Below are 57,671 nucleotides of genomic sequence, written 5' to 3'. Positions count from 1 at the left end.
ACGGTCTTCGCAAATCGTGACCGACCATATCGCGGCTTTCCGCCCGCAACCATTCGACGGAAGGCGAACATTTTTGCCGCGCCACTGGCGTATTGTCAGGAATTCCACTCCTCGAAGGCGAAAATGCCGGCAGGCTGAAAGCTTCCGACCGGCCTTCGCCCGCCGTGCTGGTGCTTGCATTGCGCGCCGAAAGCAGGCAAAGCACGGGTCGCCTGAAACACGACCGGATTTTGCCAATGACCGTGAGTTCGAGAACACCCCGCCCGATTGACCATCTGGTGCTGCCGGTGTCCGATCTCGGAATTGCCCGGGAGCGGCTGACGCAGCTGGGTTTCACCGTCGCCGGGGATGCGCGCCATCCGTTCGGCACGGAAAACTGTTGCGTGTTTCTTTCCGATGGCAGCTATCTGGAGCCGCTCGGCATCGCCAATCGCGAAGAGTGCGAAGAAGCGGCGCGGGCGGGCAACGTTTTCGTTGCACGCGACCAGGCTTTCCGCTTCCGCCGCGGCCTCGAGGGCTTTTCCGCTATCGCCATGGCGAGCGGTGATGCGTGGGAGGATGACCAGCGCTACACCGCGGCCGGCCTTTCGGGCGGCGAGGTGCTGGAATTTTCCCGTGACATGCTGCTGCCCGATGGCACATCCGCGACCGGCAGCTTCCGGCTGGCCTTTGCCGCCGACCTGCGCAGCCCCGATTTCTTCTTCTTCGCCTCGCAGCGCGTCCTGCCGCTTCCGTCCGACCGCAAGGCGCTGGAAGGACATGAGAACGGTGTCGTCGCACTTGCTGAAGTCGTGCTGTCGGAGCAGAACCCGACGGACTTCCAGTACCTCGTGCAGGAGGCGGCCGACGAACGCGAGGTCGAGGCTCTGTCCTTCGGCATGTCCGTTGATACGCCGCGCGGCCGTATAACGGTGCTGAACGATGACGGCCTTGAAGGTTTTTACGGTATTTCACCGGCGGGCGCCGATCGTGGGCTGAAGGGCCGGGCGGTCGTTTTCCGGGTTTCCAGCCTGTCCGATTGTCGCCGCCTGCTTGACCAGCGCGGCGTCGCCTTCCGTGAACGGGATGACCGCCTGCTGGTGCCGCCAGCGTCGGGGCAGGGTGTCCTCTTCGTCTTTGGAGAATGAAGATGAAAACCAATTCCACAATTGTCGTCGGCGAAGGCCCGAAGAAGGTCACTTTCTCGCAGGACAAGCGCTTTTCGCTGATTGCCGGTCCCTGCCAGATGGAAAGCCGCGACCACGCCTATATGATCGCCGGAACGCTGGTCGAGATGTGCGACAAGCTCGGCCTCGGCCTCGTCTACAAGTCGTCCTTCGACAAGGCGAACCGCACCTCGATTTCCGGCAAGCGCGGCATCGGCCTTGAGACGGCCATGGAGGTCTTTGCCGATCTCAAGAAGGATTTCGGTTTTCCGGTTCTGACGGACGTCCACACGGAAGAGCAATGCGCCATCGTTGCCGAGACGGTCGATATCCTGCAGATTCCGGCCTTCCTGTCGCGCCAGACCGACCTTCTGGTCGCCGCCGCCAGGACGGGCCGCACGATCAACGTCAAGAAGGGCCAGTTCCTTGCGCCCTGGGACATGAAGAACGTGCTAGCGAAATTCACCGAGAGCGGCAATCCGAACGTATTGCTGTGCGAACGCGGCGCTTCCTTCGGCTACAATACGCTCGTCTCCGACATGCGCTCGCTGCCGATCATGGCCTCACTCGGTGCGCCCGTGGTCTTCGACGCGACCCATTCGGTTCAGCAGCCGGGCGGGCAGGGTGGATCGACCGGCGGCCAGCGCGAATTCGTCGAGACGCTGTCGCGGGCGGCGGTCGCCGTCGGCATTGCGGGCCTCTTCGTCGAGACCCACGAGGATCCGGACAATGCGCCTTCGGACGGGCCGAACATGGTGCATCTCAAGGACATGCCGCGGCTTCTGGAAAAGCTGCTGGCCTTCGACGCGATCACGAAGGGCTGAAGCTTCAAACGGATGACATGGAGACATGCCATCCGTTTTTGCAGGCGCAGCCGTACCATTGTATTTTTCACTTGGTCGATTAGAAGTAGATTTTAATCGATTTATAAACCCAGAAACAGGACGATATCCATGACTGCAATCATCGACATCATCGGTCGCGAGATTCTCGACAGCCGCGGCAATCCCACCGTCGAGGTGGATGTGCATCTCGAAGATGGCAGCTTCGGCCGCGCGGCCGTTCCGTCGGGCGCCTCGACCGGCGCACACGAAGCCGTCGAACTGCGTGATGGTGGCAAGCGCTACCTCGGCAAGGGCGTCGAAAACGCCGTTGCAGCCGTCAATGGCGAGATCTTCGAAGCGATCGGCGGCCTCGAGGCCGAAGACCAGATCCAGATCGACCAGACAATGATCGAACTCGACGGCACGGCCAACAAGGCCCGCCTCGGCGCCAACGCCATCCTCGGCGTCTCGCTCGCCGTCGCCAAGGCTGCGGCGGAAGCGGCCAACCTGCCGCTCTACCGCTATGTCGGCGGTCCGAACGCCCGCATCCTGCCTGTGCCGATGATGAACATCATCAATGGCGGCGCGCATGCCGACAACCCGATCGACTTCCAGGAATTCATGATCGTTCCGGTCGGCGCCGAAAATATCCGCGATGCCGTTCGCATGGGCTCGGAAGTCTTCCACACGCTGAAGAAGCAGCTGGCTGCCGATGGCCACAACACGAATGTGGGCGATGAAGGCGGCTTCGCGCCGGGTCTCGCATCCGCTCCTGCCGCCCTCGACTTCATCATGAAGTCGATCGAGAAGGCCGGCTATCGTCCGGGCGAAGACATGTTCATCGCGCTCGACTGCGCCTCGACCGAGTTCTTCAAGGACGGCAAGTACGTTCTGGAAGGCGAAGGCCGCACGCTGGAGCCCGAGGCCATGGCGGATTATCTGGCGGAACTGGCTGCCAGGTACCCGATCTTCTCTATCGAGGACGGCATGGCCGAAGACGACTGGGATGGCTGGAAGGCGCTGACCGACAAGGTTGGCAAGAAGGTTCAGCTCGTTGGTGACGATCTGTTCGTGACGAACTCGGCGCGCCTGCGCGACGGCATCAAGATGGGCGTCGCCAATTCGATCCTCGTCAAGGTCAACCAGATCGGCTCGCTCTCCGAAACGCTCGACGCCGTCGAGACCGCACACAAGGCGAGCTACACCGCCGTCATGTCGCACCGCTCCGGCGAGACGGAAGATTCCACGATCGCGGATCTTGCTGTCGCCACCAACTGCGGACAGATCAAGACCGGCTCGCTCGCCCGTTCTGACCGGACCGCAAAGTACAACCAGTTGATCCGCATCGAGGAGCAGCTGGGCCCGCAGGCAAAGTATGCTGGCCGCGCCATCCTGCGCGGCTGACCGGGAAACTGGTTTTCGGACTGATGAAACCCGCATCGCAGGATGCGGGTTTTTTCTTGCGTGCTGCATCATGGTCAATGGTCGGTTAACCGCTTGCCGCTAGTGTCGATCCCGTATTGCGTATCGGGGCACGGGCATGTGGACCAAACATCATAAGAAGCGGAAGTTGGGCCGGCTGGTACTGCCGGTGATTACGGTCGCGTTCCTTTCCTATTTCGGCTATCATTCCGTCCATGGTGACTTTGGCCTGCGCGGAATGGAGGATTTCGAGCGGCAGAGAGTGGAGCGTCAGGCGCGCCTCGATGTGCTCGTGCGGCAGCGCCAGATTCTTGAGAAAGAGGTTGCCCTGATGAGTGATGGCTCGCTGGAGCGAGACATGCTCGACGAGAAGGCGCGCTTCTATCTCAATATGTCCCGCACCGACGAAATCGTCATTTTCCACTAATATAGTGGATTAACCGAAATCAGGTTAATCGAAAATAGCCGTTATTAATCAATGGCTTCTCAAGAATATAAGCCATGCATTTATAGCATTGCTGCGGCGGGTTTTCTCCCCTATGGTTTCGTCAAAAGGCAAACATAGGGAGGAACGAATGGCTCCGCGTAAGATCGCGTCCACGTCCAGCCGCAAATCGGCGGCAAAGCCTGCAAAGAAAGACTTCAACGGCGGCATCATCGCCGACTTCTCCAAGGAAGACGACCTCAAGGCCTATCGCGAAATGCTGCTGATCCGGCGTTTCGAGGAAAAGGCCGGCCAGCTCTACGGCATGGGCTTCATCGGCGGCTTCTGTCACCTCTATATCGGTCAGGAAGCTGTCGTCGTCGGCATGCAGATGGCGCTGAAGGATGGTGACCAGGTCATCACCGGTTATCGCGACCACGGCCACATGCTCGCTTGCGGCATGAGTGCGCGGGGCGTGATGGCGGAACTGACCGGACGTCGCGGCGGCCTTTCCAAGGGCAAGGGCGGCTCCATGCACATGTTCTCCAAGGAAAAGAACTTCTACGGCGGCCACGGCATCGTCGGCGGGCAGGTCTCGCTTGGCACGGGCCTTGCTTTCGCCAACAGCTACCGTGGCAATGACAACGTCTCGCTCGCCTATTTCGGCGACGGCGCGGCCAACCAGGGCCAGGTCTACGAAAGCTTCAACATGGCCGCGCTCTGGAAGCTGCCGGTCGTCTACATCATCGAGAACAACCGCTACGCCATGGGCACCGCCGTTTCGCGCGCGTCCGCCCAGACCGATTTCTCGCAGCGTGGCGCTTCGTTCGGCATTCCGGGCTACCAGGTCGACGGCATGGACGTTCGCGCCGTCAAGGCGGCTGCGGATGAGGCCATCGAGCATTGCCGTTCCGGCAAGGGTCCGATGATCCTTGAAATGCAGACCTACCGCTATCGCGGCCACTCCATGTCCGATCCGGCGAAGTACCGCTCGAAGGACGAAGTGCAGAAGATGCGTTCCGAGCACGACCCGATCGAGCAGGTGCGCGCCCGCCTTCTGGAAAAGCAGTGGGCAAGCGAGGACGATCTCAAGCAGATCGACAAGGACGTCCGTGATATCGTCGCAGACAGCGCTGATTTCGCACAGTCCGATCCGGAGCCGGATGTATCCGAACTCTACACCGACATCCTGCTGTAATCCGGGGAGGGACGAAAAATGCCAGTAGAAATTCTCATGCCCGCCCTGTCTCCGACCATGGAAGAGGGCACGCTCTCCAAGTGGGTCAAGAACGAGGGTGACACCGTCAAGTCCGGCGACGTGATTGCTGAAATCGAAACCGACAAGGCGACGATGGAAGTCGAAGCCGTCGATGAAGGCGTGATCGGCAAGATCCTGATCGCCGCCGGCACCGAAGGCGTCAAGGTCAACACTGCGATTGCCGTTCTGCTGCAGGACGGCGAAAGCGCCGATGCGGTCGTCGCGCCGAAGGCTACTGCCGCTCCTGTTGAAGCGGAAACCCCGAAGGCCGCCGAGCCGGCGCCCGCCGCTGCCTCCGTGCCGGCCGCGCCGAAGACGGAAGCCGCTGCCGATCCGGATATCCCGGCCGGCACCGAAATGGTGATGACGACGGTGCGTGAAGCGCTGCGCGACGCCATGGCGGAAGAAATGCGCCGCGATGGTGACGTCTTCATCATGGGTGAGGAAGTCGCCGAATATCAGGGCGCCTACAAGATCACGCAGGGTCTTCTCCAGGAATTCGGAGCGCGCCGCGTCATCGACACGCCGATCACCGAGCACGGCTTTGCCGGCGTCGGCGTCGGCGCGGCCATGACCGGCCTCAAGCCGATCGTCGAGTTCATGACCTTCAACTTCGCCATGCAGGCGATCGACCAGATCGTCAACTCGGCGGCCAAGACCCTTTACATGTCGGGCGGCCAGATGGGCGCGCCGATCGTCTTCCGCGGCCCGAGCGGCGCGGCAGCGCGCGTGGCGGCCCAGCACTCGCAGTGCTATGCCGCCTGGTACAGCCATATTCCGGGCCTCAAGGTCGTCATGCCTTATACGGCAGCCGACGCGAAGGGCCTCCTGAAGGCCGCCATCCGCGATCCGAACCCGGTCATCTTCCTTGAAAACGAAATCCTCTACGGCCAGAGCTTCGAAGTACCGAAGATGGACGATTTCGTTCTGCCGATCGGCAAGGCGCGCATCCACAAGAAGGGCAGCGACGTCACCATCGTCTCCTTCGGCATCGGCATGACCTATGCGGTCAAGGCGGTTGCGGAGCTTGAGAAGGACGGCATCGATGTCGAACTGATCGACCTGCGCACCATCCGTCCGATGGACCTGCCGACCGTCATTGAATCGGTCAAGAAGACCGGGCGTCTGGTCGTTGTCGAGGAAGGCTACCCGCAGTCTTCCGTCGGCACCGAGGTCGCCACCCGCGTCATGCAGCAGGCCTTCGACTATCTCGATGCGCCGATCCTGACGATCGCCGGCAAGGACGTTCCGATGCCCTACGCCGCAAATCTCGAAAAGCTGGCGCTGCCGAATGTCGACGAAGTCGTCCAGGCGGTCAAAACCGTCTGCTACAAGTAACGGGAGGGCGCAGAAATGCCGATCAACATTACGATGCCCGCCCTGTCGCCCACCATGGAAGAGGGCAACCTGGCCAAGTGGCTCGTCAAGGAAGGCGACACCGTGAAATCCGGTGACGTCATCGCCGAGATCGAGACCGACAAGGCGACGATGGAAGTCGAAGCCGTCGACGAGGGCACGGTCGCCAAGATCGTCGTGCCGGCCGGTACGGAAGGCGTGAAGGTCAACAGCCTCATCGCCATCCTCGCTGCTGACGGCGAAGACGTCTCCGCTGCCGCCGCCGCTGGTGGTACGGCCCCGAAGGCAGAAGCCAAGGCCTCCGAGGCCAGGGTTGAAGCGCCGAAGGAAGCGGAAAAGCCTGCGGCTGCTGCCGCGCCGGCTCCTGCCGCCGCGTCTGCTCCGGCCAAGGACGGCAACCGCGTCTTCGCTTCGCCGCTCGCCCGCCGCATCGCCAAGGAATCCGGTGTCGATATCGGTTCGGTATCCGGCTCTGGCCCGCATGGCCGCGTGGTGAAGAGCGATGTCGAGAAGGCCGTCGCCTCCGGTGGCGCCAAGGCCGCCGCGCCGTCTGCCGCTTCCGCAGCCCCCGCCGCTGCCCCCAGGGGCATGTCGGAGGAAGCCGTGCTCAAGCTTTTCGAGCAGGGCTCCTACGAGCTCGTGCCGCATGACGGCATGCGCAAGACCATCGCCAAGCGCCTGCAGGAATCCAAGCAGACGATCCCGCATTTCTACGTCTCGGTCGACGTGGAACTCGATGCGCTGCTGGCGCTGCGCGCGCAGCTCAACGAGGCGGCGCCCCGCAAGGAAGACAAGGCGGCCTACAAGCTCTCGGTCAACGACATGGTGATCAAGGCCATGGCGCTCGCACTGCGCGACGTGCCGGATGCCAACGTCTCCTGGACCGACACGAACATGGTCAAGCACAAGCACGCGGATGTCGGCGTCGCAGTCTCCATCCCGGGCGGCCTGATCACCCCAATCATCCGCAAGGCGGAGCTGAAGAGCCTGTCGGCCATCTCCAACGAGATGAAGGACCTCGGCAAGCGCGCCAAGGAACGCAAGCTGAAGCCGGAAGAGTATCAGGGCGGAACGACTGCGGTCTCCAACATGGGCATGATGGGCGTCTCGAACTTCGCTGCGGTCGTCAATCCGCCGCATGCGACGATCCTGGCGGTTGGTGCCGGCACGGAGCGCGTCGTGGTCAAGGGTGGCCAGATGGTCATCGTCAACGCCATGACGGTCACGCTTTCCACCGACCATCGCTGCGTCGACGGCGCGCTCGGCGCCGAACTGCTCGGTGCCTTCAAGCGCTACATCGAGAACCCGATGGGAATGCTCGTCTGATAGCGGGGTGCGGCCATGAAGACGGTTCTTTGCTACGGCGATAGCCTGACCTGGGGTTATAACGCGGAAACGCTCGACCGGCACGCCTTCGAGGATCGCTGGCCGAGCGTGCTCGCCAAGGCTCTCGGGCCGGACGTTGCCGTGATTGCCGAGGGCCTCAACGGCCGCACCACCGCCTATGACGATCACCTGGCGGATTGCGACCGCAACGGTGCGCGTATTTTGCCGACGATCCTGCACAGCCATGATCCGATTGACCTCGTCATCATCCTGCTCGGCGCCAACGACATGAAGCCGATCCTGTGCGGGACGGCGTTCGGCGCGATGCAGGGCATGGAGCGGCTGGTGGAGCTGGTAAGGCACCACGCCTGGTCGTTCGGCGACAAGGACGGTCCGGAAATCCTCATCGTCTCGCCGCCGCCGCTCTGCGAAACGGCAAATACCGCTTTCTCGGCGATGTTTGCCGGCGGCGTCGAACAGTCGGCAATGCTGGCGACGCTCTATGCGGACCTGGCGGACGAGGTTGGCTGCGGTTTCTTCGATGCGGGGTCCGTGGCCGAAACGACGCCGCTCGACGGTGTGCATCTCGATGTTAAGAACACGCGGGCGATCGGCAAGGGTCTCGAGCCGGTCGTGCGCATGATGCTCGGGCTTTAAAAAGAAAACATGCGGCGGCAGCAATTCGTGCGCGCCAAAGAAAAGGCAGGAAACGACATGGCTCAATCCTACGACGTCATCGTTATCGGTTCGGGTCCGGGCGGCTATATCGCGGCGATCCGCGCGGCGCAGCTGGGCCTGAAGACGGCCATCGTCGAGCGCGAACATCTCGCCGGCATCTGCTCCAACTGGGGCTGCATCCCGACCAAGGCGCTGCTGCGCTCGGCGGAAATCTTCCACTATGCAAAGCACCCGGGTGACTACGGCATCAAGATCGAGGGGTCGGTGACGCCGGACCTGAAAGCCATCGTCGCCCGCTCGCGCGGCATCGCCCAGCGCATGAACGGCGGCGTCGGCTTCCTGATGAAGAAGAACAAGGTCGACGTCATCTGGGGCGAAGCCAAGCTGACGAAGCCTGGCGAGATCGTCGTATCCAAGACGACGAAGGCCATCCAGCAGCCGCAGGCGCCGCTGCCGAAGAATGTTCTGCCGGAAGGCACCTACACGGCCAAGCATATCGTGATCGCAACCGGCGCCCGTCCGCGCGCGCTGCCGGGCATCGAGCCGGACGGCAAGCTGATCTGGACCTATTTCGAGGCGATGAAGCCGGAGGAAATGCCCAAGTCGCTGCTCGTCATGGGCTCGGGCGCCATCGGCATCGAATTCGCTTCCTTCTATCGCACGCTCGGCGTCGATGTGACGGTCGTCGAAGTGATGAAGACGGTCATGCCGGTCGAGGATGCGGAAATCTCGGCGCTGGCCAAGAAGCAGTTCGAGAAGCAGGGCATGAAGATCCATCTGGAGGCCAAGGTCACCAAGGTGGAGAAGGGTGCCAATTCGGTCACCGCGCATGTCGAGATGAAGGACGGCAAGGTCGAGAAGATCACCGCCGACCGCATGATCTCCGCTGTCGGCGTGCAGGCCAATATCGAGAATATCGGCCTTGAGGCGCTCGGCGTGAAGACCGACCGCGGCTTCATCGCCATCGACGGCTACGGCAAGACGAACGTGCCGGGCCTCTACGCCATCGGCGACGTCGCCGGCCCGCCAATGCTTGCCCACAAGGCCGAGCATGAGGCCGTCATCTGCATCGAGAAGATCGCGGGCCTGCCGAACGTCCATCCGATGGACAAGTCGAAGATCCCGGGTTGCACCTATTGCCACCCGCAGGTCGCCTCGGTCGGCCTCACCGAAGCCAAGGCCAAGGAGCAGGGCCGTGACATCCGCGTCGGCCGCTTCCCCTTCGTTGCCAACGGCAAGGCCATCGCGCTCGGCGAAGACCAGGGTCTCGTCAAGACGATCTTCGACAAGAAGACCGGCGAACTGCTCGGCGCCCATCTCGTCGGCGCGGAAGTGACCGAACTGATCCAGGGTTTCGTCATCGCCATGAACCTCGAGACGACCGAGGAAGAGCTGATGCACACGATCTTCCCGCATCCGACGATTTCGGAAACGCTGAAGGAAAGCGTGCTCGATGCCTATGGGCGTGCACTGAACGCTTGAACGTGCTAAAGCCCGCCTCCACATGAGGCGGGCTCGATTTTCGGGTCCGCAAGACAGGCGCGGAAGCCTGCTAGAAAGTGGAATCGGCATGGTCACCATTCTCGACCGCACCAATCTTGATCCCAATACGCCGCGCGTGCGCCACCCGGAAAAGGCCAACCGGCCCGATACCGAAGTGCTGCGCAAGCCGGAGTGGATCCGCGTCAAGGCACCGGTCTCCAAGGGCTACCAGGAAACCCGCGATCTCGTGCGCTCGCACAAGCTTGTGACTGTGTGCGAGGAAGCGGGCTGCCCGAATATCGGCGAGTGCTGGGACAAGAAGCACGCGACCTTCATGATCATGGGCGAAATCTGTACCCGCGCCTGCGCCTTCTGCAACGTGGCGACGGGCAAGCCCAATGCGCTGGATCTGGACGAGCCGGAAAACGTCGCCAAGGCCGTCAAGCAGATGGGCCTGTCTCACGTCGTCATCACCTCCGTCGATCGCGATGACCTGGCCGATGGCGGCGCCGAGCACTTCGAAAAGGTGATCTGGGCGATCCGCGCGGCTTCCCCGGCGACGACGATCGAAATCCTCACCCCCGACTTCCTCAAGAAGCCCGGTGCGCTGGAGCGTGTCGTCGCGGCAAAGCCCGACGTCTTCAACCACAATATGGAAACCGTTCCGGGCAACTATCTCACGGTGCGCCCCGGTGCACGCTACTTCCACTCCGTCCGCCTGTTGCAGCGCGTGAAGGAACTGGATCCGACCATGTTCACCAAGTCGGGCATCATGGTGGGCCTTGGCGAGGAGCGCAACGAAGTACTCCAGCTGATGGACGACCTGCGCACCGCCGACGTCGACTTCCTGACTATCGGCCAGTACCTGCAGCCGACCCGCAAGCACCATGCCGTCATGAGCTTCGTGACCCCGGAAGAGTTCAAGTCCTACGAGACCGTCGCCTATTCCAAGGGCTTCCTGATGGTCTCCTCGAGCCCGCTGACGCGCTCCTCGCATCATGCCGGCGACGACTTCGCCCGCCTCAGGGCCGCCCGCGAGCGCAAACTTCTCGCTGCCGCGGAATAGACATTCCCGCCATCATCCTTTAAGCCCCGCCGTCCTGCCCGACGGCGGGGCTTTTCGTTTCGGGGATGGCGATGACGGTTTCGATCACGATCGAGGACGCGGCCGGGCGGTTGCATGCGGCGGAGCGGGTGCTGGTCATCGGCTGCTCGGGCAGCGGCAAGAGCACGCTGGCGCGAAAGCTTTCAGGCTGTCTGGACCTGCCTTATGTTTCCATGGACCGCGAAATCTTCTGGCTGCCCGGCTGGCAGACGCGACCGCGGGCCGAGGCGCTGGCGCGCCTGCAGGCTATCCTTGCTCAGGAATGCTGGATGCTCGACGGCACCAGTCCCGGCTCCTTGCCGCTGCGCCTGCCGCGGGCCGATCTCGTTCTATGGCTTCGCCCGCCGCGCTGGATGTCGCTCTACGGCGTGATCTCTCGCTGGATCAAGCTGCGTGGCCGGTCCCGCCCGGAAATGGCCGACGGCTGCCCCGAGAAGATCGACCTCGAATTCCTCAGCTACGTCTGGAATTTCGAGAAGACGGAGAGCCCGGAGATTGAGGAGAATCTTGCGACATATGGACCGCATGTGCCGGTTTGCGTGTTGAAATCGCGTGGCGAGAACGACCTTCTACTTGCAAGAGTTGCCGCGGTTCACTAGCTCTCGGCCATGCCCCAGTTCGAAACCCACAGACCCGTTCCCCATACGCCCGAGCAGATGTTCGACCTCGTCGCCGATGTCGAGCGCTACCCGGAGTTCCTTCCGCTCTGTGAGGGGCTTGCCGTGCGTTCGCGCAAGGAGCGCGACGGCAAGGAATTGCTCGTCGCCGACATGACGGTCGGCTACAAGGCGATCCGCGAAACCTTTACGACGCAGGTCTTGCTGAATCGGGCCGAGCGGACGATCGACGTCAAATATATCGACGGGCCGTTCCGCTATCTCGACAACCGCTGGCGCTTCGAGGCGCAGCCCGACGGCGGCTCGAAGGTGCATTTCTTCATCGACTACGAGTTCAAGAGCCGTATTCTCGGCGCGCTGATGGGCTCGATGTTCGACCGCGCCTTCCGCATGTTCACCGACGCATTCGAAAAACGCGCGGGCCAGATCTATGGCGGCGATAGTTCAGTCGCCTGAAATTTCCACCAGCATCTCAAGCGCTGTGCGCACCGTGGCAAGCCGCACTTCGCTGCGGCCGATATCGCCGTAGCGCATTTCCCGGTGCAGCGTTTCGTGCCCCTTGCGGGCGGCGGCGAGATGAACGAGGCCGACAGGCTTTTCGTCCGAACCGCCGCCGGGACCGGCAATGCCGGTGACGGCAACGGAAATGGTGGCGGCCGAATTGCTGATCGCGCCTTCCGCCATCTCGATCGCCGTCGGACGCGAGACGGCGCCATGCGCCTTCAGCGTCTCGGGGGAGACGCCGATCATCTGCTGCTTGGCCTCATTGGAATAGGTGATGAAACCGCGTTCGAAGACGTTGGAGGAACCCGCGATCTCCGTGATCGCGCCGGCGATCAGCCCCGCCGTGCAGGATTCGGCGGTGGCGATCATCAGCTTGCGCGCGGTGAAATCGGCGACGATCCCGCTCGCCGCATCCTCTATGTCCCTTGGCCAGATGCTCACGCGTCGGTTTCCCTGTAGACGACGGTCGCCGTTGCAATCGCCGCGATGCCCTCGCGCCGGCCGATGAAGCCGATCTTCTCGTTGGTCGTCGCCTTGACCGAGCAGCGCTCGATGGAAATCCCGAGGAACGTCGAAAGGTTCCGGCGCATTTCCTCCTTGTGAGGGCCGATCTTCGGGGCTTCCGCAATCAGCGTCACGTCGGCATTCATGATCGTGCCGCCTTTGGCGCGCACGATGCCGACGGCGTGTTCAAGGAAGATGTGCGACGCAGCGCCCTTCCATTGCGGATCGGACGGCGGGAAATGGTCGCCGATATCACCCGCGCCGCAGGTGGCAAGCAGCGCGTCCGTCAGGGCATGCAGCGCGACATCGGCGTCCGAATGGCCGGAAAGCGTCTGGTCATGCGCGATGAGGAGGCCGCAGAGCGTGACGCCGTCGCCATCGACGAGCTGGTGCACGTCGTAGCCGTTGCCGGTGCGAACGTCCGGCAGTGCGTGGGAGAGGCGCTGATCGGCCATGGTGATATCCTTCTGTAGGGTGAGCTTGACGTTGCCGGCGCTGCCTTCGACGAGATGCACGCGCACGCCCGCCCACTCGGCGATTGAGGCGTCGTCGGTGAAATCGCTGCGGCCGGCGGCGCTGGCGCGGCGGTGGGCTTCCAGAATGGTGGCGAAATGGAAGGACTGAGGCGTCTGCGCGGCGAAGAGGCCGGAGCGCGAGACGGTTTCGGCAACATTGCCGTTCGCGTCCGCTCGCTTCAGCGTGTCGGCGACGGCGACGGCCGGCAGTACCGCGCGTGCGCCGTGATGGAAGGCGGCAAGCGTGCGCTCGAGGATCGCGGGTTCGACGAAGGGACGCACGGCATCCTGGATGAGGACATGGCTGACGTCTTTGCCGGCAAGAACCTCGAGGCCGGCGAGCACCGATTGCTGGCGGGTTGCGCCGCCATTGACCACGGACAGGCGACCTTCGGCGGGCAGGGCCGCCGCGCGGGCGGCCTCGAACAATGCCGCGTCATCGGGATGTATCACGACGACGATATGGCGGGCGTGTGGCCAATTGATAAAGAGGTCGAGCGTATGGGAAATGACCGGCCGTCCGCCGATACGGCGGTATTGCTTGGGGCCATCGGCATGGCTGCCGGCCCGTTCGCCTCGCCCGGCGGCAACGATGACCACACCGCAGGATAGCGCATTTTCCGCAAGCATTTCGGACCCACACCTTTGTTTGAAGCGATGCGAGGTGGTTTAGCCGGAAGGGTGCCGCAATTCCAGCGCCTAGCGGAAAATTGCCCGATCGTGTGATTGCGGCTTGGCAAGAATGGCAACAGTGTCTAAAAATATGGCATGGATATGAATTGCTTGAAAGATGAGCATGTGATGGTCCCCGACCTTTCGGCGCCGCTCGCGGTCGGTGGCCAAGCCCTTCGGAACCGGATCGTTCTGGCGCCGATGTCGGGCGTAACGGACCTGCCGTTCCGCGATCTCGCCTGGCGTTTTGGCGCGGGCCTCGTCGTGACCGAGATGGTGGCTAGCCGGGAGCTGGCGCTCAATGCGCGCGAAAGCTGGTCGCGCATCCGCAATTGCGGCATCCGCCCGCACATGGTGCAGCTTGCCGGGCGTGAGGCGCACTGGATGGCGGAGGCTGCGCGCATCGCGGAAGGCGAGGGCGCCGACATCGTCGATATCAATATGGGCTGCCCCGCCAAGAAGGTGATCGGCGGCTATTCCGGCTCGGCATTGATGCGCGATCCCGATCACGCGCTCGGCCTGATCGAGGCGACCGTCAAGGCGGTGAAGGTGCCGGTGACCGTCAAGATGCGTCTCGGCTGGGACCACGATTCGATCAATGCCCCGCATATCGCATCGCGCGCCGAGGCTGCGGGGGCGGCAATGATCACCGTGCATGGCCGCACGCGCATGCAGTTCTACGAGGGCAGGGCCGACTGGGACGCGATCCGCGCGGTGCGTGACGTGCTCTCCATTCCGCTCATTGCCAATGGTGATGTGGACACGGCCGAGGACGCGCAGGAAATCCTGCGGCGTTCGGGTGCCGATGCCGTGATGGTGGGCCGGTCCGCACAGGGCCGGCCCTGGCATCCGGCGGTGCTGGCTGGTGCTTGCGCGCATCCCTCGGTGGAGGAAATGGCGGCAATCGCGGTGGAGCACTACCGCATGATGCTCGATTTCTACGGCGTCGAGGGTGGGCTGCGCCACGCGCGAAAGCATGTCGGCTGGTATCTGGAGCGTTTTGCCTCCGACCTTCCGGGAGCGGCGAAGGCGGAAATCATGACCGCGCGCGACAGCGATTTCGTCGCCGACCGACTGGCGGCCGCCCTGCTCGGCAATGCGGCATCCCGGCTCGGAGAGGCTGCATGACCGGCAAGGGCGAAGAGCAGACTGCCGCCAAGGCGCCGGACCTTGCGCTTGCCGTTCTCAATGCCATCCAGAACCCGGTCATCCTAGTCGATGCCCAGGGGCTGATCGCCTTTGCCAACTGGGAGGCGGAAGCCTTTTTCGGCGCGAGCGCGGCCCATCTCGCCCGTCACGACGTGTCGGCCTTCATTCCCTTCGGCAGCCCGCTACTGACGCTGATCGACCAGGTGCGCGAACGCCGGGCCCCGGTAAGCGAGTATCGCGTCGATCTGAGTTCGCCCCGGCTCGGGGCGGAAAAGCTTGTCGATATCTATGTGGCGCCCGCGACGACCGAGCCGGGCTCTGTGGTGGTCGTCATCCAGGAGCGCTCGATGGCGGACAAGATCGACCGCCAGCTCACGCATCGCGGGGCCGCCCGGTCGGTGACGGGCCTTGCCTCCATGCTGGCGCATGAAATCAAGAATCCTCTGTCCGGAATCCGCGGCGCGGCGCAGCTTCTGGAGGCCTCGGTTCCTGACGAGGATCGTGCGCTGACGCGGCTGATCTGCGACGAGACGGACCGCATCGTCTCGCTGGTCGACCGCATGGAAGTATTTTCCGACGAGCGGCCGGTCGACCGCGTGCCGATCAACATCCATTCGGTGCTGGATCATGTGAAGGCGGTCGCACGGGCGGGTTTTGCCCGCAATATCAGGATCACGGAGCTTTACGATCCCTCGCTGCCACCGGTCTATGCCAATCGCGACCAGCTCGTGCAGGTGTTCCTGAACCTCATAAAGAACGCCGCGGAGGCGGTTGGCGACCGGCCGGAGGGCGAAATCCAGCTCACCACGGCCTACCGGCCGGGCATCCGGCTTTCGGTTGCCGGCACGCGTGAAAAGATCTCGTTGCCGCTAGAGTTCTGCGTGCACGACAACGGCCCCGGCGTTCCGGCAGACCTTCTGCCGCATCTCTTCGATCCTTTCATCACGACGAAGACCAACGGCTCAGGCCTTGGCCTTGCGCTGGTCGCAAAAATCATCGGCGGCCATGGCGGTATTGTTGAATGCGACAGCCAGGGCAACCGAACCACCTTCCGCGTGCTGATGCCGGCTTCCCGTGGCGTCAGTGAAGACGCCGATTTTTCGAAGACTAAAGGATATGATTGATGACAGGCGCTACAGTCCTCGTTGCCGATGACGATGCCGCGATCCGCACGGTTCTCAACCAGGCCCTTAGCCGCGCGGGATACGATGTGCGCATCACCTCCAACGCAGCGACGCTGTGGCGCTGGGTCGCCGCCGGCGAGGGCGATATCGTCGTGACCGACGTCGTCATGCCGGACGAAAATGCCTTCGATCTCCTGCCGCGCATCAAGAAGGCGAGGCCCGATCTGCCGGTGCTGGTCATGAGTGCGCAGAACACCTTCATGACGGCGATCAAGGCCTCGGAAAAAGGGGCCTACGACTACCTGCCGAAACCCTTCGATCTCACCGAACTGATCGCCATCATCGGTCGGGCGCTGGCCGAGCCGAAGCGCAAGCCTGCGCGCCTTGACGACGACATGCAGGACGGCATGCCGCTTGTCGGCCGCTCGGCGGCGATGCAGGAAATCTACCGCGTGCTTGCCCGCCTGATGCAGACGGACCTGACGCTGATGATCACCGGCGAATCGGGCACGGGCAAGGAGCTTGTCGCCCGCGCGCTGCACGACTACGGCAAGCGCCGCAACGGCCCGTTTGTCGCGATCAACATGGCGGCTATCCCGCGCGACCTCATCGAATCAGAACTGTTCGGACATGAGAAGGGTGCCTTTACCGGTGCGCAGAACCGTTCCACCGGCCGATTCGAGCAGGCCGAGGGCGGCACGCTCTTCCTCGACGAGATCGGGGACATGCCGATGGATGCCCAGACCCGGCTTCTGCGCGTGCTCCAGCAAGGCGAATACACGACCGTTGGCGGCCGCACGCCGATCCGCACCGACGTGCGCATCGTCGCGGCGACCAACAAGGATCTGAAGCAGTCGATCAACCAGGGGCTTTTCCGCGAGGACCTCTATTATCGCCTCAATGTCGTGCCGCTGCGCCTGCCGCCGCTGCGCGACCGGGCGGAGGACATTCCGGATCTTGTGCGCCACTTCGTGCAGCAGGCGGAAAAGGAAGGCCTCGACGTCAAGCGCTTCGATCAGGAGGCGCTCGAGCTGTTGAAGGCGCATTCCTGGCCGGGCAATGTGCGCGAACTGGAAAACGTCGTGCGCCGGCTCACGGCGCTCTATCCGCAGGATGTCATCACGCGCGAGATCATCGAGGCGGAATTGCGTGCCGACATCCCGGACAGCCCCATGGAAAAGACCGTTGTGCGCACCGGTTCGCTGTCGATCTCCCAGGCCGTGGAGGAAAACATGCGGCAGTATTTCGCCAGCTTTGGCGATGGCCTGCCGCCGACCGGCCTTTACGAACGTGTCCTCGCTGAAGTGGAATATCCGCTGATTCTCGCCGCTCTGACGGCCACGCGCGGCAACCAGATCAAGGCCGCCGATCTGCTCGGCCTCAACCGCAATACGCTGCGCAAGAAAATTCGCGAACTGGGCGTGGCCGTGTACAGAAGTACGCGCTCTGCTTGACTTTACACCAAAGGGCGTTGCATTTTGGCCACAATCTGTTGCTTGAGGGTAACAGAGGGGTGGTGGTCGAATAGGTCCGCACACCCGACCGTTCTGACTGCGGGTGCGGATTCGCCCGATCCTTCATGCGGTCGGCGCCATCCCGGAAAACACGATATAACGCCGACGCCCTCGGGTGGACGGCCGGGGAAGTGATGCGGCATATGACGGAAGGCGTGAGCCTGCTTTCGGAAGGACAGGACAGCGGCGGGGCGATTGCCGATCGACGTGCGTCCTTTGCCTTGCCTGGCCTGCTGCTGGCCGGGGGGGCGCTTGGGGCGGCGATCATCTCGCTCTTCATCCTGCTCGGCCTGACGCCGATCAAGCCTGAAGCCAATGTCGTCATCGCTTCGGCGGCGATCAACGCGATCTTCATCGTCGGCTTGATGTTCCTGATCGGCCGGGAAATCCTGCGCCTGCTGCGCGCGCGCAGCCGCGGCCGCGCCGCAGCCCGGCTTCACGTGCGCATCGTCGCGCTGTTCTCCATCGTTGCGATCACGCCTGCCGTGCTCGTCGCCATCTTTGCCTCCATCACGCTCGATGTCGGCCTCGATCGCTGGTTCTCCATCCGCACCCAGTCCATCGTCAGTTCCTCGCTGAACGTGGCGCAGGCCTATGTGCTGGAAAATGCGAGCTATCTGCAGGGCCAGACCGCGTCGATGGCGAACGACCTCGACAGAAATCGCCAGCTCTACAGCCTCGACCGCACCGGTTTCGTCGAACTGATGACGCGCCAGGCGCGCGGACGCGGCATGCTCGGCGCCTTCCTGTTGCGTGCCGATGGCTCGACGATCCTGCAGGCCTCCATTCCGATTGAAAACCCGTTGCCGCCGGTCCCCGAAGATGCCCTCAAGGCATCCGCCGCGGGCCAGCCGACGCTGATCCCGCCGGGCACGACCAATCTCGTCGGCGCCATTATCAAGCTGGAAAACCTGCCGGGCGCGTTCCTCTACACGATCCGCACGGTCGATCCCGAAGTCATGCGCTCCATGCGCCTGATGGAGGAGAACACGGCCGAGTACCGCGCGCTGGAAGCCGGGCGAACGACGCTGCAGATCGCCTTCGGCGTCCTCTATCTCGGTTTCGCGCTGATCGTGCTTCTGGCCGCTATCTGGACCGCAATCGCGGTGGCCGACCGGATCGTTCGGCCGATCCGCCAGCTGATCGGTGCGGCCGACAGCGTGGCCTCGGGCAATCTCGATGTCAGCGTGCCCGTGCGCGTGGCCGATGGCGACGTCGGTAACCTTTCACGCACCTTCAACAAGATGATCGCCGAAATCCGCGCGCAGCAGGACCAGATTCTCGACGCGAAGGACGAGGTGGATCACCGTCGCCGTTTCATCGAGGCTGTCCTCTCCGGCGTGACGGCCGCCGTCATCGGCGTCGAGGGCGATGGCCGCGTGACGATTGCCAATCTTTCGGCGGAAATCCTGCTGGGCCGGGAGGTCAACGATCTCATCGGTCATCCGCTCGTCGAGGTGGCACCGGAAATTGCGGCCGTGCTTGCGGAAGGCTCTACCCGGCATCGCAACGACTACCGCAAGCAGATCAACATCATGCATGGCGGCAAGGAGCGGACGCTCAACGTGCAGGTGACGCGCGAGGAGGCGAAGGATGCGCAGGATTCCTACGTCATCACCATCGACGATATTACAGACCTCGTCATCGCACAGCGCTCGACCGCCTGGGCGGACGTGGCACGCCGTATCGCGCACGAAATCAAGAACCCGCTGACGCCGATCCAGCTGTCCGCCGAGCGCATTCGCCGCCGGTACGGCAAGCAGATTGACCCGGAGGACCGCGCGGTTTTCGACCAGTGTACGGATACGATCGTGCGCCAGGTGGAGGATATCGGCCGTATGGTCGACGAGTTCTCCGGCTTTGCGCGTATGCCTAAGCCCACGAAGGAGCGCACGGACCTGCGCGGTATCCTGAAGGATGCCGTCTTCCTGCGCGAAATGGGCAACAATCACGTCGCCTTCCGGAAAGATCTCGGCGAGGTGGCGCTGACCGGCCTTTTCGATGCACGCATGCTTGGTCAGGCTTTCGGCAATCTCATCAAGAATGCGGTCGAGGCGATCGAGGCACTGCCGCCCGACGCGTCGCGCGAGGAGCGCAAGGTTCTCGTCCGGGCGAAACCCGACGATGCCGGCCGGCGTTTCGTTGTCGATGTCATCGACAACGGCAAGGGCCTGCCGACCGAGAACCGGCATCGTATTCTCGAACCCTATATGACGATGCGCGACAAGGGCACGGGCCTGGGCCTCGCTATCGTCAAGAAGATCATCGAAGACCATGGCGGGCAGCTCGAACTGCACGATGCCCCTGCGGACTTCGACAACGGCCACGGTGCGATGATCCGCGTGATCCTGCCCTACGAGGAACCGGCGGCCGACGATGCGGACAATAAAAGCAAGGAAGTAAGCCATGGCGTCTGATATTCTCGTAGTTGACGACGAAGAGGACATTCGCGAGATCGTCTCCGGCATCCTTTCCGACGAGGGGCATGAGACGCGCACCGCCTTTGACAGCGACAGTGCACTTGCCGCCATCAGCGACCGTGTTCCGCGCCTCGTCTTCCTCGACATATGGATGCAGGGCAGCAAGCTGGACGGGCTGGCGCTTCTCGATGAGATCAAGAGCCGCCATCCGGACCTGCCGGTCGTGATGATTTCCGGCCACGGCAATATCGAGACCGCCGTGTCGGCAATCCGCCGTGGCGCCTACGATTTCATCGAGAAGCCTTTCAAGGCCGACCGCCTGATCCTCATCGCCGAACGGGCGCTGGAGAATTCCAAACTGCGCCGCGAGGTCACGGAGCTGAAGAAGCGCTCGGGCGATCCGGTGGAACTCATCGGCACTTCCGTCGCCGTCTCGCAACTGCGCCAGACGATCGAGAAGGTCTCGCCGACCAACAGCCGCATCATGATCCTCGGTCCCTCCGGCTCCGGCAAGGAACTGGTCGCGCGCATGATCCACCGCAAGTCCAGCCGGACGGGCGGGCCGTTCGTCGTCCTCAATGCGGCGGCGATTACGCCGGAACGCATGGAAGTCGCACTCTTCGGCACCGAGGGCACGCCCGGCCAGCCGCGCAAGACCGGCGTGCTGGAAGAGGCGCATGGCGGCATCCTCTATCTCGACGAGATCGGGGAGATGCCGCGCGAGACGCAGAACAAGATTCTCCGTGTGCTCGTAGACCAGCAGTTCGAGCGCGTCGGCGGCTCGAAGCGGGTAAAGGTGGATGTGCGCATCATCTCCTCCACCGCCTACAATCTCGAAAGCCTGATTGCTGAAGGCGGTTTTCGTGAAGACCTCTATCACCGCCTTGCGGTGGTGCCGGTGCGCGTGCCGCCGCTGGCGGAAAGGCGCGAGGATATTCCCTTCCTCGTCGACATGTTCATGCGGCAGGTCAGCGAACAGGCGGGTATTCGTGCGCGCAAGATCGGCGATGACGCGCTTGCCGTGCTTCAGGCGCACGACTGGCCGGGCAACATCCGCCAGCTGCGCAACAATATCGAGCGCCTGATGATTCTCGCCCGCAGCGACGGTCCCGATACGCCGATCACGGCCGACATGCTGCCGACGGAAGTGGGCGACATGCTGCCGAAGATTTCGACGCAGGGCGACCAGCACATCATGACGCTGCCGCTGCGCGAGGCGCGCGAAATGTTCGAGCGCGACTATCTTATCGCCCAGATCAACCGCTTCGGCGGCAACATTTCCCGCACGGCCGAATTCGTCGGCATGGAACGCTCCGCGCTCCATCGCAAACTGAAATCGCTTGGCGTATAAGGCGCTCTGAGACTCAAGGGGTTTTAGGGCATGAAGGTCATCATCTGCGGCGCCGGACGCGTCGGCTATGGTATCGCAGAGCGGCTCTCGGAAGAGGGCAACGACGTTTCCGTGATCGACAATCAGCCCTCGCTGATTGCCGCGATCACCGAAACTCTCGACGTCAAGGGCGTCGTTGGCCATGGCGCGCATCCGGAGGTGCTGGCGAAGGCCGGCGCCGACCAGGCGGACATGCTGATTGCCGTCACCCTGTTCGACGAGATCAACATGATCGCGTGCCAGGTCGCCCACTCGCTGTTCAACGTGCCGACCAAGATCGCGCGTATCCGCTCGCAGAACTATCTGGCGCCGGAATACTCCAATCTGTTCTCGGGCGAGGCGCTGCCGATCGACGTCACCATCTCGCCGGAGGTGGAGGTCGGCAAGATGGTGCTGCGGCGCATCTCCTTCCCCGGCGCGACCGATGTCGTGCGCTTTGCCGATGACCGCATCGTCATGGTCGCGATCGAGTGCATGGAGGATTGCCCGGTCGTCGAGACGCCGCTGAAGCAGCTCAGCGAACTTTTCCCGGACCTCAACGCCACGGTCACCGGCATTTTCTCCAACGGCAAGCTCTCCGTTCCGAATTCCTCCAGCCAGCTTCATTCCGGTGATCTGGCCTATGTCGTCTGCGACAGGGGGCATGTGCGGCGCACGCTCGCGCTGTTCGGCCATGAGGAGCAGGAAGCTGCCCGCATCGTCATCGCGGGCGGAGGCAATATCGGTTATTTCGTCGCCAGGGCGATCGAGGACTATCAGCCGAAGACCCGGCTCAAGATCATCGAGAGCGACCGCGAACGCGCGGTGGCGGTTGCCGACAAGCTGCGCCATACCGTCGTGCTGCATGGTTCAGCGCTCGACCAGAAGATGTTGCTGCAGGCCGATATCCAGGACGCCGATCTGATCGTCGCCCTGACCAACAACGACCAGATCAACATTCTCGGCAGCGCGATGGCCAAGCGCCTCGGCTGCAAGCAGAATCTCGTTCTGATCAACGATCCGGCCTATCAGGATTTCACCAAGACGCTCGGCATCGACGCCCATATCAATCCGCGCGCCGTCACGATCTCCGGCATCCTGCAGCACGTGCGCAAGGGGCGCATCCGCTCGGTCTACGCCGTGCAGAAGGGCTCTGCCGAGGTGGTCGAAGCCGATGCGCTGGAAACTTCGCCGATGGTCGGCAAGCCGCTGCGCGAGATCGAGTTGCCGCCCGGTATCCGCATCGGCGCGATCTATCGCGACAAGACGGTGATCCGGCCGGACGGCAACACCAAGATCAAGGCGAACGACCGCGTGGTGCTCTTTGCCGCGGCGGCTGCCGTGCGTCATGTCGAACAACTGTTCCGCGTCAGCATCCAGTATTTCTAGGAACCGCCATGCCTCGCTTTGCCTATGTCAACGGCCGCTATGTCCGCCATGCCGAGGCTGCGGTGTCCATCGAGGACCGCGGTTTCGTCTTCGCTGACGCGGTCTATGAGGTTTGCCAGGTACAGCGGGGTTTCATCGTCGACCTGACGCGCCACCTCGACCGTCTCGACCGTTCGCTCGGTGAAATTCGCATCACTGCGCCCATGCCGCGCGCGGCGCTGGTGGCAATCATGCGCGAGGTCCTGCGCCGCAACCGGGTCGTCAATGGCATGGTCTATGTCCAGGTGACACGCGGCGCTGCCAGACGCGACCACGTTTTCCCGTCGCCAGCAGTGCGCCCGTCTCTCGTCGTGACGGCAAAGTCGGTCAACCCAGCCGTGAACGAGGCGCGATACATTTCGGGAATCAACGCGATCACCGTTCCCGACAACCGATGGGAGCGGGTCGATATCAAGACCGTCGGTCTTCTGCCGAACGTGCTGGCCCGCCAGCAGGCGAGGGAGGCGGGTGCGCAGGAGGCGATCTTCGTCGATGCGGACGGCAATGTGACCGAGGGCGGCGCAACGAACCTGTGGATCGTTGACCGGGACGGAACGCTCGTCACCCGCCCCGCCGATCGCGCAATCCTGCGCGGCATCACGCGCACCACGCTGATGGACGTGGCGCAGAAGCTGGGACTGCCGGTCGAGGAACGCAGCTTTTCCGTCGCTGAAATGCTGGAATCGCGCGAAGTCTTCATAACCGGCGCAATGACGATCTGCCTGCCGGTGGTTGCCATCGACGGCCATACGATCGCCAATGGTCATCCGGGCATGACGGCGCAGAAACTCCGGGATGCCTTTTTCGCCGTTGCGGAGAAGACCGTGATTTGATACCAGAATCGACGGTCCCGGAATCCATTGCCGGGCACGGGGACGACTTATTATCATTCAACCGGTCTCAAGGGCCGGCAATCAGAAAGAAGCGGCGCCATGGCGGAACGTTCTCAGAACCTGCAGGATCTTTTTCTTAATACCGTTCGCAAGCAAAAGATTTCCCTGACGATCTTTCTCATCAACGGGGTCAAGCTGACCGGGGTTGTCACCTCCTTCGACAATTTCTGCGTGCTGCTCCGTCGCGACGGTCATTCGCAGCTCGTGTACAAGCACGCGATCTCGACCATCATGCCGGGCCAGCCGCTGCAGATGTTCGAGACCGAGGAAAGCGGCTCCTGACAGGACCCAAGAACATTAAAAAATCCGATACAAGCAAGGATTCCATCGTTCCGGAGGCTGAAAAGCACCGGGACGATATGCGCGCTGTCGTCATCGTTCCGGTGTTGAAGGCGCAGCGCGCGAAGTCCGATCCTGCCGCAGCGACGACCGGCCGCTCTGAAGAGGCACGTCTGGAAGAGGCCGTCGGCCTTGCACGCGCCATCGACCTGACGATCGTTCATTCGGCCATCGTGCCGGTCAGCCAGCCAAAACCCGGTACGCTACTCGGTACGGGTAAGATCGAGGAGATCAAGGCGGCGCTCGACGAGCACGATGCCGGCCTCGTCATTGTCGACCATCCGCTGACGCCGGTGCAGCAACGCAATCTCGAGAAGGAATGGAACGCCAAGGTCATCGACCGGACGGGCCTCATCCTCGAAATCTTCGGCCGCCGCGCTTCCACCAAGGAAGGCACGTTGCAGGTCGATCTTGCGCATCTCAACTACCAGAAGGGCCGTCTCGTCCGAAGCTGGACCCACCTTGAACGCCAGCGCGGTGGCGCGGGCTTCCTGGGGGGGCCGGGTGAAACGCAGATCGAAGCCGACCGGCGCCTCCTGCAGGACAGGATCGTCAAGCTGGAGCGCGAGCTGGAGCAGGTGCGCCGCACCCGCCAGCTCCATCGCTCCAAGCGCAAGAAGGTGCCGCATCCGATCGTCGCGCTCGTCGGTTATACCAATGCCGGCAAGTCGACGCTGTTCAACCGCATCACCGGAGCTGGGGTTCTGGCCGAAGACATGCTCTTCGCCACGCTCGACCCGACGTTGCGTCGCATGAAGCTGCCGCAGGGCCGCACCGTCATCCTCTCCGATACCGTTGGTTTCATTTCCAACCTGCCGACGCATCTGGTCGCCGCCTTCCGCGCGACGCTGGAGGAGGTGCTGGAAGCAGACCTCATCCTCCATGTGCGCGACATGTCCGACCCGGACAACGGCGCGCAATCGACGGATGTGCTGCGCATCCTCGCCGATCTCGGCATCGACGAGAAGGATGGAGCCGAGCGCATCCTCGAGGTCTGGAACAAGATCGACCGGCTGGAGCCGGAGCTGCGCGATGCGCTGGTTCAGAAGGCGCAAACCCAGCCGAACGCCATTGCCGTTTCCGCCATTTCAGGCGAGGGCATCGACCTGCTGCTCGGCGAGATCAACCGGCGGCTTTCCGGCGTGCTGGTCGACCGCGACGTCGTCGTGCCGGTCATGCAGCTGCAGCTTCTGCCGTGGATCTACGATCACTCGATCGTCGATATGCGCGAGGATCTCGAGGACGGCAATGTGCGCCTGGAGTTGCGGCTGACGGAAACGGAAGCCGCCGAGCTCGACCGCCGGCTTGGCGTCGGCCAGAAGCCGGCGCGCGAGGACTGGGAGCGATAACGCAACGTCAATTCTCTGACGTTGCGTTATCCAGACTGCGTTCGATCTTCTTCGCCGCCTGCCACAGCTCTTCCATGCGCTCCAGCGTCGCCGCCTCGAGGCTTTCGCCGTTGGCCGAAAGACTGTCCTCGATATGCGAGAAGCGGTTGCGGAACTTCGTGTTCGTGCCGCGCAGCGCCATTTCCGGGTCCGCACCGACATGGCGGCCGATATTCACCAGGGCGAAGATCAAGTCGCCGAGTTCGTCGGCGACAGCCCGTTTGTCGTCGTTTCTCAGGGCTTCGCGAAGTTCGCCGATCTCCTCTTCGATCTTGTCGAGGATCGGCGCGGGCTCCGACCAGTCGAAGCCGACCTTGGCGGCGCGCTCCTGAAGCTTCAGCGCTTCGACGAGAGCCGGGAAGGAGCGCTGCACGGAGCCGAGATGGCCGCGAAGCGGATCCTCCGGCAGGCCGCGGGCGGCCCGGCGTTCCTTGCGTTCACGCTTTTCCGCCTGCTTGATGTCGTCCCATTGCAGCTTGACCGCCGCGGGCGTGTCCGCGTCCGAACGCGCGAAGACATGCGGATGGCGGCGGATCATCTTATGCGTGACAGCCTCAACGACGTTGCCGAAATCGAATTCGCCGCGCTCCTCCGCGATCCGGGCGTGAAAGACCACCTGAAGCAGGAGGTCGCCCAGCTCCTCGCAAAGGTCGTCCATGTCGTTCCGTTCGATCGCATCGGCCACCTCGTAGGCCTCCTCGATCGTATAGGGCTTGATCGTCTCGAAGGTCTGGACCACATCCCAGGGGCAGCCGGTTTCCGGCGTTCGCAGGGCGGTCATGATTTCGATCAGGCGCTTGATGTCGCGGCTCGGCTGCATGGCGTTCTCAGTTCAGCGGAATGTTGTTGCCGGCCTTGAATGGCCGATTGTCCCCTTTTGGGGGTCTCTGCGGCATCCTTAGCGGCCGGTGCGGAGGGGAGGCAAGGGCGGCCGGTGACTTATGCTCAAAATGCAGGACGACAGAGCAAAACAATACCCCCCTCCTTGCCAGGGGGAATTTCTGTTTCTTTCGTTCGTGGCCGGTTTTCGCGATAGTGCGCACACCTCAACCGGACCAGGCCATGACTGAAGCACGAAACAAGCTTTCGACATTCCCGGCGTTCTTCCGCACCAGCGGCAGGACGGTGGTCGTTGTGGGCGAGGGCGATGAGGCGTTTGCCAAGGCCCGCCTGCTCTTCAACACGGATGCCCGGATCGTCGTCCTGGCCGAAAGGCCGCAGGCCGACTTCGCCTGCTTCATTGCCGATAACGGCCTCGTGCTGGTTCGCGCATCCTTCTCGAAGGGCGCCATCGCCGATGCAACGCTCGTTTTCGCCGCAACGGGCGATGGAGCGCTCGATCGTGCCATCTCCACGGCCTCCCGCGAACTCGGTATTCCCGTCAACGCCGTCGACCAGCCGGACTATTGCGACTTCCTCACGCCTGCCCTCGTCAACCGTGCGCCGGTTGCCGTCGCCATCGGGACGGAGGGCGCTGGCCCGGTGCTCGCGCAGATGATCCGCGCGCAGGTCGACCAGATGCTTTCCCCCTCGCTTGGTCGGCTGGCAAGCCTTGCCAGTGGCTACCGCGAGGCAGTCGACCGCGTCCTGCCGCGTGGCGTGACGCGCCGCGTCTTCTGGCGTCGGTTCTTCCAGGGCGCGGTCGCCGATGCCGTCAACAACGGCGATATCGATCTGGCCCGCCGTGCCGCCAACACGTTGCTCAATTCGCAGGGCAAGGCCGCCGGCCATGTCTGGCTCGTCGGCGCGGGCCCCGGCGCTGAAGACCTGCTGACGCTGCGCGCCCAGCGCGTCATGATGGAAGCCGATGTCATCGTCTTCGATGCCCTCGTGCCGCAGGCGATCGTCGATATGGGGCGCCGCGACGCCGAACGTCTTTCCGTCGGCAAGCGCAAGGGCTGCCATTCCAAGTCGCAGGAGGAGATCAACGATCTCCTGGTCGAACTCGGCAAGGCGGGAAAGCGCGTCGTGCGTCTGAAGTCCGGCGATCCGCTCGTCTATGGCCGCGCCGGCGAGGAAATGGCCGCGCTCCGGCAGGCGGGTGTGACCTATGAGATCGTGCCCGGCATCACATCCGCCTTCGCCGCCGCCGCCGATTTCGAACTGCCGCTGACGCTGCGCGGGGTTGCCTCCTCGCTCGTCTTCACGACGGGTCACGACCTGACCGGCGCCGTCCTGCCGGATTGGGCGCGGCTCGCGATTTCCGGCGCGACAATCGCGGTCTACATGGGCCGCTCCGTGGCCGCCTCGGTCGCCGCGCGCCTCATGGATGCGGGCCTGCCGGCCGAGACGACGGTCGCCGTCGTGGAAAATGCCAGCCGCCGCGAAAAGCGGCTGCTGCATGGCACGCTCAAGGACCTGCCCGGCCTCGAACATCGCGACGAACTCGCCGGGCCGGTCATGGTGATCATCGGCGATGCCGTCGCCGGCGCCAATTTTGAACATTCCGTACCGCTCGCCGCCCGTGAGCCGTTGCGCCACACGATAGCACTGGGAGCATGACATGGCCGACAAGGTTCTGACAGCCAACCGCCTTAGCGATGGCATCTCCGTCTGGCTGGATGCCGCCGGCAACTGGAACGAACAGCTCCAGGCCGCGTTCGTCGCGCGCCACAAGGAAGCCGTCGACGCACTGGAAGCGACCGGCAGGCAAGCTTTCGCCGACAACAAGGTCGTCGACGTCAATGTCGTCGATGTCGAGGAGGTCGACGGCGTGCTGCGGCCGCTGCGCATGCGCGAGCGTATTCGCGCCGAAGGTCCCACCATTGCCTATGCTGCCGGTTATGCCGGCTTGATTGCGACGGCCGCAGCGGCCGCCTGAGGACAATTGCATGTACCGTTACGACGAATTCGACCACGCCTTTGTTTCCGGCCGTGTGGAGCAGTTCCGCGATCAGGTCAGCCGCCGCCTGTCGGGCGAACTGACGGAGGATGCCTTCAAGCCGCTTCGCCTGATGAACGGCGTCTACCTGCAGCTTCACGCCTATATGCTGCGCGTCGCCATTCCCTATGGCACGCTGAATGCCCGCCAGATGCGCATGCTCGCCCATGTCGCCCGCAAGTATGACCGCGGCTACGGCCATTTCACCACGCGCCAGAACATCCAGTACAACTGGCCGAAGCTCTCCGAGCTGCCGGATGCTCTGGCAGAACTTGCGACGGTCGAAATGCATGCGCTCCAGACGTCGGGCAACTGCATTCGCAACGTGACGGCGGATCATTTCGCCGGCGCTGCCGCCGACGAGGTCGCCGATCCGCGGCCCTATGCGGAAATCCTGCGCCAGTGGTCTTCCGTCCATCCGGAATTCTCTTTCCTGCCGCGCAAGTTCAAGATCGCCGTTACAGGCGCCGAGCGTGATCGCGCAGCCATCCAGGTGCATGATATCGGCCTGCACCTGAAGCGGAACGAGCAGGGCGAGATCGGCTTTGCCGTCTATGTCGGCGGCGGGCAGGGCCGCACGCCGTTGATTGCCAAGAAGATCCGCGACTTCCTGCCGAAGGAGGATCTCCTGTCCTACACCACGGCGATCGTGCGCGTGTACAACCTGCACGGCCGTCGCGACAACAAGTACAAGGCGCGCATCAAGATCCTCGTGCATGAAATGGGCGCGGAGGAACTGTCGCGGCAGGTCGAGGTCGAATTCGCCAGCCTCAGGGACACCGAACTGAAGCTGCCGGAAGCGGACGTCGCCGCGATCTCCGCCTATTTTGCGCCGCCGGAACTCAGCCCGCGCGCCGAAGGCTGGGCCAGCCTTGCGCAGTGGAAGAAGGCGGATGCGGACTTTGCCCGCTGGGTGCACCAGAACGTGCAGCCGCACAAGCATCCCGACTACGGCATGGTGACGATCTCGCTCAAGCCCATCGGCGGCATTCCGGGCGATGCGACCGACGGGCAGATGGAAGCGGTCGCCGACATTGCGGAGGAATACGCCTTCGACGAAATCCGCGTCAGCCACGAGCAGAACCTGATCTTGCCGCATGTGGCGCTGGCAGATCTCGAGCCTGTCTATCGCGGCCTTGCCGCGGCCGGGCTTGCGACCGCCAATGCCGGGCTTATCACGGATATCATCGCCTGTCCGGGGCTGGACTATTGCGCGCTGGCGAACGCCCGCTCGATCCCGGTGGCGCAGGAGATTTCCACCCGCTTCGGCGCGCCCGAGCGTCAGGCCGAAATCGGCGAACTGAAGATCAAGATTTCCGGCTGCATCAATGCCTGCGGCCATCATCATGTCGGCCATATCGGCCTGCTGGGCGTCGAGAAGAAGGGCGAGGAGCTCTACCAGATCACGCTCGGCGGCTCGGGCGACGAGAACACGTCGATTGGCGAGATCATCGGCCGCGGCTTCGAGCCGGACAAGGTGACGGATGCCATCGAGGTCATCGTCGATACCTATCTCGGCCTGCGCCTCGATCCTTCCGAAATCTTCCTTGCCGCGTATCGGCGCGTCGGGCCGCAGCCCTTCAAGGAAGCGCTCTACGGCGACAAGACGGCGGCGGCAGCCTGAGGGGATGGTCATGACGAAAATCTGGAACGAAACCGGCTTCGTGACCGACGATCCATGGATCATCGAGACGGAGGAAACAAAAGCAGGCTCGAACGAGAAGGCGCTGCTCGGCCTTGAGGAGTTTCTGGCGACGGTTGCCGGGACGGACGCGACGGGCCTCGGCGTGCTGATCAACCCGGCCGATGACGTGCGCCAGCTGGAGGGCCATCTCGACCGGCTGGCGCTGGTCGCTGTCGTCTTTCCGGCCTTCAACGACGGCCGGGCCTTCAGCCATGCCTCGCTGCTGCGCGCGCGCCTCGGCTTTGCCGGTGAGGTGAGGGCGGTCGGTGACGTGCTGATCGACCAGATCCCGCTGATGCTGCGCTGTGGCATCGACAGTTTTGCGGTCAGCAATGCGACGGCGCTGAAGCGCCTTGCCGAAAACCGCCTGCCGGGCATCGCCAACCACTACCAGCCGACGGCCCGCCCCGCGCAGGATGTGGGCTCCTATAGCTGGCGCCGGCGGGCCTGAATTCAGCCCCCGACCGGTGAATTGCCGCAATCCCGTGGTAGCCTTGAGCAAGATCAAGGACGGGTGCGGCGCATTGCGCGAAAAGGAAATGCCCGGCAGACTATTGCGCGGCCAATCGGCGCATTGGAAAGGAATACCTTCCTTTGCCGGTCAACATGTAATATCTGCCTATCGTCAAATTTTTTCCGACGCAGCCAGGATCGATCCAGAAATGAACGCACCTGCCAAGACCGAAGACTTTGTGGCAACCGTACCGGCCGGCGTTTTCGCCGAGACGGTGACGAGCGTGCAGCATTATACGGATCACCTGTTCCGTTTCCGCATGACGCGCCCGGAAAGCTTCCGTTTCCGCTCCGGCGAATTCGCCATGATCGGCCTGATGGTCGGCGACAAGCCGATCTACCGCGCCTATTCGATCGCCAGCCCGTCTTGGGACGAGGAACTGGAATTCTTCTCGATCAAGGTGCCGGACGGTCCGCTGACTTCGCATCTCCAGCAGATCAAGCCGGGCGACACCGTGCTCATGCGCAAGAAGCCGACCGGCACGCTCGTTCTCGATGCGCTGACACCCGGAAAGCGGCTTTACATGTTCTCGACCGGCACCGGCATTGCGCCCTTCGCCAGCCTCATCCGCGATCCGGAGACCTACGAGAAATTCGATGAAGTCATCCTGACGCATACCTGCCGGGAAGTCGCCGAACTGAAATACGGCTTCGACCTCGTCGAGGAAATCCGCAACCACGAATTCCTGGCGGAAGTCGTCGGCAACAAGCTGCGCCACTATGCGACGGTCACCCGCGAGGACTACCCGTTCCAGGGCCGCATCACCGATCTCATTTCCAACGGAAAGATGTTCGCCGATCTCGGCGTGCCGCATTTCGACCCGGCGGTCGACCGTGGCATGATCTGCGGCTCCGCCGCGATGCTGAAGGAGACCAAGGCGCTGCTGGAGCAGGCCGGCCTTACCGAGGGCGCGAACAGCAAGCCAGCCGAATTCGTCATCGAGCGCGCTTTCGTCGACTGAGGCGGAGCGCAGTCAAGCGAGCAAACGGGCGGCTTTCGGGCCGCCTTTTTCGTTTCGTCATTCAGTCGGACAGATAGTTGAGAAGATCGGTCATCGCTTCGGCCGCCGCCGGGCCGTCAGCATTGCGAATGCCGCGGATGACCTTCACATGCAGCTCGACCGAGCGATCCATGTGCCGGTTGTCGGCGCGGGCGAACCAGAGACGGCGCGCATGGGTCTGCAGCGGGGCGAGGGCGGTAGTCAGGAAACGGTTCGGGCAGGCTTCCTCCATGATCTCGTCAAAGGCCTTGTCGGCGGCGAGAAACCCCTCCATGTCGGAATGAATCGAGCACACGGTCATCGTCTGCGCGCAGGCGACGAGTTGCTCCCGATGTCTTTCACCGGCATGGCGCGCGACCAGATCGGCCGCCAGTGGCTCCAGTTGCCGGCGCGTCGCCATGACTTCGGCATGATCTTGCGGGCGGATCGCCGTGATCTGCAGACCGGCGCGTGGGCGCACGGCGATCAATCCCTGCCATTCGAGCTTCTGGATCGCCTCGCGCACCGGCGTCCGGCCATGGCCGGCCAGTTCGATGAGCTGGCGCTCCGTGACGAGCGATCCGGGTTTCAGCTTGAGTGTGACGATCAGGCCTTCGAGGGCGAGATAGGCGAGGTGGGCTTGCGACGCCGCAGTTTCCGTCATTCCATCGATCCGGTTGATATATCACATGGTGACATGTCGCAAAATGCATGGCAAGCGGACTGATATATCAGAGTCGGGCGCCACTGCGGATTTGCGGGATTGTGGGAGTGAAAGGGCGAAAAGTCCTGTGAATTTCGCGGTTGAGGGAAGCTGTCGACGGCTGCAAACAGTGCTCCGAGGGCAGGCAGCAAGGCGCGAATCGAAGGTTGCAACTCGCTCCATGATGGCGGATATGTTGCGCTCGATGCGGGTTGCGACCAGCTTTCCATGCGCTTCGTTCTATTGTCATATTAGCGATTTGCACCGTTTTTGATGCCTCGCGCGGTTGGGCCTGAATAAAGCCGCGGGCGCGTCCGTCGATAGGAGTATTGCGGTTGACGAATGTCATGGGCCTTGCCAGCATGCCCGCCAATTCGGACCGTCCAGTTGCATTTGTGGGGGCATAGGTTGACTGCAGGTTCCATCATCGCGACAGGTTTGATCGTCTTTGCCGGCCTGCTGGCCGTGCCGGCCGTCAGCCATACCAATATGGGAACGACGTTTTCCCTGATGGCCTCGTCCATGGCCTTCGTCGCCATGGGGATCGCGCAGTTCATGGCCACGCGTCCGCCTGTCATCGAAAAGCTCTTCGGCGGGCTCGACCGCATCTACCACTTCCACCGCAAGATCGGCATTGCGGTGCTCTGTCTTATCCTGGTGCATTACTTCATTGCACCCGATTTCCAGGGCCTTTCGCTGACGGGCGATCTCAACAAGCTCGCCAAGGTGGCCGGTGAATGGGCATTCTACGGTTTCGTGTTCCTGCTGATCTTCAGCCTCGTGAAGGTCATCCCGAAGACGCGCTTCCAGGTGCCCTATCAGTACTGGCGCATCACGCATCGCTTTATCGGCCTGCTTTTCGTGGTCATTGCATTCCACCAGATGTTCATCAAGCGCCCCTATGACGGCACGGCGCTGCTGGCGACCTATCTCAACCTTTTCGCGCTGCTCGGCATTGCCAGCTATGCCTATACGCAGCTGCTGCCATGGTTGCGCACGCGAAAATACGAGGTGGCGGATGTCGAGCGCCACGACGGCGCGACGATCATCACGGCCAAGCCGGCGGGCCGCAAGCTTCGGGCGCTGCCCGGGCAGTTCGGCTTCTTCCGGGTCGACAAGTCGGGCCTGCGTGAGCCGCATCCCTTTACCATCGCCGGCATCGAGGATGACGGCACCGTGCGCTTCGCAATCAAGCCGCTCGGCGACTACACGAAAGCGCTGCGCGAAGCGGTGGCGGTCGGCGACGGGCTGACGCTCGAGGGCGGCTACGGTCATTTCAATCACAAGCGCGGCGGCAAGAAGCAGATCTGGCTTGCCGGCGGCATCGGCGTCACGCCGTTCCTTGCCATGGCGAGCCGGCTGAAGGGTGACGAGGGGCAGGACATCCACATGGTCTACTGCGTAAGGGACGGGGCCGAGGCGATCGGCCTCGACACGTTCCGCATGCAGGCGGAGAAGCTCGAGAATTTCAGCTTCGTGCTGCACAACTCGGCGACCGATGGGCGCTTCGACGCCACGAAGCTTGTTTCAAGCACCAGCATGAACCCCGCGGAGGCCGATTTGTGGTTCTGCGGCCCGCCGCCGCTGCGGCTGGCCATCGAAAAGGGATTGAAGGAGCTTGGCAAGGCGCCGCGCCGTGTCGAGTTCGAGCGCTTCGAGTTTCGTTAAAGCGGTGCCAGCGATGGCGCCAAGCGGTTTTACGTCCGCAATCGTGTGAGAAATATTGAATTTCCAGCCGGTCGACCGGCCTCTTGGAGAAAAGGGAACAAGCCATGCGCATGTTCAACACAGCAGTTTTCCGTTCGGCATACGGGCTTTCCGCCGTGTTCGGCCTTGCCATGGCGGTCTTCTGTCCCGCCGGCGCGGTCGCCCTCGACCAGTTCGCGCCCGATGCCTATGGCACCTACAAGGCGGACGCCGAGAACGGCAAGGTCATGTTCAGTGCCGCCGGCTGCGGCGCCTGCCATGGGTCCGGTGACAATACCGAGCTGCTTTCGGGCGGCATGGAGATGCAGACGGCCATCGGCAAATTCTTCGCGCCGAACATTTCCGCCCATCCGAACGGCACCGGCGGCTGGTCCAATGCGGACTTCCTCAATGCCGTGATGGTCGGCCTCGACAGGGAGGGCTACAACCTCTACCCGGTCATGCCCTATACTTCCTACGGCGGCATGAAGCCGGAGGACGTGCTGGACATCAAGGCCTATATCGAGACGCTGCCGCAATTGGACGCCGCCTCGAAGGAGCACGAGATCGCCTTCCCCTTCAGCCGCCAGACGACGATCACGCTCTGGAAGCGCAGCCATTTCACCGTGCAGGCCTATCAGCCGCGCGAAGAAACCCAGATGGAGCGCGGCCGCTACCTGGTGGAGAATGTCGGTGGTTGCGGCGATTGCCATACGCCGCGCACCACGACCTACGGTCTCGATCTTTCCCGTGCCTATGAAGGGGAAAAGGGCCTGACCGGCGCCGTGGCGCCAGACATCACCAAGGCGCGCATGAGTGGCCTTGCCTCGCATGAAGTCTTCACCAAGGGACTGATCGAGGACGGCAAGAAGTTCTCCGGCTCGCCTTTGTCCGATCCGGTCATGCGCCGCCTTGCGCAGGGTCTTTCGGCACTGTCCGATGAGGACCGGCAGGCGATGTACGCCTTCCTCGCCGACCGCGAGGTGAAGGTTACGCCGGTCGAGACCAGCGCCACGCCGGTCTGCAGCGAGGCGACGGCTGAAAGTGCGCTCGGCGCGGGCGGCGGCAATGCCGAATTCGCCTCGGCGGCCGATGCCTTCATCGGCAAATATTGCCGCAACTGCCATGGACCGGGCGAAAGCTCGCAAGGATCCTTCCCCTCGGGCGACCTGGCCTCCATCGCCGCCAATGCGGCTTTCGTGACTCCCGGCGATGCCGCCAAGTCGCTGCTCTATACCAGCGTCACCAGCGGTCGCATGCCGCTCGGCAAGCGTCCCGACGATGCCGAGGTGCAGAGCCTTGCCAACTGGATCAACTCGCTGAGCCAGTCGGCTATCCCGACGGCGGTTTCCGCGACGCAGACCCAGCGCGTGCGTCCGATGCTGAAATATCTCGATTTCGTGGAGCTGGCGCTGCGCGACATTTCCCGGGTCGACGAGCACGACCAGCCCTTCATGCGCTACTTCAGCTATCGCGACCAGTATAACGGCATGATGAGCTGCGAAACACATGAAACCTTCCTGAAGCGCATGCGGGTGCTGGCTGGCGGCTTCAAGAAGCTGCTGAACTCGCTGTCCTACGGACCGGAACTCGTTCTGCCCGAAGAGGTGGAAGGCTCGGACGGCCTGCTGGTGCGCATCGACCTGCGCGATCTCGAATGGAGCCAGGAAGACTACGATTTCCTGATCAACGAGTATTTCTACGGCGTCGATCCGGTGAGCGATGCGCAGCTGCATTCTCTCGCCAAGGCGACGCAGACACAGCTGCCGATCATGCGTGTCGACTGGTTCATGAGCAACGGCGCGCGGCCCAAGGTCTACAACCGTCTCATGAAGCTGCCGACCAACATCATCGAGCTTGAAAAGCGGTTCGGTGTGAATGTCGATCAGAATATCGAGCGTCGCCGTATCGTTCGCGCGGGCTTTGTCGATGGCTCCTCGGGCGTTTCCGACCACAACCGCCTGCTCGAGCGCCACGATATGCCTTTCGGCGGCTATTACTGGAAGTCCTATGACTTTGCAGGCGATGTCGGCCGCCAGGTGCTGAAGCGCTTCCCGGCCGGTCCCGAGGGGGTTCGCCTGAAGGCCGGGCTCGAACCGTTCGAGCATGACGGCGGCGAAATGATCTTCTCGCTGCCGAACGGCATGCAGGGTTACTATCTGTCGACCAACAAGGGCGACCAGCTCGATGTCGGGCCGACGGCAATCGTTTCCTTCCGCAAGCGGCCGATCGGCAAGGGCGTGGAGGTCATCAACGCACGGTCCTGCTTCGACTGCCATTTCGACGGCATCCTGTCCAAGCGCGACCAGATTCGCGAGCATATCGAAACCTCGACGCTGTTCTCCAAGGATCAGCAAGACGAGCTTCTCGCCGTCTATGTGCCGCAGGAAGAGCTGAACGAGGTCTACAGGCGCGACACGGAACGCTTCGTCGCTGCGCTCGATCGCCTCGGCATCACCGAAGCGACGGCCGGTGGCGGCAAGACCGGCCTGAAGGCTCCCGGTGGCGCCGAAATCTTCACCTACTTTGCCGACAAGTATGAGGACGAGTTGAATTTCGAGCAGCTTGCTGCCGAGTTCGACATGACGCCGGAGCAGTTCGCCTCCGACATTCGCCGCCTCACCGACGTCAATGCGCTGCGCATCGGCATCGACTGGGTCGCGACGCTCGAATCGGGCGCCACGGTTCCGCGCGTCGAGGTCGAGGAACAGTACGCCTTCATGCTGCAGCCGCTGATGCAGCTCGAGCCGCTGAAACGTGGCGTCAACCCGGAGGCCAACGTCGACACGGCCTACCAGCAGCCCGAGCAGAAGCAGGAGCCGGCTTCGGGCGCCGACCAGTATGCGGCACAGACGAACACGGCCCATGCCGTGCCGGCCTACAAGCAGGACGACAAGGCGCAGGCCGACAAGGTCAAGCTTGCCCTGCATGTTCCGTCGACCAGCGCGAAGGTGGGGGACTATCTCAGCTTCGAGCTGAGCACGAACCACGCCTGCGAGCTTCAGGTGGTCTATGTGGAGGACACCGGCAATGTCGAGGTCATCCCGGACGTGATGATCGGCGCCACGACGCTGAACCCCGGTGAACGCCGCCTCATCCCGCAGCCGGGTACGGGCAACCTGACCTTCGATTCGCCCTCGCCGGGCGAGACGATGATCGCCATCTGCAAGATCGGCGGCCTCGGCGACCAGAGACTGACGGCCGAGAAAGCCAAGCAGCTGGCGGCTGGCTCGAAACAGCCGGTGACACGCGGTATCGCTGTGAACCTTGCCAAGCAGGCGGAACAGGATAACGGGGCGAGCGGTCTCCAGATGGTGACGTTCGAAATCAGGTGACAAGCAGGGGCAGGGGCCTTCGGGTCCCTGTTCGTTCGTTGAAACGGAAAGAGGACTGGACCGACAATGCTGATGCGATCCCTCACGGCGACACTCTTCGTATTGGCTGGCGCCGCGCCGGCCGCTGCGGCCTGCGCGGCTTTCACGGGTGTCACCGAGGCGTTCAATGCGGGCGATGAAGCGAAGGCACGCGCCTTCGCCGAGACGGCGGGCACGGCCAATTGCAGCGCCGACGAGCGCACGCTGGTCGGCCGCATCGCGTCCATGATCGTATTCAACCGGATCTCAACGGAGGTCGCTAGCGGCGGCAGGTTGTCCGATCACCGCACGGATCTCGAAGGACTGAAGAACAATTACGGCGGCCCCTGGCAGGTCTATGACGCGCTTGGCGACCTGGCGCGCGAGCGCAAGGACTATGAAGAGGCGGCCAAGCTCTACCAGATCGCGCTGGAGGACGGGTCGAACAAGACGCTGACGCCGGACTGGATGGCGCCCGACGAACAGTACATCCTGCGGCTGGACAGGCTTGCCGGCGAAATGCGGCTGGCTGCGCCACGCCCGGTCAAGCTTGCCATGCGTGGCAGCTGCAAGGTTTCCTTCCGCGGCGTATCGATCAAGAAGAAATCGACCCCGGTACGCTACGTCTTCGGTACGGCGGATTTCACGCCGGAAGGCGTGGATGCCGCAAAGGATCTCGCCGAATGCCTGAGGGCCGTAAAGCCTGCCGCCATCAGGCTCATCGGCCACACCGACCCGGTCGGCTCCAGCGAGGCCAACTACACGCTGTCGCTGGCGCGCACCGAGACGCTGAAGGCCTACCTCTACAATGCCGGTTATGCCGGCAAGATCACGACCGAAGGCAAGGGTGAGGACCAGCCCTTCAAGCCGGACGATGCGAGCGCCTACGACACGGAAACGCTGAACCAGCTGCACCGGCGGGTAGAGGTGGATCTGGAATGATGAAGGCGCTGCCCCGGCTTCTCGCCCTTTCCCTTGCCGTCGCTCTTCCCGGCCCCGCCTTCGCCGCGCAGACCTATGCCCTCGTTGTCGGTATCGACGAGTATCCGAACGATGTCAGCCTGGACGGGGCGGTTCGCGACGCCGAGGACGTCTATCGCGCGATGAGCGCAGCCGGGTTCGAGGTCGTCAAGTTCACCAATGCCGAAGCGCGCAAGGATGCCATCCGCAAGGCCTGGACGGACATGGTGGCGACGGCCTCGTCCGGCGATACGATCATCTTCACCTATGCCGGCCACGGCGCGCAGATGCCGGAACTCATCGCCGGCGACGAGGCGGACGGGCTCGACGAATTTCTCCAGCTTCCCGGATTCGACCGCAACCGGCATCAGGAAACCTCGAACGAGATCATCGTCGACAACGAGATGAATGCCTGGTTCACCGAAGCGGAAGGCAAGGGCGTGCATGTGCTTTTCGTCTCCGATAGCTGTTTTTCCGGCGGCATGAGCCGATCGATCACGGGCAAGAGTCGCCTTGCGCCGGCTGTGAAGGTCAAGCTCGCGCCACCCTCGCAGGAGGCGATCGATGGCGCGAACATCAAGGAGATCAGCTTCAAGCAGGTGACCGTGCTTGCTGCCTCGCTGGAGAGCCAGCCGACGCCGGAAGTCATCATCGACGGCGCGCCGCGCGGCGCGCTGAGCTGGAGTTTCGCCCGCGCCCTGGAAGGCAGCGCCGACCGCGACGGCGACGGCATGATCACGCGCATCGAGCTGGAAGACTATATTTTCTCGAACGTCAAAAACCGCTCCGAAGCCTTGCAGGTGCCGAATTTCATGCCGCAGGTGGCGCGCTCCGAAAGCGAGGTCGTGGTAAGGCTCACGCGCGGCATCCCGGCCGGTGACGCCAGCGATATGGCGGCGGCGTCCGAAACCACGAACCACAAGACCGTCAAGCCGGCCAGCGACCTCGGCTGGACCGGCAAGATCGCCCTGCAGATCGACGGACAGGCCGAAAAGCCGAACAACACCGACGGGACGGGCACGCCCTTCCGCTGGGATCTGGCAAGCGGCGTCTTCTACACGCCGAATGGCGATGTCGCGGCGGAGAATGTCGGCGCGGACCGTGTTCAGGCCGTGGTGGACAAGTTCGTGCTGCTCGATTTCCTGAAAGCCATGGCGAGCCAGAATCCCGGCTCCGTCTCGCTCACGCCGACGAAGGACATCTATCCGGCTGGCGCCCGCCTGCGCTTCGATGCGCCGCCCGGCCGTTATCCGAACATGCTGGTCTTCAATCTGGCCAATACGGGTGAAGTGCAGTTCCTCGACCTGCAGGCGGCCGGCACCACCAGTTCGCAGTTCAAGCTGACGGATGTCGAAGTCGTCAAACCCTTCGGCGCCGATCACCTGGTCACGATCTGGACCGGCGAGCCGGTCGATGCGATCGGCGCGGTGCTCGCCGACCGCAGCGTGACGGCCGCAACCCTGCTTCGGGCGCTGCTGACGCGGCTCGACGGCAAGGAGGCAAGCGTCGCCATTCAACCTCTCTATACGCGGGAAACGCTGTGATGATCCGCTATGCCGCCGCTCTCCTGTTGTCGCTGTCGCTGTTTTCGGGCGCCCATGCAGCGGACCGGGCGCTTCTGATCGGTATCGGCACCTATGCGTCGCTGCCGGAAAAGATGTTTCTCGAAGGCCCGAAGAACGACGTTCCTCTCATCGAGAAGCTTTTGAAGGAAAAGCACGGCTATTCGGCCGATTCGATCCGTGTTTTGCTCGACAAGGACGCGACCCGCGCAGCTATCCTGGCGAGCATCGATGAATGGCTCGTCGCCGGCACGCAGCCGGGAGATCGCGTCTATATCTATTTTTCCGGCCATGGCCTGCAGGTAAAGGACCTGAATGGCGACGAGGAGGATGGCCTCGATGAAGCGCTTTCCACCTATGACATCGCCGCCGGCGACGGTGACTGGACGAATGTGATTCTCGATGACGAGATCGAAGCTCTGCTGGCAAGGCTGAAGGATCGCGTCGTCTCCATTGTTATCGATGCCTGCCATTCGGGCACCATCTCGCGCTCGTTGTCCACCAAGGTCGGCGATGCCATGGAAAGCGCGCGCTTCCTGCCGCGCCCGCATGCCAGGCCGGTGGATGCGGTGAAGACGCGCGGCCTGCGCATCGATGTCGCGGTGGTGGACAAGCCGGATATAGCCAAACAGAACGGCGTCGAAGCCTGGAGCGCGGCCTCCTCCTATCAGGTCGCCTGGGACGATACCCGCCTGCCGCCGGAGGAGCGCCACGGGGTCTTCACGCTGTCCTATGTCAATGGCCACGAGACGGCCGCCGCCGACGGCAATGGCAACGGCATCGTCTCCAATTCCGAACTGCTCGAATATGTGAAGAAGCAGTCGCAGACCTATTGCGCCGCGCAGAGCGCATGCCAGAGCCTCGATCCGCAGCTTGAGGTGAACTACGCGCTGCTCGGCGCGAGCGCCGTGAACCAGATCGCCGAAACGCCGGTCGATAGCCAGCAGCAGAGCCAGAGCGCGGACTACGGCAAGGTCGAAGAGGTCAAGGTCGAGAACACGCAGCAGACGGCCTATGTCGCCGCAAGCCCGGTCGATGCCGTCGGCGACATTCTCGGCAAGCCGCAGACCGGAGAGGTCAAGGTGGCGCTGTCGTCCGATCACCTCAAGACCGGCGATGTCTTCCGTATCACGGTGACAAGCACGACCGGCGGCCATCTCATCCTCTATGACGTCGACAAGGACGGCAAGGCGACGCAGATATTCCCGAACGAGGCAGCCCGCAAGATCACGCCGCTGACCGCGAACAGTCCGCTTACGATCCCGGACGACTATTACGGCTTCGATTTCGAGGCGGAAGGGCCGAGCGAGAATGTGCTGGTCGCCATCGTCGTCGCCGATGATGTCGATCTGACCAAGGTCGCGCCGAACGGCTATGGCCTTACCAAGCAACTCGACGCTCGCACCACCATCGCCGAGATCGCCGGCACCTTGAAGCAGACCTGGACGCGCGACACCGAAAACCGCAGCGTCAACTGGTCGCTCGGGCTGCTGAAATACACGGTCTACTGATCGAACCGGCCACATCGTCCATGTGCGGACGCGGTGTGGCCGGGAGAGGGGTGCAAAAGCTGTTTTTCGTTGCATTTTCCGGGTTGACCCGGCAGTACCTCCTGCATATGTTCCGCCCACTTCCGCGGGGCGCTGTCCCGCTCGGGAGCGCGTAGCTCAGCCGGTAGAGCAACTGACTTTTAATCAGTAGGTCCAGGGTTCGAATCCCTGCGCGCTCACCACGGAAGATTTGGATCTCCCTGGTGAATTTCAGAAGCCGGTTTCCTGTTTCCCGCATTGGTCTGACTTCCCCTACGTCATGCGACCTTTCGCGTCCCTACGTGACGTGTTAGAGAATCTCACTACTTGAGGTTGGGGAATCTTGACATGATTGCAGCCTACTATGAGCGGGCGACCTTGTCGGTTGCCGTTTTGCTCTGTTCCGGCCTTTTCGCGCCCACTGCGCTGGCCGATAGCTTTGATGGCCGCTGGGGGGCAGCCATCGATTTCGGCGTGCAAGCGGGTAACGGGCGGACGATCGGGCAAAGCAGTCTCTTTGCGCCGCTGTGGCAGGACGATCGTTCGCTGGTCTTCACCGACCTGCGCGGCATGTTCGACAACAGGCAGGCGCGCGAAGGCAATTTCGGTATCGGTTTCCGCCATATGCTCGACAGCGGTTGGAACCTCGGCACCTACGGTTATTTCGATATTCGCCGTTCTGCCTACGGCAATACGTTCCATCAGGCGACGCTCGGCGTCGAGGCGCTCGGCGAGATCTTCGACCTGCGCGCCAATGTCTACCTGCCCTTCGGCGATACCGAGCGCACGGCCGCGGCCACGTCGTCCAGCACGTCACATGGCGCAGCTGCCGTGGTCTCTGGCAACCAGCTCTCCATTCAGCGCACATCGACGACGACGACCTCGACCGTGGTGGAGAAGGCGATGCGGGGCGTCGATGCCGAAGTTGGCATGCGTTTGCCGGTGTTTCCCGAGGAGTGGAACCTGGATGCGCGCGTGTTTGCCGGTGCCTACAGTTTCGAGGCGGACGGCGTGGGCGACATTCGCGGCCCGCGCGCCCGCCTGGAACTATCTGCCCGCGACCTTGCCGGCCTTCCTGGCGTCCGGCTCGGCGTGGGCCTCACCTATCAGAACGACAAGGTGCGTGGCGACCAGTTTATCGCTTCGGCCCGGTTGACGATTCCACTGAATCCGCAGGCCGGCGTGAATGAGAGGCAGCAGACCTATATGGAGCAGCGGATGACCGAAGCGGTCGTCCGGGACGTCGATATCGTCACCGGCAGCAGGGCGGGCAGCACCACCTCGACCACCCGGGTGGATTCCAGCGAAGCGGCGATCAACACGTGGAACGACGAGGTCGTCACCTCGCTGACCCATGTGGACGCGGCAGACGGAGCGGCTGCGCTCAATACAGCGCTCGCGGCGGGTCAAGGCAGCCTCGTCGTGCTCAACGGTGATCTTCACGGCATAACCGACAGAATCGTGCTGGGCGAGCAGAACACCTTGCTTGGCGGCGGCACGACCCTGCGCCTGCGCGGTGCCGATAGCCTTGTCGAGGTGGATTACACAGCCGCAGGATCGGCTGGAAGTATTATCGGCGACGCGCCTGGCACGATCAATCTTTTGGACGCGCTGGTCGTTGTGCAGAGCAGCAGCGTCCTCGGTGGACTGTATATCGAAAAAACAGGGGCATATTCTATCGTCGGCGCAGCTTCTGTATATGTATCGAATGCCAACAATGCATCCATTTTTAAAAATAACATAGTCGGCGGCGATGACTCGTATTCTCACGGAGTATTTGTTGATTTCTCACCGAATACAACGATATACGGAAACAAGATTACAACAACTAACAATTCGAACACATTTGGAGTGTTTGTCGGCAGTGGATCATCCGCATTGATCGAAGCGAATGATATTTATGCCGACAATTTTTTGTCAGGAATGATTTATTTGAGTGGATCAGGGCAATCAAGGGTTCTGAATAATACGCTAAACCCACACTCTTCTGGTTATGTCATGATTGGTTCTGGTGGATTCTTCCTGCCGGGGTCAATCGGAAATACTATAAACGGCAGCTATGGAACGCAGTGTTATGCTTTTGGATCAAGTGGAACCGTTTCCTTCACCAATGCGGCTGACTGCGTGTTCTAGTGAATAGTCGGGATAGCTCAAGCTGCTAGCGATTTGCAAACTTGTGCGGGCGCGATCGTCATGACGCGCCCGCCGGTTTTCCAGGTCATGCATGACATTTCGCCGCGTTCTCCAAAAGGTGATTGGCAGGAGAGGGGGGCGGCGGCTATCAGAGGGCGCAAACGGAGGCGCGGGTGGTCGTCAAGGCCGCAAGCCGCTCCCTCCGGCGGTGGCGGAGTAGTGCCTTGTCGATTGCCGATATTTCCCTTCTGAGTGCGCTTCTGGCCGGGGCGCTTTCCTTCCTGTCGCCTTGCGTGCTGCCGCTCGTGCCGCCCTATCTTTGTTACATGGCGGGCATTTCCGTGGATCAGTTCCGCGGCAATGAAGCTGTGGCGGTGCGGCGCGATACGCGCGGCGCGGTGATGCTTGCGGCCTTCTGTTTCACGCTCGGCTTTGCCACCGTCTTCATCGCCCTTGGCGCCGGCGCTTCGACCATCGGCATGGTGCTGCGCCGGCATCTCGACATCCTGGCACAGATCGGTGGCGTCATCATCATTCTGATGGGCCTGCATTTTCTCGGCGTGCTGCGCATCGGCCTCTTCGCCCGCGAGGCGCGCTTCCAGGGCGGCGGCAAGCCGGCGACGGCGTCCGGCGCCTATGTCATGGGACTGGCCTTCGCCTTTGGTTGGACGCCGTGCATCGGTCCTGTGCTGGGGGCGATTCTCGGCGTTGCGGCGGCGCGCGAGACGGTCGGCGACGGGGCGATGCTGCTGGCGGTCTACTCGCTCGGCCTTGCCGTGCCGTTCTGGATCGCGGCAAGTTTTTCCGGCGCCTTCATGCGCTTCCTGGTGCGCTTCCGCCGTCATCTCGGCAGGGTCGAGAAGGCCATGGGCATCTTGCTGATCCTTACCGGCCTTGCCTTCATCTTCGGCTATATCAGCACCGTCGCCATCTGGTTCCAGCAAACGTTTCCCATTCTCTCGCAAATCGGCTAGTCGGGGATACTATCCTCGGCAAGCGGGAGCAGGCCTCGGCCCATGGCGGATATCATCGGACTGGTCCTGCCGTTCTTCGGCATGATTTTCCTCGGCTATGTGGTGGCCAGGATCACAAGGCAGCCGGTCGAGGCGCTTGGCTGGCTCAACACCTTCATCATCTACATCGCTTTGCCGGCGCTGTTCTTCAAGCTGGTCGCCAGGACGCCGGTCGAGCAACTGACGCGCGTCGATTTCATCCTCGCCAATATCAGCGCGACCTATCTGGTTTTCGGGCTGATCTTTGCGGTCGGGCTGTGGCTGCGCCGCGCGACGATCGGCGAGGCGACGATCCAGGGGCTCGCCGCCGCCTACGGCAATATCGGCTATATGGGGCCGGGGCTGGCGCTGCTCGCCTTCGGCGAGCCGGCGGCTGTGCCGGTGGCGCTCGTCTTCTGCTTCGAGAACATGCTGCATTTCACGGTCGCCCCGGCCTTGATGGCGCTTGCCGGCGGTGAAAAGCGTCCGACGATGCAGATCGTCGGCGGAATCGTGCACAAGATCGTTACGCATCCCTTCATCATCGCCACGGCTGCGGGGTTTGCCGCGGCCTTTGCCGGTTTCGAGCCGCCGGCGCCGGCACAGCGGCTGGTCGACTATCTGGCGCAGGCTGCCGCCCCCTGTGCGCTCTTTGCGATGGGCGTCACGCTGGCGCTGCGGCCGCTGAAACGCGTGCCGGTGGAGATCGGCTATATCGTACCGGCCAAACTGCTGCTGCTGCCGGTCACCATGTATCTGGTGCTAGGGCTTGCCGGCAATTTCGATCCGATATGGGTGTTTACGGCCGTGCTGCTCGCCGCCCTGCCGACGGCGACCAATGTCTTCGTCATCGGCCAGCAATATGGCGTCTGGCAGGAGCGGGCATCCGCGGCCGTCCTCATCACGACGGTGCTGTCCGTCGCGACGCTGACGATCCTGCTCTACCTGATCAAGTCAGGCCTGCTTCCTGGCGACCCGTTCCCGTAGACCGTCACGAAACGCCTTCAGCGAGCCGAGGGGCTCGATGCCTTCGCGCATGACGATGCTGCGCAGCGGCCCCAGCGCCGACAGCAGATGCAGGCCGGCCGAGCGCATGAACTGCACGGGCAGGAAATCCGACAGAAGCGAGCGGTTGAGCAGGTCGACGCTCATCGTCCGCGTGCGCACATCCGCCTGTCGCTTGCGATCGAAACGTTCGCCGATGGTTACGTAGTTTACGGGCTCGCTGCCGCCGGCCAGTTCCCGCAGCGCCATGATGTCGCGCAGGCTGAGATTGAGGCCCTGCGCGCCGATTGGCGGGAAGGCGTGGGCGGCCTCGCCGATCAGCACGAAGCGCCCCTTGCCGAACCGATCTGCCGTCATGCCGGACAGCGGAAAACTCTGCGGGCTGTTTTCAACGGTGACCTTGCCGAGCATGGACTGCATGCGCTCTTCGACGGCCCGGCTGAGTTCCGCAACCGGCAGTTCGCGCAGCCGGGCCGCCTCCTTCGGCGGCAGGACCCAGACGAGGCTGGAGCGGCTGCCGGGCAGGGGAACCTGCGTGAAGGGACCGCTTTCCGTGTGAAATTCGCTCGAGGTATTCCCGTGCGGCCGCTCATGCGAAAAATTGAGCACGAGGGCGGCCTGCGGATAGGACCAGGCGCGCACGTCGATGCCGGCGCTTTCGCGAATCTTCGATTTGCGGCCATCCGCGCCGACGACGAGGGCAGCCATGACGCGTTCGCCATCGTCCAGCACGAGTTCCACGCCGGTCTCGAAGGCGTTGGCGGCCGTCACGCCGTTTTCCAGCCTGGTGATACTGCTGCACGCCGCGATACGGGCGTCGAGCACCGCAAGGAACGGTGCGTTCGGAATGTTGTAACCGAAGGCATCGAGGCCGACCTCGCTGGCGCGGAACGCTACCGGCGGCGCGCGCAGCAGCCGCACCGTGCCGTCGAGGATCTGCATGGTTTCCAGCGCGGCGGCAATGCCCGCGACCTCGTCCCACAGGCCGAGTGTCTTCAGGAACGCGATCGACTGGTCCATCAGGGCGGTGGTGCGGCCGTCATTGGCGCGGGCAGGCGGGGCGATCAGCGCGACGCTGCGCCCCGAATCGGCAAGCGCGAGAGCCGCAAGGTTGCCGGCAAGGCCGGCGCCGACGATCGCGATATCGAATTGTCTCATGACCGACCTCCGAAGCGGAAACGTTTCCACAGATTTGCTGTGCTTCTAGCGGCCAAGACTAGAGCCGCAAAGAGGCAATTTCCATGGGATGAATCGGCGCAGGCCCCGGAACGGGCCGCTCATGGGCTGATTTTCACTGGCGATGCCCGGCAATCAATGCATATTACCGGCAGTGGCGGCAGAAGAGGGCGGGCTCGGCGGGTCGCGGCCGGGCAAAAGCCCCAAGGGATGGACAGCGAACGGCAATGAAGCTTTTCAATTACAAGCGCGTACCCTACGCGGAAATCCGTGCCTTTTCCGTCCATATCCTGACGGCATCCGGTTCGTTCCTTGCTTTCCTCGGTGTCGTCGCCGCAGCGGAACATCGCTTCGTCGACATGTTCTGGTGGCTTGGCCTTGCGCTGCTCGTCGACGGTATCGACGGGCCGATCGCGCGAAAGGTGCGCGTCAAGGAAGTGCTGCCGAACTGGTCGGGCGATACGCTCGACAATATCATCGACTACGTGACCTATGTGCTGTTGCCGGCCTTTGCGCTCTATCAGAGCGGCATGATTGGCGAGCCCTGGTCCTTCGTGGCGGCGGGCGCCATCGTGGTGTCGAGCGCCATCTACTACGCGGATATGGGCATGAAGACGGAAGAGAATTTCTTCTCCGGCTTCCCGGTCGTGTGGAACATGGTGGTGTTCACGCTCTTCGTGATCAAGGCGAGCGAGCTGACGGCGTCGATCATCGTCTTCGTCTCCGTCTTCCTCACCTTCATGCCGATCAACTTCCTGCATCCGGTGCGTGTCGAGCGCTTGCGGATGGTCAATCTCGGCATCTTCTTCCTGTGGTCGCTCCTCAGCGGCTATGCACTTCTCCTGCATTTCGACACGCCGGCCTGGGTGGTCTGGGGCGTCGTCACAACGGGGCTCTATCTCTATGTCATCGGCGGCGTGCTGCAGGCTTTTCCCGGTCTTGGCCGGCGCTAGATCAATCGGGAGCATGATATGACCAAGGCAATCGTCGTCCGCAGTCTCGGCGGACCGGAAGTGCTGAAGCTCGAAGACATGCCGCTCGGCGCGCCGGGGCCGGGCGAGGTACAGATCAGGCAGGCTGCAATCGGCCTCAACTTCATCGACGTCTATTTCCGCACCGGGCTCTACAAGACGGACCTACCCTTCGTTCCGGGCAAGGAGGGGGCCGGCACGATCACCGCGCTCGGCGAAGGCGTGACGGATTTCGCGATCGGCGACCGGGTTGCCTACGCTTCGGCCGATGGTGCCTATGCGGCCGAGCGCAACGTCGGGGTCAAGCATCTGGTAAAGGTGCCGGAGGGCATTACGCTGGAAACGGCGGCGGCCATGATGCTGAAGGGCATGACGGCGCAATATCTGCTGCTCCAGACCTACTCGGTAAAGCCGGGCAGCGTGATCCTGATCCACGCGGCGGCCGGCGGTGTCGGCCTGATTGCCGGCCAGTGGGCGAAGGCGCTCGGCGCGACGGTGATCGGCACGGCCGGTTCGCAGGCGAAGATCGACCTCGCTCTGGCGCATGGCTACGACCATGTCATCGACTATGGCAAGGACGATTTTGCCGAGCGGGTGCGCGAACTGACGAATGGCGCGGGTGTCGATGTCGTCTATGACTCCGTCGGCAAGGATACGTTCCCGAAGTCGCTGGACTGCCTCAAGCCGCGCGGCCTCTTCGTCAGTTACGGCAATTCCTCCGGTCCCGTCGAAGCCTTCAACATGGGGTTGCTGGCCCAGAAGGGGTCGCTCTTCGCCACACGCCCGACGCTCTTTGCCTACATTGCCACGCGCGCGGCGCTCGATGCATGTGCAAACTCGCTCTTTGATGTTGTGCGAAGCAACAAAGTGCGTATCAATATTAATCAGACTTATTCGTTGGCCGATGCCGGGCGGGCGCACACGGATCTGGAAACAAGAAAAACGAGTGGAACGACACTGCTCATTCCCTGACACGACCCGAACGGGCGGCAAGGATTGGGATTGCAGGAAAGAGGGGCAGATTTGTCAGCCGTTGGAGCGTCCGAGGGCAGGGGCAGACCATTGCTGGCTGTCTGCAGCCTGACAAAGCTATTTGGTTCGTTTGCCGCCTGTAACGGCATCGACCTCGAAATTCAACCCGGCGAGATCCACGCCCTTCTGGGCGAGAACGGCGCGGGAAAATCCACCCTCGTCAAGATGCTCTTCGGCGTCCTTGCGCCCTCTGCCGGCGACATTCTCTGGAAGGGTGAATCCGTCCGCATCCCGAGCCCCGGCGCAGCACGGCGCCTTGGCATCGGCATGGTCTTCCAGCACTTTTCGCTATTCGAAGCGCTGACGGTCGCCGAAAATATCGCGCTGTCGCTGAGCCCCGGAATTTCACTCTCCAAGGTGGCCGACGAAGCCTCGCGCCTGTCGCATCTCTATGGCCTGCCGCTCGACCCGAATGCCCATGTCGCCGACCTTTCCGTGGGTGAGCGCCAACGCATCGAGATCGTGCGCGCGCTGCTGCAGAACCCGGAACTCATCATCCTCGACGAGCCGACCTCGGTGCTGACGCCGCAGGAGGCCGACCGCCTGTTCGAGACGCTCGCCAAGCTGAAGGCCGAGGGGCGCTCCGTCCTCTATATCAGCCACCGGCTGGAAGAGGTGCAGCGCATCTGCGACCGCGCGACGGTGCTGCGCCATGGCAAGGTCACCGGCGCCTGCGATCCGCGCAAGGAGACGCCGGCCTCGCTCGCCCGCATGATGGTCGGCAGCGATGTCGCCTCGGTGAGCACGGCCGGGACCAACACCAAGGGAGACGTGCTGCTGGAGGCGCGTCATCTCAGTGTTGCCTCGCGCACGCCTTTTGCCGTTGCGCTCAAGGAGGTCTGTCTCAAGGTGCGTGGCGGCGAGATTCTGGCGATCGCCGGTGTTGCGGGCAACGGGCAGGGCGAGCTTTTCGACGCTCTGTCCGGGGAATACCCGGTTGCCGACGCATCGGCCGTCTTCATTCGCGGCAAAGGCGCTGGCAATCTCGGCATTACCGCTCGACGCTTGATGGGTGCGGGCTTCGTTCCGGAAGAGCGCCACGGCCATGCGGCCGTGCCCGGCCTGCCGCTGTCCGACAATCTCGTGCTGGCTAGAAACCAGTCGGATCGGAAGACCTTCCTGTCCGGCGGCGTCCTCGGCATCATCCGCCATGCCGTGGTTCGCCTCGCTTCGCGGCGCATTTCCGAATCGATGGATGTGCGCAAGAGCGGCGAAAACCCGGTCGCAGGCTCGCTTTCCGGCGGCAACCTACAGAAGTACATCGTTGGCCGCGAACTGGACCGCCAGCCCGCCGTGCTGATCGTCAACCAGCCGACCTGGGGCGTCGACGCCGGGGCGGCGAGCCGAATCCGGCAGGCGCTGGTGGACCTTGCGAAGGCAGGGTCGGCCGTACTGGTGATCAGCCAGGACCTCGACGAAATCTTCGAGGTGGCAACCGAAATCGCCGTTATCAGCGAGGGGCGGCTGTCCGATGCCTATCCGGCGCAGGCGATGACCCGTGAAAAGATCGGTCTCCTGATGGGCGGCATGCAAGGCAAGACGGAAGGCGAGGAGGCGGCCCATGCGCATTGAACTCGAGAAGCGCGCCAATCCCTCGACACTCTTCTCCATCCTGTCGCCCTTCCTGGCGCTGGGCCTGACGGTGATTGCCGGCGGCATCATGTTCGCGCTTCTGGGGAAAAGTCCGACTTCCGCGCTCTACAGCTTCTTCATCGAGCCGCTGCTCGACGTCTGGTCGCTGCACGAGATCGCCATCAAGGCGGCACCGCTGATCCTGATCGGCGTCGGCCTTTCCATCTGCTACAGGTCCAACAACTGGAATATCGGCGCCGAGGGCCAGTTCATCGCCGGCGCCATTGCCGGCGCGATCGTGCCGGTCGTCTTCCATGACTGGCATTCCTCGCTCGTCCTGCCGCTGATGCTGGTTTTCGGCATGATCGGCGGCGCGCTCTATGCCGCCATTCCCGCCTTCCTCAAGGCGCATATGAACACCAACGAGATCCTGACGAGCCTGATGCTGGTCTATATCGCCCAGCTCTTCCTCGACTGGCTGGTGCGTGGTCCCTGGCGCAGCCCGGACGCCTATAATTTCCCGGTCACGCGCGATTTTGCGCCGGAAGCGATCCTGCCCGAACTCATCGCGTCGGGCCGCGCCAATCTCGGCTTCGCCTTCGCGGTCATCGCTGCCATCGGCCTCTGGATCATGATGCGCTACACGCTGAAGGGTTTCGAGATCACCGTTCTCGGCCAGTCGGCGCGGGCAGGGCGCTTCGCCGGATTCTCGTCCAAGCGGATGATCTGGTTCTCGATGCTGCTCTCCGGAGCGCTCACCGGGCTGGCCGGCATTTCCGAGGTCAGCGGCACCATCGGCAAGTTGCAGCCGATTATTTCGCCCGGCTACGGTTTTACCGCCATCATCGTCGCCTTCCTCGGCCGCCTCAATCCGCTTGGCATCATCGCTGCCGGCCTGTTCCTGGCGCTCACCTATGTCGGCGGCGAGGCCGTGCAATTGACCTTGAGCGTCTCCGACAAGGTCACGCGCGTCTTCCAGGGCCTGCTGCTCTTCTTCGTGCTCTCCTGCGACACGCTTATTCAATACAAGGTACGGGTGGTGTTTTCCCGCCTCGGTCGGTCCAGTGAAGGGGGAGCGGTCTGATGGGTATGATCGAGGCGATCCTCCTCACCGTCATCACCGCGGCAACGCCGCTGGTTCTGGCCTCCCTCGGCGAACTCGTCAGCGAGCGGGCCGGCGTGCTCAATCTCGGCGTCGAGGGCATGATGGTCATGGGCGCCGTGCTCGCCTTCGCCGCCACGCAGGCCACCGGTTCGCCCTATATCGGCATTCTCGCCGGTATCGCCTGCGGCGCGCTGTTCTCGCTGCTCTTCGGCTTCCTGACGCTGACGCTCGTCGCCAACCAGGTGGCGACCGGCCTTGCGCTCACCATTCTCGGCCTTGGGGTCTCGGGGCAGATCGGCGAGCCCTATGTCGGCATGTCCGGCATAAAGCTGCAGCCGATTGTCATTCCGCTGCTGTCGGACATTCCTTTCCTCGGACCGTTGCTCTTCAAGCAGGACCTCATCTTCTACCTGTCCATCGCGCTGGTCTTCGGGGTGAACTGGTTCCTGTTCAAAAGCCGCGCCGGCCTGAAGGTCCGCGCGATCGGCGACAGCCATGCTTCTGCGCATGCACTCGGCATCCACGTCATCCGCACACGCTATCTAGCCGTGATGTTCGGCGGCGCCTGCGCCGGTCTTGCCGGTGCGCAGCTCTCGCTGGTCTATACGCCGCAATGGGTGGAGAACATGTCCGCCGGACGCGGATGGATCGCGCTGGCGCTCGTCGTTTTCGCCTCGTGGCGGCCCTGGCGCCTGCTGGCGGGCGGCTATCTCTTCGGCGCGGTCTCGATCAGCCAGTTGCACGCCCAGGCACTCGGCCTCGGCATCCCCTCGCAGTTCCTGTCGGCTCTTCCCTACGCCGCCACTGTTATCGTACTCATCCTGATATCACACAATCGGCGCATGACGCTGATCAACACGCCTGCCTCTCTGGGCAAGCCGTTTGTGCCCGATCGGTGAGAAGAACAAGAACACGGGAAACAACCACTCCAAACCAACAGAGGATAAAATGAAGAAAATCATTCTCGCTCTCGCAACATCGGCCGCTGTACTCGGCTTTGCCGCAGCCGCCAGCGCCCAGGACAAGACGAAGATCTGCTTCATCTATGTCGGCTCGAAGACGGACGGCGGCTGGACCCAGGCGCACGACATCGGCCGCCAGGCGCTCCAGGCCGAATTAGGTGACAAGATCGAAACGCCTTTCCTTGAAAGCGTTCCGGAAGGCCCGGATGCCGAACGCGCGATCGAGCGCATGGCCCGTTCCGGCTGCGCGATGGTCTTCACCACTTCGTTCGGCTTCATGGACGCCACGATCAAGGTCGCTGAAAAGTTCCCGGACGTGAAGTTCGAGCACGCAACGGGCTTCAAGTCCGCCCCGAACGTCGCGACCTACAATGCGCGCTTCTACGAAGGCCGCTACATCCAGGGCCTGATCGCCGCCAAGATGTCCGAGAAGGGCGTCGCCGGCTACATCGCCTCGTTCCCGATCCCGGAAGTCGTCATGGGCATCAACGCCTTCGTGCACGGCGCGCAGTCGGTCAACCCGGACTTCAAGGTCAAGGTCATCTGGGCGAACACCTGGTTCGACCCCGGCAAGGAAGCCGATGCCGCCAAGGCGCTGATCGACCAGGGCGTCGACATCCTGACGCAGCACACGGACACGACCGCGCCGATGCAGGTTGCCGCCGAGCGTGGCATCAAGGCCTTCGGCCAGGCATCCGACATGATCGCAGCTGGCCCGAACACCCAGTTGACCGCCATCGTCGATACCTGGGGCGCCTACTACATCAAGCGCACCAAGGCGGTTCTGGACGGCACCTGGAAGTCCGAGGCGGTCTGGGACGGCCTGAAGGACGGCATCCTCACCATGGCGCCCTACACCAACATGCCCGATGACGTGAAGAAGCTTGCAGAGGAAGCCGAAGCGAAGATCCGCTCGGGCGAACTGCATCCCTATACCGGCCCGATCAAGAAGCAGGACGGTTCCGACTGGCTGGCTGCCGGCGCCGTTTCCGACGATGGCACGTTGCTCGGCATGAACTTCTACATCGCCGGCGTCGACGACCAGCTGCCGAAGTAAGCAGAGACGCACCGACCATGCGGAAAGGCGCCTCGATGAGGCGCCTTTTTCGTTTGCGCGGGGATGCGACACGATCGTACTTTGCGGAATCGACGCGGCGCTCTATATCATGCCGGTTGGTCCCGGAACAAAAGGGGTGCTCCGGGACGGAGGGGGGAAGGTTCTTGCGCAAGGGTTTGCTTGAGACGGTCATCAGCGGGATGAACACGCGCACCAGTCATGCGCAGGTGGTCAACGAGCTGGGCCGGGCCATCATCGCGGGGGAATACCCCGTCGGCGCGACGCTTCCGGGCGATGCGGAGCTTGCCGCCCGCTTCAAGGTATCGCGAACCGTACTGCGCGAGGCGATGAAGACACTCGCCGCCAAGGGCCTTGTCGTGCCGCGGGCGCGTATCGGCACGCGGGTGACGCCCAACAATCAATGGAACCTCTTCGACAGCGATATCCTCACCTGGTATTTCGCGGTCGGCATAAACGAGGATTTCCTGCTGCATCTTTCGGAAGTGCGGCTTGCCTTCGAACCGCATGCCGCGGCGCTTGCCGCGCGCCATGCCACGGAGGCCGACATCAGCCAGATGATGCGGCTTGCCGTCGCCATGGGCGATCTCGATCATACGGCCGAGACGCTCGCCATGGCGGACCTGAAATTCCACCTGTCGGTTCTGGAGACCTCGCGCAACCCGTTCCTGCGCACTGTCGGCAGCCTGATCGAGGCAGCGCTCGTCGGCGCCTTCAAGCTCAGCTCGCCCGCTACCGATCGCGACAAGATGGGCGATGTGGCTGTCACGCATATCCGTATCGTCGAGGAGATCGACAGACGCGACGAGGAGGGCGCGCGCCGCGCCATGGAGAATGTCATCAAGGTCGGCCGCGAGCGGGTCGTGCAGGCGCTGCGCGACGGAAAATAGCCCGGCCAGAGTAAGGCAGCGGCCTGCCCGCAATTACATCGAAAACAAAGTTTTGCTGATCCGGCGGCAAGCTGAAGTGGCCCGAGGATCAGTCGTCGTTGCTCGCATTCAGCTCTTCCGGCCGCTTGCCTTCGTCGGACGCGGGGGTGGCGAGTTGCGCCGCGCCCATCGACTGGTAGAGATTGAACAGGGCCTCGCTCGCCCGCGCCGCCAGCCGGAACCACTCGGTATTTCCGGCGATGGCGGGATGGTGGAGCAATTGTTCGTCGACCAGATCGAGCACGATGGACGTGGTATGCACGGCCTCATGGAAGCCGAACGTGCCGGAGGCATAGTGAGCCATCAGGTCCGGCGGCGTCATCCGCCGCTCTTCGGCCAGGATGTCGAGCTGCTTCAGCCGTTCGTCCTCGAGTTCCGTGTCGGTGCTTTCCAGCATGTCGTCCTCCATTGCCATACCAGCGTCAGAAGTAATCAAGACGCACGCGGCGGCGTATCAAAAGAATCGAGCGGTCGGGCTGGATCTGGTAGGTCTCGAACACCTGCCGGCCCGGGCCGTCGTAGAACCTGTGTTCGAACGTGCTGCCGACGGGCGCCTTGGTGAGCTTCGTGCGCGGCTGGTGGCCGCCATAGGTGATGCTGCCGGGGATGGGCTCGATACCGTAGCCTGTCGCGGCGGTGCAGGCGGAAAGGGCAAGGGCGGCAAGCAGGGGCAGGGCGATGCGGATCATGACTTATACCTCTCGGCGCAATCTACCACATGGCATACCATAGAAAACGGGCGGCCGAAGCCGCCCGTTGATATTCAGCCCTGAGGCGTCAGCGTGACCGATGTGCCGGTCGCCGCGATGTTGAGCCCGATCTGGCCGCTGACACTGACCGTCTGCAGATGAATCGAGCCGGACGTGCCGCCGACGAGGATGTTCGTGCCAATACCGACGCCGACCGTCGCTTCCGCGGTTGCGCCCTGGTAGAGGCCGCCGAGCGAACCCTGGTGATAGCCCGCCGTCGGTGCGAAGACGGCCCAGACGATGCGGCCCTGCGTGGTGAAGCCGAGGTCAACACCCATCTTGCGGATCACGCCGGAATAGGCGTCGCTCTCGCCATTGGTCGCGCTGAAGACGCAATCGACGCTCTTGGCCGAGCCGAGGACATAGCCGACGCCGCCACCGACGTCGCAGGTCAGCACACCGATCTTCACGCCGTCGCGCGCGCCGCGATCGACATAGACCGGCGTCCGGTCACGCTCGACCATATCCGCCGCGCCAGCTGTTGTTGCAAATGCCTGCGCAAGGGTCAGCGCAAGGGCAGTTCCAAGCTTCTTGTTCATCTGTGCACTCCTTCTAATGGCACGATAATGACGAATCCGGTGCATTGGTTCCCGGTCGTCCGGCATCTCATGACGAAGATCGTGGCGGAGTGTGGGCACATGCCCGTCCGCCAACAGGAAACTGGGCGTGCCGCGTCCTTCGCTCTGGCCTGATCGATGGCCCGGATGGCGTTTGGCAATTTCGCGGAGGGATCGGGAAGGTAGACGGGATGTTACGGGCAACAAAAAAGGTCGGGGCGAAACCGCACCGACCTTCCTCATCATCACCTGTTCACCAGTGCCAGTACATCCGTGGTCAAAAGCATCGGGTGATGCCGGCTATTGCGAGCGGCAGAAGCTTCCAGCGCTCATCAGCAATGCCGATGACAGTGATATAGGTGGTCATTGTGTTTAAAACAAGAGCGCTTCCTGAATATGCGTTCCGCAGCTGTCGGTCAGGCGGAAGGTTCGCGCAGAAGAAGCACCTGGCAGGCCGAGCCAGCAGCCGCAGCGGGTGCATTGGGCTGGCGGATCAGCAGCCCTTCCGCCTCGGCAAAAATCTTCATCATGGATGAATCCTGCTTCGTGAAGGGGGTGACACTGAGGTCGCCGGCCGCATCCCGGGTGATTTTCGCCCGCACGAAATCCTGCCGATGGTCGTTTTCCTTGAGCGGAACGGCGGTAAGCGCGTTGCGCACCCGGCTTTTGGCCGGCAAATGGGCAAGGCGGCGGACGAGCGGTTCGAGGAAGAGCACGGAACAGACGAGGCTGGAAACAGGATTGCCGGGCAGCCCGACGACCTGGACCGCACCGAGTCGGCCGACCATGAGCGGCTTTCCCGGACGCATGGCGATGCGCCAGAAGTCGAGTTCCATCCCGGCCTCGCCGAGCACCGGCTGCACGAGATCGAAATCGCCGACCGAGGCGCCGCCCAGCGTCACGAGAACATCGATGTCGAGAGAGAGCGCATGGCGCACCGCCCCGAGCATCGCCTGCTTGTCGTCGGCGACGATGCCGAGGTCGATGATTTCCGCGCCGGCTTCACGGGCGATGGCGGAGATACCATAGGTGTTCGAGGCGATGATCTGGCTTGCGCCCGGCGTCGTGCCCGGCGCAACGAGCTCGTCGCCCGTTGCGAGCACGGCTATGCGCGGGCGGGCATAGACGGTCAGGGTCGCATGGTTCATCGCGGCGGCCACCGTCAGGCGGCCGGCATCGAGCACGTCGCCGGCCTTCAGCACGACGTCGCCCTCGGAGAAATCCTGTCCGCGCGGGCGGATATGGCGGCCTTTCGGCGTGAGGAAGGTGGTGCGGATGCGGCCATCTTCCAAAACCTCTGCGTCCTCCTGCAGAAGCACCGTATCGGCGAAGGCGGGAAGCGGCGCGCCGGTGAAGATGCGCACGGTCTCGCCGGGGCCTGCCGATCCCTCGAAGGCATGGCCTGCGGCAGAGATGCCGGCGACCTTCAGGATGGAGCCGAGTTCGGCGATGTCCGAGTGGCGCACGGCATAGCCGTCCATGGCCGAATTGTCGAAGGGCGGCTGGGTGAGGCGGGCGACAACATTTTCCGCAAGCACGCGGCCCTGCGCCTCGTGCAGCGCAACCTTCTCCGTCCGCTGCGTCGGCCGCGCCGCGTTCAGCAGGTGATCGAGCGCGTCGGTGACGGGAAGGAGCGACATCAGACGTCTCCGCGCTTGTAGTCGCCGGAGCGGCCGCCGGATTTCTCACGAAGCCGGACGCCGCCGATCTCCATCTCGCGGTCAGCCGCCTTGGCCATGTCGTAGATGGTGAGGCAGGTCACGCTGACGGCGGTCAGCGCCTCCATCTCGACGCCGGTGCGGCCGGTAAGCTTCACCATGGCCTCGACGCGCAGGCCGGGCAGGGCGCGATCCTCGCGGATCTCCACCGCCACCTTGGTCAGCATCAGGGGATGGCAGAGCGGGATGAGGCTCGATGTCTGCTTAGCGGCCATGATACCGGCGAGGCGCGCCGTGCCGATCACGTCGCCCTTCTTGGCGTCACCCTTGAGGATGAGGTCGAGCGTTGCAGGCGCCATGCGGATGAAGCCTTCGGCAACGGCAACACGCACCGTTTCCGCCTTGTCGCCGACATCCACCATATTGGCTTCGCCGGAGGCATCGATAT

General features: G+C 63.0%; 51 protein-coding genes and 1 tRNA gene (1 of these 52 running past the window's edge). 42 read left to right on the top strand and 10 right to left on the bottom strand.

Going from position 1 to position 57,671, the window contains the following annotated elements; genetic code table 11:
* Positions 1 to 236 precede the first annotated feature (236 nt).
* The 12 genes from WA950_RS13090 (at position 237) to WA950_RS13035 (ending at position 12,093) form a co-directional block, all read left to right on the top strand.
* Positions 237 to 1,127: a VOC family protein gene (locus tag WA950_RS13090; RefSeq protein ID WP_424552145.1), complete on the top strand. Its 891-nt coding sequence runs from the start codon at positions 237 to 239 to the stop codon at positions 1,125 to 1,127.
* Between the two features lie 2 nt (positions 1,128 to 1,129).
* A complete protein-coding gene (gene kdsA / locus WA950_RS13085; RefSeq protein ID WP_424552144.1) occupies positions 1,130 to 1,969 on the top strand; it encodes a 3-deoxy-8-phosphooctulonate synthase in 840 nt (279 codons plus the stop codon).
* Positions 1,970 to 2,098: 129 nt separating this feature from the next.
* Positions 2,099 to 3,373, top strand: coding sequence for a phosphopyruvate hydratase (gene eno, locus WA950_RS13080; RefSeq protein ID WP_424552143.1), 1,275 nt, complete (start codon positions 2,099 to 2,101; stop codon positions 3,371 to 3,373).
* A gap of 136 nt (positions 3,374 to 3,509) precedes the next feature.
* A complete protein-coding gene (locus tag WA950_RS13075) occupies positions 3,510 to 3,818 on the top strand; it encodes an FtsB family cell division protein (protein ID WP_424552142.1) in 309 nt (102 codons plus the stop codon).
* Positions 3,819 to 3,966: 148 nt separating this feature from the next.
* Positions 3,967 to 5,013: a pyruvate dehydrogenase (acetyl-transferring) E1 component subunit alpha gene (pdhA, locus tag WA950_RS13070; protein ID WP_424552141.1), complete on the top strand. Its 1,047-nt coding sequence runs from the start codon at positions 3,967 to 3,969 to the stop codon at positions 5,011 to 5,013.
* A gap of 18 nt (positions 5,014 to 5,031) precedes the next feature.
* Positions 5,032 to 6,411 (top strand): pyruvate dehydrogenase complex E1 component subunit beta, encoded by a 1,380-nt coding sequence (locus tag WA950_RS13065; protein ID WP_424552140.1) that lies wholly within the window; start codon positions 5,032 to 5,034, stop codon positions 6,409 to 6,411.
* A gap of 15 nt (positions 6,412 to 6,426) precedes the next feature.
* On the top strand, positions 6,427 to 7,755 hold the full coding sequence (locus WA950_RS13060) for a pyruvate dehydrogenase complex dihydrolipoamide acetyltransferase (protein ID WP_424552139.1): 1,329 nt from the start codon (positions 6,427 to 6,429) through the stop codon (positions 7,753 to 7,755).
* Positions 7,756 to 7,770: 15 nt separating this feature from the next.
* Positions 7,771 to 8,412, top strand: a complete 642-nt coding sequence (locus tag WA950_RS13055) for an SGNH/GDSL hydrolase family protein (RefSeq protein WP_424552138.1) — start codon at positions 7,771 to 7,773, stop codon at positions 8,410 to 8,412.
* A 57-nt stretch (positions 8,413 to 8,469) separates the two neighbouring features.
* Complete coding sequence (gene lpdA / locus WA950_RS13050) at positions 8,470 to 9,915, top strand: dihydrolipoyl dehydrogenase (protein WP_424552137.1); 1,446 nt, start codon at positions 8,470 to 8,472, stop codon at positions 9,913 to 9,915.
* 88 nt (positions 9,916 to 10,003) lie between these two features.
* A complete protein-coding gene (gene lipA, locus WA950_RS13045) occupies positions 10,004 to 10,981 on the top strand; it encodes a lipoyl synthase (RefSeq protein WP_424552136.1) in 978 nt (325 codons plus the stop codon).
* 71 nt (positions 10,982 to 11,052) lie between these two features.
* The gene (locus WA950_RS13040) at positions 11,053 to 11,619 is read left to right on the top strand and encodes an AAA family ATPase (protein ID WP_424552135.1); all 567 of its coding nucleotides are present in this window, start codon (positions 11,053 to 11,055) and stop codon (positions 11,617 to 11,619) included.
* Between the two features lie 9 nt (positions 11,620 to 11,628).
* Positions 11,629 to 12,093: a type II toxin-antitoxin system RatA family toxin gene (locus tag WA950_RS13035; protein WP_424552134.1), complete on the top strand. Its 465-nt coding sequence runs from the start codon at positions 11,629 to 11,631 to the stop codon at positions 12,091 to 12,093.
* On the opposite strand, the gene WA950_RS13030 is transcribed toward WA950_RS13035, so the two are convergent.
* Both WA950_RS13030 and WA950_RS13025 read right to left on the bottom strand, forming a co-directional pair.
* Complete coding sequence (locus tag WA950_RS13030; RefSeq protein ID WP_424552394.1) at positions 12,082 to 12,576, bottom strand: CinA family protein; 495 nt, start codon at positions 12,574 to 12,576, stop codon at positions 12,082 to 12,084. The genes WA950_RS13035 and WA950_RS13030 overlap by 12 nt on opposite strands.
* Positions 12,577 to 12,578: 2 nt before the next feature.
* Positions 12,579 to 13,790 (bottom strand): bifunctional 2-C-methyl-D-erythritol 4-phosphate cytidylyltransferase/2-C-methyl-D-erythritol 2,4-cyclodiphosphate synthase, encoded by a 1,212-nt coding sequence (locus WA950_RS13025; protein ID WP_424552133.1) that lies wholly within the window; start codon positions 13,788 to 13,790, stop codon positions 12,579 to 12,581.
* A gap of 144 nt (positions 13,791 to 13,934) precedes the next feature.
* Between WA950_RS13025 and dusB the strand changes: the two genes are divergently transcribed.
* The 9 genes from dusB (at position 13,935) to hflX (ending at position 25,417) form a co-directional block, all read left to right on the top strand.
* The gene (gene dusB / locus WA950_RS13020; RefSeq protein ID WP_424552132.1) at positions 13,935 to 14,960 is read left to right on the top strand and encodes a tRNA dihydrouridine synthase DusB; all 1,026 of its coding nucleotides are present in this window, start codon (positions 13,935 to 13,937) and stop codon (positions 14,958 to 14,960) included.
* Positions 14,957 to 16,105 carry a two-component system sensor histidine kinase NtrB gene (locus WA950_RS13015; protein ID WP_424552131.1) on the top strand — a complete coding sequence of 383 codons (1,149 nt, stop codon included), beginning with the start codon at positions 14,957 to 14,959 and terminating at the stop codon, positions 16,103 to 16,105. The genes dusB and WA950_RS13015 overlap by 4 nt, the downstream gene beginning before the upstream one ends.
* A complete protein-coding gene (ntrC, locus tag WA950_RS13010; RefSeq protein ID WP_424552130.1) occupies positions 16,105 to 17,559 on the top strand; it encodes a nitrogen regulation protein NR(I) in 1,455 nt (484 codons plus the stop codon). Before WA950_RS13015 ends, ntrC begins: the two co-directional genes overlap by 1 nt.
* Before the next feature lie 203 nt (positions 17,560 to 17,762).
* On the top strand, positions 17,763 to 20,036 hold the full coding sequence (locus WA950_RS13005) for an ATP-binding protein (protein WP_424552129.1): 2,274 nt from the start codon (positions 17,763 to 17,765) through the stop codon (positions 20,034 to 20,036).
* A complete protein-coding gene (locus tag WA950_RS13000; protein ID WP_424552128.1) occupies positions 20,026 to 21,390 on the top strand; it encodes a sigma-54-dependent transcriptional regulator in 1,365 nt (454 codons plus the stop codon). Before WA950_RS13005 ends, WA950_RS13000 begins: the two co-directional genes overlap by 11 nt.
* A 30-nt stretch (positions 21,391 to 21,420) precedes the next feature.
* Positions 21,421 to 22,797, top strand: a complete 1,377-nt coding sequence (gene trkA / locus WA950_RS12995; RefSeq protein ID WP_424552127.1) for a Trk system potassium transporter TrkA — start codon at positions 21,421 to 21,423, stop codon at positions 22,795 to 22,797.
* A gap of 8 nt (positions 22,798 to 22,805) precedes the next feature.
* A complete protein-coding gene (locus tag WA950_RS12990; RefSeq protein ID WP_424552126.1) occupies positions 22,806 to 23,669 on the top strand; it encodes a D-amino-acid transaminase in 864 nt (287 codons plus the stop codon).
* A gap of 99 nt (positions 23,670 to 23,768) precedes the next feature.
* Positions 23,769 to 24,011, top strand: coding sequence for an RNA chaperone Hfq (gene hfq / locus WA950_RS12985; RefSeq protein ID WP_023514954.1), 243 nt, complete (start codon positions 23,769 to 23,771; stop codon positions 24,009 to 24,011).
* Positions 24,012 to 24,088: 77 nt separating this feature from the next.
* A complete protein-coding gene (hflX, locus tag WA950_RS12980; RefSeq protein ID WP_424552125.1) occupies positions 24,089 to 25,417 on the top strand; it encodes a GTPase HflX in 1,329 nt (442 codons plus the stop codon).
* Between the two features lie 7 nt (positions 25,418 to 25,424).
* Here the strand turns inward: hflX and mazG are convergent, their stop codons facing one another.
* Complete coding sequence (gene mazG, locus WA950_RS12975) at positions 25,425 to 26,276, bottom strand: nucleoside triphosphate pyrophosphohydrolase (RefSeq protein WP_424552124.1); 852 nt, start codon at positions 26,274 to 26,276, stop codon at positions 25,425 to 25,427.
* 242 nt (positions 26,277 to 26,518) lie between these two features.
* Between mazG and cysG the strand changes: the two genes are divergently transcribed.
* From cysG to WA950_RS12950, 5 genes are all read left to right on the top strand, one after another.
* On the top strand, positions 26,519 to 27,958 hold the full coding sequence (cysG, locus tag WA950_RS12970) for a siroheme synthase CysG (RefSeq protein ID WP_424552123.1): 1,440 nt from the start codon (positions 26,519 to 26,521) through the stop codon (positions 27,956 to 27,958).
* 1 nt (position 27,959) lies between these two features.
* Complete coding sequence (locus tag WA950_RS12965; RefSeq protein WP_424552122.1) at positions 27,960 to 28,277, top strand: DUF2849 domain-containing protein; 318 nt, start codon at positions 27,960 to 27,962, stop codon at positions 28,275 to 28,277.
* A 10-nt stretch (positions 28,278 to 28,287) separates the two neighbouring features.
* Complete coding sequence (locus WA950_RS12960) at positions 28,288 to 29,961, top strand: nitrite/sulfite reductase (RefSeq protein ID WP_424552121.1); 1,674 nt, start codon at positions 28,288 to 28,290, stop codon at positions 29,959 to 29,961.
* 10 nt (positions 29,962 to 29,971) lie between these two features.
* Positions 29,972 to 30,472: a DUF934 domain-containing protein gene (locus tag WA950_RS12955; protein WP_424552120.1), complete on the top strand. Its 501-nt coding sequence runs from the start codon at positions 29,972 to 29,974 to the stop codon at positions 30,470 to 30,472.
* Positions 30,473 to 30,683: 211 nt separating this feature from the next.
* Positions 30,684 to 31,496, top strand: a complete 813-nt coding sequence (locus WA950_RS12950; protein WP_424552119.1) for a ferredoxin--NADP reductase — start codon at positions 30,684 to 30,686, stop codon at positions 31,494 to 31,496.
* A gap of 61 nt (positions 31,497 to 31,557) precedes the next feature.
* On the opposite strand, the gene WA950_RS12945 is transcribed toward WA950_RS12950, so the two are convergent.
* Positions 31,558 to 32,178, bottom strand: a complete 621-nt coding sequence (locus WA950_RS12945; RefSeq protein WP_424552118.1) for a GntR family transcriptional regulator — start codon at positions 32,176 to 32,178, stop codon at positions 31,558 to 31,560.
* 447 nt (positions 32,179 to 32,625) lie between these two features.
* Here WA950_RS12945 and WA950_RS12940 point away from each other — a divergent pair, with 447 nt between their 5' ends.
* The 9 genes from WA950_RS12940 (at position 32,626) to WA950_RS12900 (ending at position 45,419) form a co-directional block, all read left to right on the top strand.
* Complete coding sequence (locus WA950_RS12940) at positions 32,626 to 33,885, top strand: ferredoxin reductase family protein (protein WP_424552117.1); 1,260 nt, start codon at positions 32,626 to 32,628, stop codon at positions 33,883 to 33,885.
* Between the two features lie 110 nt (positions 33,886 to 33,995).
* On the top strand, positions 33,996 to 37,238 hold the full coding sequence (locus tag WA950_RS12935; protein WP_424552116.1) for a c-type cytochrome: 3,243 nt from the start codon (positions 33,996 to 33,998) through the stop codon (positions 37,236 to 37,238).
* A 66-nt stretch (positions 37,239 to 37,304) separates the two neighbouring features.
* Positions 37,305 to 38,198 carry an OmpA family protein gene (locus WA950_RS12930; RefSeq protein ID WP_424552115.1) on the top strand — a complete coding sequence of 298 codons (894 nt, stop codon included), beginning with the start codon at positions 37,305 to 37,307 and terminating at the stop codon, positions 38,196 to 38,198.
* Entirely contained in the window at positions 38,195 to 39,760 is a 1,566-nt protein-coding gene (locus WA950_RS12925; protein ID WP_424552114.1) for a caspase family protein, read from the top strand. The genes WA950_RS12930 and WA950_RS12925 overlap by 4 nt, the downstream gene beginning before the upstream one ends.
* Entirely contained in the window at positions 39,760 to 41,289 is a 1,530-nt protein-coding gene (locus WA950_RS12920) for a caspase family protein (protein ID WP_424552113.1), read from the top strand. Before WA950_RS12925 ends, WA950_RS12920 begins: the two co-directional genes overlap by 1 nt.
* Before the next feature lie 145 nt (positions 41,290 to 41,434).
* Positions 41,435 to 41,510: transfer RNA gene (locus WA950_RS12915), tRNA-Lys, on the top strand.
* Between the two features lie 145 nt (positions 41,511 to 41,655).
* Positions 41,656 to 43,440, top strand: a complete 1,785-nt coding sequence (locus WA950_RS12910) for an inverse autotransporter beta domain-containing protein (RefSeq protein WP_424552112.1) — start codon at positions 41,656 to 41,658, stop codon at positions 43,438 to 43,440.
* 224 nt (positions 43,441 to 43,664) lie between these two features.
* Positions 43,665 to 44,414 carry a cytochrome c biogenesis CcdA family protein gene (locus tag WA950_RS12905; protein WP_424552111.1) on the top strand — a complete coding sequence of 250 codons (750 nt, stop codon included), beginning with the start codon at positions 43,665 to 43,667 and terminating at the stop codon, positions 44,412 to 44,414.
* 42 nt (positions 44,415 to 44,456) lie between these two features.
* A complete protein-coding gene (locus WA950_RS12900) occupies positions 44,457 to 45,419 on the top strand; it encodes an AEC family transporter (RefSeq protein ID WP_424552110.1) in 963 nt (320 codons plus the stop codon).
* On the opposite strand, the gene WA950_RS12895 is transcribed toward WA950_RS12900, so the two are convergent.
* Positions 45,387 to 46,595, bottom strand: a complete 1,209-nt coding sequence (locus WA950_RS12895; RefSeq protein WP_424552109.1) for a UbiH/UbiF family hydroxylase — start codon at positions 46,593 to 46,595, stop codon at positions 45,387 to 45,389. The two genes, WA950_RS12900 and WA950_RS12895, sit on opposite strands and share 33 nt — an antisense overlap.
* A gap of 245 nt (positions 46,596 to 46,840) precedes the next feature.
* Between WA950_RS12895 and pcsA the strand changes: the two genes are divergently transcribed.
* The 7 genes from pcsA (at position 46,841) to WA950_RS12860 (ending at position 54,220) form a co-directional block, all read left to right on the top strand.
* Positions 46,841 to 47,566 carry a phosphatidylcholine synthase gene (pcsA, locus tag WA950_RS12890; protein ID WP_424552108.1) on the top strand — a complete coding sequence of 242 codons (726 nt, stop codon included), beginning with the start codon at positions 46,841 to 46,843 and terminating at the stop codon, positions 47,564 to 47,566.
* Positions 47,567 to 47,584: 18 nt separating this feature from the next.
* Complete coding sequence (locus WA950_RS12885; RefSeq protein ID WP_424552107.1) at positions 47,585 to 48,556, top strand: quinone oxidoreductase family protein; 972 nt, start codon at positions 47,585 to 47,587, stop codon at positions 48,554 to 48,556.
* Positions 48,557 to 48,646: 90 nt separating this feature from the next.
* Positions 48,647 to 50,188 carry an ABC transporter ATP-binding protein gene (locus WA950_RS12880; protein WP_424552106.1) on the top strand — a complete coding sequence of 514 codons (1,542 nt, stop codon included), beginning with the start codon at positions 48,647 to 48,649 and terminating at the stop codon, positions 50,186 to 50,188.
* Positions 50,178 to 51,272, top strand: coding sequence for an ABC transporter permease (locus WA950_RS12875; protein ID WP_424552105.1), 1,095 nt, complete (start codon positions 50,178 to 50,180; stop codon positions 51,270 to 51,272). The genes WA950_RS12880 and WA950_RS12875 overlap by 11 nt, the downstream gene beginning before the upstream one ends.
* A complete protein-coding gene (locus WA950_RS12870; protein WP_424552104.1) occupies positions 51,272 to 52,192 on the top strand; it encodes an ABC transporter permease in 921 nt (306 codons plus the stop codon). Before WA950_RS12875 ends, WA950_RS12870 begins: the two co-directional genes overlap by 1 nt.
* Positions 52,193 to 52,241: 49 nt before the next feature.
* Entirely contained in the window at positions 52,242 to 53,312 is a 1,071-nt protein-coding gene (locus WA950_RS12865) for a BMP family ABC transporter substrate-binding protein (RefSeq protein WP_424552103.1), read from the top strand.
* 200 nt (positions 53,313 to 53,512) lie between these two features.
* The gene (locus WA950_RS12860) at positions 53,513 to 54,220 is read left to right on the top strand and encodes a FadR/GntR family transcriptional regulator (RefSeq protein WP_424552393.1); all 708 of its coding nucleotides are present in this window, start codon (positions 53,513 to 53,515) and stop codon (positions 54,218 to 54,220) included.
* 88 nt (positions 54,221 to 54,308) lie between these two features.
* On the opposite strand, the gene WA950_RS12855 is transcribed toward WA950_RS12860, so the two are convergent.
* The 5 genes from WA950_RS12855 to moaC all read right to left on the bottom strand — a co-directional run.
* Positions 54,309 to 54,656, bottom strand: a complete 348-nt coding sequence (locus WA950_RS12855; protein WP_424552102.1) for a hypothetical protein — start codon at positions 54,654 to 54,656, stop codon at positions 54,309 to 54,311.
* A 25-nt stretch (positions 54,657 to 54,681) separates the two neighbouring features.
* Positions 54,682 to 54,948, bottom strand: a complete 267-nt coding sequence (locus tag WA950_RS12850) for a hypothetical protein (RefSeq protein ID WP_424552101.1) — start codon at positions 54,946 to 54,948, stop codon at positions 54,682 to 54,684.
* Between the two features lie 74 nt (positions 54,949 to 55,022).
* A complete protein-coding gene (locus WA950_RS12845) occupies positions 55,023 to 55,547 on the bottom strand; it encodes a DUF992 domain-containing protein (protein ID WP_424552100.1) in 525 nt (174 codons plus the stop codon).
* 434 nt (positions 55,548 to 55,981) lie between these two features.
* On the bottom strand, positions 55,982 to 57,205 hold the full coding sequence (glp, locus tag WA950_RS12840) for a gephyrin-like molybdotransferase Glp (RefSeq protein WP_424552099.1): 1,224 nt from the start codon (positions 57,203 to 57,205) through the stop codon (positions 55,982 to 55,984).
* A protein-coding gene (gene moaC / locus WA950_RS12835) for a cyclic pyranopterin monophosphate synthase MoaC (RefSeq protein WP_424552098.1) crosses the window boundary here: on the bottom strand, positions 57,205 to 57,671 show its 3' portion. The gene runs 28 nt beyond the window's last position; the window shows 467 of its 495 coding nt (coding positions 29-495); the start codon falls outside the window, past its right edge; the stop codon is at positions 57,205 to 57,207. The genes glp and moaC overlap by 1 nt, the downstream gene beginning before the upstream one ends.

It is taken from the genome of Shinella sp. (assembly GCF_049651085.1).
Classification (GTDB): Bacteria; Pseudomonadota; Alphaproteobacteria; order Rhizobiales; family Rhizobiaceae; genus Shinella.
This window is presented reverse-complemented; position numbering and strand designations above follow the sequence as displayed.

Coding starts and splice junctions, on each gene's coding strand:
- WA950_RS13090 (WP_424552145.1), top strand. CDS start 237: ATGACCGTGAGTTCGAGAACACCCCGCCCGATTGACCATCTGGTGCTG.
- kdsA (WP_424552144.1), top strand. CDS start 1,130: ATGAAAACCAATTCCACAATTGTCGTCGGCGAAGGCCCGAAGAAGGTC.
- eno (WP_424552143.1), top strand. CDS start 2,099: ATGACTGCAATCATCGACATCATCGGTCGCGAGATTCTCGACAGCCGC.
- WA950_RS13075 (WP_424552142.1), top strand. CDS start 3,510: ATGTGGACCAAACATCATAAGAAGCGGAAGTTGGGCCGGCTGGTACTG.
- pdhA (WP_424552141.1), top strand. CDS start 3,967: ATGGCTCCGCGTAAGATCGCGTCCACGTCCAGCCGCAAATCGGCGGCA.
- WA950_RS13065 (WP_424552140.1), top strand. CDS start 5,032: ATGCCAGTAGAAATTCTCATGCCCGCCCTGTCTCCGACCATGGAAGAG.
- WA950_RS13060 (WP_424552139.1), top strand. CDS start 6,427: ATGCCGATCAACATTACGATGCCCGCCCTGTCGCCCACCATGGAAGAG.
- WA950_RS13055 (WP_424552138.1), top strand. CDS start 7,771: ATGAAGACGGTTCTTTGCTACGGCGATAGCCTGACCTGGGGTTATAAC.
- lpdA (WP_424552137.1), top strand. CDS start 8,470: ATGGCTCAATCCTACGACGTCATCGTTATCGGTTCGGGTCCGGGCGGC.
- lipA (WP_424552136.1), top strand. CDS start 10,004: ATGGTCACCATTCTCGACCGCACCAATCTTGATCCCAATACGCCGCGC.
- WA950_RS13040 (WP_424552135.1), top strand. CDS start 11,053: ATGACGGTTTCGATCACGATCGAGGACGCGGCCGGGCGGTTGCATGCG.
- WA950_RS13035 (WP_424552134.1), top strand. CDS start 11,629: ATGCCCCAGTTCGAAACCCACAGACCCGTTCCCCATACGCCCGAGCAG.
- WA950_RS13025 (WP_424552133.1), bottom strand. CDS start 13,790: ATGCTTGCGGAAAATGCGCTATCCTGCGGTGTGGTCATCGTTGCCGCC.
- dusB (WP_424552132.1), top strand. CDS start 13,935: ATGAATTGCTTGAAAGATGAGCATGTGATGGTCCCCGACCTTTCGGCG.
- WA950_RS13015 (WP_424552131.1), top strand. CDS start 14,957: ATGACCGGCAAGGGCGAAGAGCAGACTGCCGCCAAGGCGCCGGACCTT.
- ntrC (WP_424552130.1), top strand. CDS start 16,105: ATGACAGGCGCTACAGTCCTCGTTGCCGATGACGATGCCGCGATCCGC.
- WA950_RS13005 (WP_424552129.1), top strand. CDS start 17,763: ATGACGGAAGGCGTGAGCCTGCTTTCGGAAGGACAGGACAGCGGCGGG.
- WA950_RS13000 (WP_424552128.1), top strand. CDS start 20,026: ATGGCGTCTGATATTCTCGTAGTTGACGACGAAGAGGACATTCGCGAG.
- trkA (WP_424552127.1), top strand. CDS start 21,421: ATGAAGGTCATCATCTGCGGCGCCGGACGCGTCGGCTATGGTATCGCA.
- WA950_RS12990 (WP_424552126.1), top strand. CDS start 22,806: ATGCCTCGCTTTGCCTATGTCAACGGCCGCTATGTCCGCCATGCCGAG.
- hfq (WP_023514954.1), top strand. CDS start 23,769: ATGGCGGAACGTTCTCAGAACCTGCAGGATCTTTTTCTTAATACCGTT.
- hflX (WP_424552125.1), top strand. CDS start 24,089: ATGCGCGCTGTCGTCATCGTTCCGGTGTTGAAGGCGCAGCGCGCGAAG.
- mazG (WP_424552124.1), bottom strand. CDS start 26,276: ATGCAGCCGAGCCGCGACATCAAGCGCCTGATCGAAATCATGACCGCC.
- cysG (WP_424552123.1), top strand. CDS start 26,519: ATGACTGAAGCACGAAACAAGCTTTCGACATTCCCGGCGTTCTTCCGC.
- WA950_RS12965 (WP_424552122.1), top strand. CDS start 27,960: ATGGCCGACAAGGTTCTGACAGCCAACCGCCTTAGCGATGGCATCTCC.
- WA950_RS12960 (WP_424552121.1), top strand. CDS start 28,288: ATGTACCGTTACGACGAATTCGACCACGCCTTTGTTTCCGGCCGTGTG.
- WA950_RS12955 (WP_424552120.1), top strand. CDS start 29,972: ATGACGAAAATCTGGAACGAAACCGGCTTCGTGACCGACGATCCATGG.
- WA950_RS12950 (WP_424552119.1), top strand. CDS start 30,684: ATGAACGCACCTGCCAAGACCGAAGACTTTGTGGCAACCGTACCGGCC.
- WA950_RS12945 (WP_424552118.1), bottom strand. CDS start 32,178: ATGACGGAAACTGCGGCGTCGCAAGCCCACCTCGCCTATCTCGCCCTC.
- WA950_RS12935 (WP_424552116.1), top strand. CDS start 33,996: ATGTTCAACACAGCAGTTTTCCGTTCGGCATACGGGCTTTCCGCCGTG.
- WA950_RS12930 (WP_424552115.1), top strand. CDS start 37,305: ATGCTGATGCGATCCCTCACGGCGACACTCTTCGTATTGGCTGGCGCC.
- WA950_RS12925 (WP_424552114.1), top strand. CDS start 38,195: ATGATGAAGGCGCTGCCCCGGCTTCTCGCCCTTTCCCTTGCCGTCGCT.
- WA950_RS12920 (WP_424552113.1), top strand. CDS start 39,760: ATGATCCGCTATGCCGCCGCTCTCCTGTTGTCGCTGTCGCTGTTTTCG.
- WA950_RS12910 (WP_424552112.1), top strand. CDS start 41,656: ATGATTGCAGCCTACTATGAGCGGGCGACCTTGTCGGTTGCCGTTTTG.
- WA950_RS12900 (WP_424552110.1), top strand. CDS start 44,457: ATGGCGGATATCATCGGACTGGTCCTGCCGTTCTTCGGCATGATTTTC.
- WA950_RS12895 (WP_424552109.1), bottom strand. CDS start 46,595: ATGAGACAATTCGATATCGCGATCGTCGGCGCCGGCCTTGCCGGCAAC.
- pcsA (WP_424552108.1), top strand. CDS start 46,841: ATGAAGCTTTTCAATTACAAGCGCGTACCCTACGCGGAAATCCGTGCC.
- WA950_RS12885 (WP_424552107.1), top strand. CDS start 47,585: ATGACCAAGGCAATCGTCGTCCGCAGTCTCGGCGGACCGGAAGTGCTG.
- WA950_RS12875 (WP_424552105.1), top strand. CDS start 50,178: ATGCGCATTGAACTCGAGAAGCGCGCCAATCCCTCGACACTCTTCTCC.
- WA950_RS12870 (WP_424552104.1), top strand. CDS start 51,272: ATGGGTATGATCGAGGCGATCCTCCTCACCGTCATCACCGCGGCAACG.
- WA950_RS12865 (WP_424552103.1), top strand. CDS start 52,242: ATGAAGAAAATCATTCTCGCTCTCGCAACATCGGCCGCTGTACTCGGC.
- WA950_RS12860 (WP_424552393.1), top strand. CDS start 53,513: ATGAACACGCGCACCAGTCATGCGCAGGTGGTCAACGAGCTGGGCCGG.
- WA950_RS12855 (WP_424552102.1), bottom strand. CDS start 54,656: ATGCTGGAAAGCACCGACACGGAACTCGAGGACGAACGGCTGAAGCAG.
- WA950_RS12850 (WP_424552101.1), bottom strand. CDS start 54,948: ATGATCCGCATCGCCCTGCCCCTGCTTGCCGCCCTTGCCCTTTCCGCC.
- WA950_RS12845 (WP_424552100.1), bottom strand. CDS start 55,547: ATGAACAAGAAGCTTGGAACTGCCCTTGCGCTGACCCTTGCGCAGGCA.
- glp (WP_424552099.1), bottom strand. CDS start 57,205: ATGTCGCTCCTTCCCGTCACCGACGCGCTCGATCACCTGCTGAACGCG.